Annotated in this window: 53 protein-coding genes (1 of these 53 cut by a window edge); 26 read left to right on the top strand and 27 right to left on the bottom strand. The window is 73.0% G+C overall.

Features of this window, described 5'->3' with window-relative positions:
- Together ACWDD7_RS25930 and ACWDD7_RS25925 are read right to left on the bottom strand one after the other, a co-directional pair.
- Positions 1-334: the beginning of a DUF72 domain-containing protein gene (locus tag ACWDD7_RS25930; protein ID WP_351876307.1), read on the bottom strand. Its footprint begins 437 nt before the window's first position; only the first 334 of its 771 coding nucleotides appear in the window; it begins with the start codon at positions 332-334; its stop codon lies off the left edge, out of view.
- A gap of 15 nt (positions 335-349) precedes the next feature.
- Positions 350-1,444: a DUF5925 domain-containing protein gene (locus ACWDD7_RS25925; RefSeq protein WP_450459119.1), complete on the bottom strand. Its 1,095-nt coding sequence runs from the start codon at positions 1,442-1,444 to the stop codon at positions 350-352.
- A gap of 119 nt (positions 1,445-1,563) precedes the next feature.
- Here ACWDD7_RS25925 and ACWDD7_RS25920 point away from each other — a divergent pair, with 119 nt between their 5' ends.
- Positions 1,564-2,922 carry a xylan 1,4-beta-xylosidase gene (locus tag ACWDD7_RS25920; RefSeq protein ID WP_450459118.1) on the top strand — a complete coding sequence of 453 codons (1,359 nt, stop codon included), beginning with the start codon at positions 1,564-1,566 and terminating at the stop codon, positions 2,920-2,922.
- A gap of 3 nt (positions 2,923-2,925) precedes the next feature.
- Here the strand turns inward: ACWDD7_RS25920 and ACWDD7_RS25915 are convergent, their stop codons facing one another.
- The 5 genes from ACWDD7_RS25915 to ACWDD7_RS25895 all read right to left on the bottom strand — a co-directional run bounded on the left by ACWDD7_RS25915 (position 2,926) and on the right by ACWDD7_RS25895 (position 9,883).
- Positions 2,926-6,486: a lipopolysaccharide biosynthesis protein gene (locus tag ACWDD7_RS25915; protein WP_450459117.1), complete on the bottom strand. Its 3,561-nt coding sequence runs from the start codon at positions 6,484-6,486 to the stop codon at positions 2,926-2,928.
- On the bottom strand, positions 6,479-7,288 hold the full coding sequence (locus ACWDD7_RS25910; RefSeq protein WP_450459116.1) for a polysaccharide deacetylase family protein: 810 nt from the start codon (positions 7,286-7,288) through the stop codon (positions 6,479-6,481). The genes ACWDD7_RS25915 and ACWDD7_RS25910 overlap by 8 nt, the downstream gene beginning before the upstream one ends.
- A complete protein-coding gene (locus ACWDD7_RS25905) occupies positions 7,281-8,273 on the bottom strand; it encodes a glycosyltransferase (RefSeq protein ID WP_450459115.1) in 993 nt (330 codons plus the stop codon). The genes ACWDD7_RS25910 and ACWDD7_RS25905 overlap by 8 nt, the downstream gene beginning before the upstream one ends.
- Complete coding sequence (locus tag ACWDD7_RS25900) at positions 8,270-9,091, bottom strand: glycosyltransferase family 2 protein (RefSeq protein WP_450459113.1); 822 nt, start codon at positions 9,089-9,091, stop codon at positions 8,270-8,272. The genes ACWDD7_RS25905 and ACWDD7_RS25900 overlap by 4 nt, the downstream gene beginning before the upstream one ends.
- Positions 9,092-9,499: 408 nt before the next feature.
- Positions 9,500-9,883, bottom strand: coding sequence for a hypothetical protein (locus tag ACWDD7_RS25895; RefSeq protein WP_450459112.1), 384 nt, complete (start codon positions 9,881-9,883; stop codon positions 9,500-9,502).
- A 272-nt stretch (positions 9,884-10,155) separates the two neighbouring features.
- Here ACWDD7_RS25895 and ACWDD7_RS25890 point away from each other — a divergent pair, with 272 nt between their 5' ends.
- The gene (locus tag ACWDD7_RS25890) at positions 10,156-10,959 is read left to right on the top strand and encodes an SGNH/GDSL hydrolase family protein (protein ID WP_351876323.1); all 804 of its coding nucleotides are present in this window, start codon (positions 10,156-10,158) and stop codon (positions 10,957-10,959) included.
- A 605-nt stretch (positions 10,960-11,564) separates the two neighbouring features.
- The gene (locus ACWDD7_RS25885) at positions 11,565-11,834 is read left to right on the top strand and encodes a hypothetical protein (protein ID WP_351876325.1); all 270 of its coding nucleotides are present in this window, start codon (positions 11,565-11,567) and stop codon (positions 11,832-11,834) included.
- Positions 11,835-11,928: 94 nt separating this feature from the next.
- On the opposite strand, the gene ACWDD7_RS25880 is transcribed toward ACWDD7_RS25885, so the two are convergent.
- The 3 genes from ACWDD7_RS25880 to ACWDD7_RS25870 are packed head-to-tail and all read right to left on the bottom strand — an operon-like array spanning position 11,929 to position 15,019.
- Positions 11,929-13,170: a CaiB/BaiF CoA transferase family protein gene (locus ACWDD7_RS25880; protein WP_450459165.1), complete on the bottom strand. Its 1,242-nt coding sequence runs from the start codon at positions 13,168-13,170 to the stop codon at positions 11,929-11,931.
- A gap of 59 nt (positions 13,171-13,229) precedes the next feature.
- Positions 13,230-14,009 (bottom strand): ABC transporter permease, encoded by a 780-nt coding sequence (locus ACWDD7_RS25875; protein WP_450459111.1) that lies wholly within the window; start codon positions 14,007-14,009, stop codon positions 13,230-13,232.
- Positions 14,006-15,019, bottom strand: coding sequence for an ATP-binding cassette domain-containing protein (locus tag ACWDD7_RS25870; protein ID WP_450459110.1), 1,014 nt, complete (start codon positions 15,017-15,019; stop codon positions 14,006-14,008). Before ACWDD7_RS25870 ends, ACWDD7_RS25875 begins: the two co-directional genes overlap by 4 nt.
- 61 nt (positions 15,020-15,080) lie before the next feature.
- On the opposite strand from ACWDD7_RS25870, the gene ACWDD7_RS25865 reads away from it, so the two are divergent.
- Positions 15,081-15,791 carry a TetR/AcrR family transcriptional regulator gene (locus ACWDD7_RS25865; protein ID WP_450459109.1) on the top strand — a complete coding sequence of 237 codons (711 nt, stop codon included), beginning with the start codon at positions 15,081-15,083 and terminating at the stop codon, positions 15,789-15,791.
- A gap of 9 nt (positions 15,792-15,800) precedes the next feature.
- On the opposite strand, the gene ACWDD7_RS25860 is transcribed toward ACWDD7_RS25865, so the two are convergent.
- Genes ACWDD7_RS25860 through hmgA form a run of 3 tightly spaced genes read right to left on the bottom strand, consistent with a single transcriptional unit; the run spans position 15,801 to position 19,098 of the window.
- On the bottom strand, positions 15,801-16,958 hold the full coding sequence (locus ACWDD7_RS25860) for a type ISP restriction/modification enzyme (protein WP_450459108.1): 1,158 nt from the start codon (positions 16,956-16,958) through the stop codon (positions 15,801-15,803).
- A gap of 26 nt (positions 16,959-16,984) precedes the next feature.
- Positions 16,985-17,734: a GntR family transcriptional regulator gene (locus ACWDD7_RS25855; protein ID WP_351876337.1), complete on the bottom strand. Its 750-nt coding sequence runs from the start codon at positions 17,732-17,734 to the stop codon at positions 16,985-16,987.
- A 44-nt stretch (positions 17,735-17,778) separates the two neighbouring features.
- On the bottom strand, positions 17,779-19,098 hold the full coding sequence (gene hmgA / locus ACWDD7_RS25850) for a homogentisate 1,2-dioxygenase (RefSeq protein ID WP_351876339.1): 1,320 nt from the start codon (positions 19,096-19,098) through the stop codon (positions 17,779-17,781).
- 239 nt (positions 19,099-19,337) lie between these two features.
- On the opposite strand from hmgA, the gene ACWDD7_RS25845 reads away from it, so the two are divergent.
- The 7 genes from ACWDD7_RS25845 (at position 19,338) to ACWDD7_RS25815 (ending at position 26,984) form a co-directional block, all read left to right on the top strand.
- Positions 19,338-19,916: a hypothetical protein gene (locus ACWDD7_RS25845; RefSeq protein WP_450459107.1), complete on the top strand. Its 579-nt coding sequence runs from the start codon at positions 19,338-19,340 to the stop codon at positions 19,914-19,916.
- Between the two features lie 64 nt (positions 19,917-19,980).
- On the top strand, positions 19,981-20,598 hold the full coding sequence (locus ACWDD7_RS25840) for a TetR family transcriptional regulator (RefSeq protein WP_450459106.1): 618 nt from the start codon (positions 19,981-19,983) through the stop codon (positions 20,596-20,598).
- 83 nt (positions 20,599-20,681) lie between these two features.
- Positions 20,682-22,913 carry a molybdopterin oxidoreductase family protein gene (locus tag ACWDD7_RS25835; RefSeq protein ID WP_450459105.1) on the top strand — a complete coding sequence of 744 codons (2,232 nt, stop codon included), beginning with the start codon at positions 20,682-20,684 and terminating at the stop codon, positions 22,911-22,913.
- Between the two features lie 144 nt (positions 22,914-23,057).
- Positions 23,058-23,732: a hypothetical protein gene (locus ACWDD7_RS25830; RefSeq protein WP_450459104.1), complete on the top strand. Its 675-nt coding sequence runs from the start codon at positions 23,058-23,060 to the stop codon at positions 23,730-23,732.
- Positions 23,719-24,405: a class F sortase gene (locus tag ACWDD7_RS25825; protein WP_450459103.1), complete on the top strand. Its 687-nt coding sequence runs from the start codon at positions 23,719-23,721 to the stop codon at positions 24,403-24,405. Before ACWDD7_RS25830 ends, ACWDD7_RS25825 begins: the two co-directional genes overlap by 14 nt.
- Positions 24,406-24,494: 89 nt before the next feature.
- On the top strand, positions 24,495-25,886 hold the full coding sequence (locus ACWDD7_RS25820) for an aldehyde dehydrogenase family protein (RefSeq protein ID WP_351874290.1): 1,392 nt from the start codon (positions 24,495-24,497) through the stop codon (positions 25,884-25,886).
- Positions 25,887-25,901: 15 nt separating this feature from the next.
- A complete protein-coding gene (locus ACWDD7_RS25815) occupies positions 25,902-26,984 on the top strand; it encodes a Zn-dependent alcohol dehydrogenase (protein ID WP_450459102.1) in 1,083 nt (360 codons plus the stop codon).
- Positions 26,985-27,105: 121 nt separating this feature from the next.
- Here the strand turns inward: ACWDD7_RS25815 and ACWDD7_RS25810 are convergent, their stop codons facing one another.
- Positions 27,106-27,822 (bottom strand): ArsR/SmtB family transcription factor, encoded by a 717-nt coding sequence (locus ACWDD7_RS25810; protein ID WP_450459101.1) that lies wholly within the window; start codon positions 27,820-27,822, stop codon positions 27,106-27,108.
- A gap of 57 nt (positions 27,823-27,879) precedes the next feature.
- Complete coding sequence (locus ACWDD7_RS25805) at positions 27,880-28,521, bottom strand: TetR/AcrR family transcriptional regulator (protein ID WP_125208946.1); 642 nt, start codon at positions 28,519-28,521, stop codon at positions 27,880-27,882.
- 67 nt (positions 28,522-28,588) lie between these two features.
- On the opposite strand from ACWDD7_RS25805, the gene ACWDD7_RS25800 reads away from it, so the two are divergent.
- The 3 genes from ACWDD7_RS25800 to ACWDD7_RS25790 all read left to right on the top strand — a co-directional run bounded on the left by ACWDD7_RS25800 (position 28,589) and on the right by ACWDD7_RS25790 (position 30,659).
- The gene (locus ACWDD7_RS25800) at positions 28,589-29,740 is read left to right on the top strand and encodes an acyl-CoA dehydrogenase family protein (protein ID WP_351874296.1); all 1,152 of its coding nucleotides are present in this window, start codon (positions 28,589-28,591) and stop codon (positions 29,738-29,740) included.
- 59 nt (positions 29,741-29,799) lie between these two features.
- Complete coding sequence (locus tag ACWDD7_RS25795) at positions 29,800-29,943, top strand: hypothetical protein (RefSeq protein WP_450459100.1); 144 nt, start codon at positions 29,800-29,802, stop codon at positions 29,941-29,943.
- Between the two features lie 92 nt (positions 29,944-30,035).
- A complete protein-coding gene (locus tag ACWDD7_RS25790; RefSeq protein ID WP_285562455.1) occupies positions 30,036-30,659 on the top strand; it encodes a TetR/AcrR family transcriptional regulator in 624 nt (207 codons plus the stop codon).
- A 17-nt stretch (positions 30,660-30,676) separates the two neighbouring features.
- Here the strand turns inward: ACWDD7_RS25790 and ACWDD7_RS25785 are convergent, their stop codons facing one another.
- Positions 30,677-31,138 (bottom strand): MaoC family dehydratase, encoded by a 462-nt coding sequence (locus tag ACWDD7_RS25785; protein WP_351874281.1) that lies wholly within the window; start codon positions 31,136-31,138, stop codon positions 30,677-30,679.
- 89 nt (positions 31,139-31,227) lie between these two features.
- Between ACWDD7_RS25785 and soxR the strand changes: the two genes are divergently transcribed.
- Positions 31,228-31,686: a redox-sensitive transcriptional activator SoxR gene (gene soxR, locus ACWDD7_RS25780; RefSeq protein ID WP_351874278.1), complete on the top strand. Its 459-nt coding sequence runs from the start codon at positions 31,228-31,230 to the stop codon at positions 31,684-31,686.
- Between the two features lie 19 nt (positions 31,687-31,705).
- On the opposite strand, the gene ACWDD7_RS25775 is transcribed toward soxR, so the two are convergent.
- Positions 31,706-32,773 carry an RNA ligase (ATP) gene (locus ACWDD7_RS25775; protein ID WP_450459099.1) on the bottom strand — a complete coding sequence of 356 codons (1,068 nt, stop codon included), beginning with the start codon at positions 32,771-32,773 and terminating at the stop codon, positions 31,706-31,708.
- A 193-nt stretch (positions 32,774-32,966) separates the two neighbouring features.
- Positions 32,967-33,569 (bottom strand): hypothetical protein, encoded by a 603-nt coding sequence (locus ACWDD7_RS25770; RefSeq protein ID WP_351874273.1) that lies wholly within the window; start codon positions 33,567-33,569, stop codon positions 32,967-32,969.
- A gap of 219 nt (positions 33,570-33,788) precedes the next feature.
- On the opposite strand from ACWDD7_RS25770, the gene ACWDD7_RS25765 reads away from it, so the two are divergent.
- Positions 33,789-36,590 carry a penicillin acylase family protein gene (locus tag ACWDD7_RS25765; protein WP_450459098.1) on the top strand — a complete coding sequence of 934 codons (2,802 nt, stop codon included), beginning with the start codon at positions 33,789-33,791 and terminating at the stop codon, positions 36,588-36,590.
- A 34-nt stretch (positions 36,591-36,624) separates the two neighbouring features.
- On the opposite strand, the gene ACWDD7_RS25760 is transcribed toward ACWDD7_RS25765, so the two are convergent.
- Together ACWDD7_RS25760 and ACWDD7_RS25755 are read right to left on the bottom strand one after the other, a co-directional pair.
- Positions 36,625-37,923 carry a serine-threonine protein kinase gene (locus tag ACWDD7_RS25760; protein ID WP_450459097.1) on the bottom strand — a complete coding sequence of 433 codons (1,299 nt, stop codon included), beginning with the start codon at positions 37,921-37,923 and terminating at the stop codon, positions 36,625-36,627.
- A gap of 84 nt (positions 37,924-38,007) precedes the next feature.
- Positions 38,008-39,231 carry an exo-beta-N-acetylmuramidase NamZ family protein gene (locus ACWDD7_RS25755; protein WP_351874265.1) on the bottom strand — a complete coding sequence of 408 codons (1,224 nt, stop codon included), beginning with the start codon at positions 39,229-39,231 and terminating at the stop codon, positions 38,008-38,010.
- Positions 39,232-39,354: 123 nt separating this feature from the next.
- On the opposite strand from ACWDD7_RS25755, the gene ACWDD7_RS25750 reads away from it, so the two are divergent.
- From ACWDD7_RS25750 to ACWDD7_RS25740, 3 genes are read left to right on the top strand one after another with little or no spacing between them, the layout of a single operon-like run.
- Positions 39,355-40,128 (top strand): SDR family oxidoreductase, encoded by a 774-nt coding sequence (locus ACWDD7_RS25750; RefSeq protein WP_351874262.1) that lies wholly within the window; start codon positions 39,355-39,357, stop codon positions 40,126-40,128.
- Positions 40,125-41,798: a class I adenylate-forming enzyme family protein gene (locus tag ACWDD7_RS25745; RefSeq protein ID WP_450459096.1), complete on the top strand. Its 1,674-nt coding sequence runs from the start codon at positions 40,125-40,127 to the stop codon at positions 41,796-41,798. The genes ACWDD7_RS25750 and ACWDD7_RS25745 overlap by 4 nt, the downstream gene beginning before the upstream one ends.
- Positions 41,799-41,835: 37 nt before the next feature.
- On the top strand, positions 41,836-42,429 hold the full coding sequence (locus tag ACWDD7_RS25740; protein WP_392217297.1) for a TetR/AcrR family transcriptional regulator: 594 nt from the start codon (positions 41,836-41,838) through the stop codon (positions 42,427-42,429).
- A 50-nt stretch (positions 42,430-42,479) separates the two neighbouring features.
- Here the strand turns inward: ACWDD7_RS25740 and ACWDD7_RS25735 are convergent, their stop codons facing one another.
- From ACWDD7_RS25735 to ACWDD7_RS25720, 4 genes are all read right to left on the bottom strand, one after another.
- On the bottom strand, positions 42,480-43,694 hold the full coding sequence (locus tag ACWDD7_RS25735) for an acyl-CoA dehydrogenase family protein (RefSeq protein WP_450459095.1): 1,215 nt from the start codon (positions 43,692-43,694) through the stop codon (positions 42,480-42,482).
- 5 nt (positions 43,695-43,699) lie between these two features.
- Complete coding sequence (locus ACWDD7_RS25730) at positions 43,700-44,722, bottom strand: phosphotransferase family protein (RefSeq protein WP_450459094.1); 1,023 nt, start codon at positions 44,720-44,722, stop codon at positions 43,700-43,702.
- 156 nt (positions 44,723-44,878) lie between these two features.
- Positions 44,879-45,412 carry an NUDIX hydrolase gene (locus ACWDD7_RS25725; RefSeq protein WP_351874249.1) on the bottom strand — a complete coding sequence of 178 codons (534 nt, stop codon included), beginning with the start codon at positions 45,410-45,412 and terminating at the stop codon, positions 44,879-44,881.
- A 216-nt stretch (positions 45,413-45,628) separates the two neighbouring features.
- Positions 45,629-46,525: a DMT family transporter gene (locus ACWDD7_RS25720; RefSeq protein WP_351874246.1), complete on the bottom strand. Its 897-nt coding sequence runs from the start codon at positions 46,523-46,525 to the stop codon at positions 45,629-45,631.
- 372 nt (positions 46,526-46,897) lie between these two features.
- Between ACWDD7_RS25720 and ACWDD7_RS25715 the strand changes: the two genes are divergently transcribed.
- The 3 genes from ACWDD7_RS25715 to ACWDD7_RS25705 all read left to right on the top strand — a co-directional run bounded on the left by ACWDD7_RS25715 (position 46,898) and on the right by ACWDD7_RS25705 (position 49,445).
- Positions 46,898-47,884: a hypothetical protein gene (locus tag ACWDD7_RS25715; protein ID WP_450459093.1), complete on the top strand. Its 987-nt coding sequence runs from the start codon at positions 46,898-46,900 to the stop codon at positions 47,882-47,884.
- A gap of 228 nt (positions 47,885-48,112) precedes the next feature.
- On the top strand, positions 48,113-48,829 hold the full coding sequence (locus ACWDD7_RS25710; protein ID WP_450459092.1) for a molybdopterin-dependent oxidoreductase: 717 nt from the start codon (positions 48,113-48,115) through the stop codon (positions 48,827-48,829).
- Complete coding sequence (locus ACWDD7_RS25705; RefSeq protein WP_351874239.1) at positions 48,813-49,445, top strand: cytochrome b/b6 domain-containing protein; 633 nt, start codon at positions 48,813-48,815, stop codon at positions 49,443-49,445. Before ACWDD7_RS25710 ends, ACWDD7_RS25705 begins: the two co-directional genes overlap by 17 nt.
- Positions 49,446-49,537: 92 nt before the next feature.
- Here the strand turns inward: ACWDD7_RS25705 and ACWDD7_RS25700 are convergent, their stop codons facing one another.
- Positions 49,538-50,935, bottom strand: coding sequence for a GntP family permease (locus ACWDD7_RS25700; protein WP_392218824.1), 1,398 nt, complete (start codon positions 50,933-50,935; stop codon positions 49,538-49,540).
- 38 nt (positions 50,936-50,973) lie between these two features.
- Positions 50,974-51,498, bottom strand: coding sequence for a gluconokinase (locus ACWDD7_RS25695; protein ID WP_392218822.1), 525 nt, complete (start codon positions 51,496-51,498; stop codon positions 50,974-50,976).
- 141 nt (positions 51,499-51,639) lie between these two features.
- Between ACWDD7_RS25695 and ACWDD7_RS25690 the strand changes: the two genes are divergently transcribed.
- On the top strand, positions 51,640-52,341 hold the full coding sequence (locus tag ACWDD7_RS25690) for a FadR/GntR family transcriptional regulator (protein WP_351874231.1): 702 nt from the start codon (positions 51,640-51,642) through the stop codon (positions 52,339-52,341).
- Positions 52,342-52,360: 19 nt separating this feature from the next.
- Here the strand turns inward: ACWDD7_RS25690 and ACWDD7_RS25685 are convergent, their stop codons facing one another.
- The gene (locus tag ACWDD7_RS25685; protein ID WP_450459091.1) at positions 52,361-52,735 is read right to left on the bottom strand and encodes a YchJ family protein; all 375 of its coding nucleotides are present in this window, start codon (positions 52,733-52,735) and stop codon (positions 52,361-52,363) included.
- Between the two features lie 119 nt (positions 52,736-52,854).
- On the opposite strand from ACWDD7_RS25685, the gene ACWDD7_RS25680 reads away from it, so the two are divergent.
- From ACWDD7_RS25680 to ACWDD7_RS25670, 3 genes are read left to right on the top strand one after another with little or no spacing between them, the layout of a single operon-like run.
- On the top strand, positions 52,855-53,169 hold the full coding sequence (locus ACWDD7_RS25680) for a dsRBD fold-containing protein (protein WP_351874226.1): 315 nt from the start codon (positions 52,855-52,857) through the stop codon (positions 53,167-53,169).
- Positions 53,170-53,180: 11 nt separating this feature from the next.
- On the top strand, positions 53,181-54,488 hold the full coding sequence (locus ACWDD7_RS25675; protein ID WP_450459090.1) for a phosphoribosyltransferase family protein: 1,308 nt from the start codon (positions 53,181-53,183) through the stop codon (positions 54,486-54,488).
- 4 nt (positions 54,489-54,492) lie between these two features.
- Complete coding sequence (locus ACWDD7_RS25670; RefSeq protein WP_450459089.1) at positions 54,493-55,590, top strand: CapA family protein; 1,098 nt, start codon at positions 54,493-54,495, stop codon at positions 55,588-55,590.
- Positions 55,591-55,681 lie beyond the last annotated feature (91 nt).

Raw genomic sequence — 55,681 nt, 5'->3', positions numbered from 1 at the left:
GCGGGAGCTGGAGCAGGACCGGGCCGAGCCGGTCGCCGAGGCCCGCCGCGTGGGTCATCAGCCGGTGCACCGGCTCCTCGGGCTCCCTCAGCCGCTTGATGTGGGTGAGGAACCGGCTGGCCTTGACCGCGACCACGAAGTCCGGCGGCACCCGGGCCCGCCAGGCGGCGAAATGGTCGTACGACGGCAGCCGGTAGAAGGCGTTGTTGATCTCCACCGTGGCGAACAGCCGGGTGTACTCCTCCAGCCACAGCCGCGTCGGGACCCCGGCCGGATAGACGAGATCCCGCCAGTCCTTGTACTGCCACCCCGAGGTGCCGACGAACAAGGTCACGTCTTCATGAAAGCACTACAGGTACAGTCCCGCGTCCGCGCCGTTGCGCGCACCCGGCACCGAGGTCGGCGTGGTGCCCCGGCGCAGGGCGTACAGCTCGGCCAGGGTCGCCCCCTCGCGGCCGACGCCCTCCTCGGTGCCGAGCCAGTGCACCGCCTCGTCGCGGGTGAGCGGGCCCACCTCGATGCGGGCGAGGCAGCGGCCGGGGCGGACCACGGCGGGATGCAGCCGCTCCAGGTCCTCGTTCGTGGTGACACCCACCAGCACATTGCGGCCCTGTCCGAGCAGACCGTCGGTGAGGTTCAGCAGCCGGGACAGCGCCTGGCCCGCGGTGTGCCGGGCCTCGCCCCGGATCAGCTCGTCGCAGTCCTCCAGGAGCAGCAGCCGCCAGCGGCCCTTGCCCGCGCCGTCCTCCTCGCCGATCGCGATGTCCGTCAGATAGCCGACGTCGGAGAAGAGCCGCTCGGGGTCGAGGACGCAGTCGACCTGGCACCAGTCGCGCCAGGAGCGGGCCAGGGTGCGCAGCGCCGAGGTCTTGCCGGTGCCCGGCGGGCCGTGCAGCAGCAGGAGGCGGCCCGCGATGTCCTCGGGGGTGGTCTTCATCAGCCGGTCCATCGCCTCGGCCACCGGCGCGGTGTAGTTGGGCCGGACCTCGGACCAGGTGCCGGCCGAGATCTGGCGGGTGGTGCGGTGCGGGCCGCGGCGCGGGGAGACGTACCAGAACCCCATCGTCACGTTCTCCGGCTGGGGTTCGGGCTCGTCGGCCGCGCCGTCCGTGGCCCGGTCGAGGATCTCCTGGGCCAGTTCGGCGCTGGTCGCGGTCACGGTGACGTCCGCGCCCCGGCTCCAGCGGGAGACCAGCAGGGTCCAGCCGTCGCCCTCGGCGAGGGTGGCGCTGCGGTCGTCGTCCCGGGCGACCCGGAGCACCTTCGCCCCCTCGGGCAGCAGGGTCGCGCCGGAGCGCACGCGGTCGATGTTCACCGCGTGCGAGTACGGCTGCTCGCCCGTCGCGAAACGGCCGAGGAACAGCGCGTCGACGACGTCGGACGGCGAGTCGGAATCGTCGACGTGGAGCCGGATCGGCAGAGCGTCGTGCGGGTTCGCAGGCATGCCGCCATGATCCGTCACCGATGCCCTCCGTGCACGGCATTTCCACCGCTTGTCCCTGGTGTCCCGGGGGCGCCCCGGGTCTGCCCAAGCCCCGGACCGCGCCGTTACTGTTGCCCTTGATGGCACGTCATGGGTGGGAATCGTACGGTCGGTGGTGGCGGCTCCTCGTCCTGCTCGGGGGGATCGCGGCCGCGCTCGCCGTGCCGCTGGGGCTGCTCGGCGGCCCGCCGGGCCGAGCGGGCACCTCCGCCCCGCCGCGCGCCGCCGTCGGCTGGGGCTTCACCCACACCCGGTTCAGCGCCGACGAGGGCGCCCCCGCCGCCACCGACCGGGTACGGCGACTGCTCACGTCCGGCGGGGGGCTGGCGCAGGACCAGGCGATCATGGGCTGGGGCGCGGACAACCCCGAACCGTCGCGCGGGCACTACGACTTCGGCGCCCTGGACCGCCGCGTCGGCTTCGTCCGCGCCTCCGGCGGCACCCCGGTGATCACCCTGTGCTGCGCCCCGGACTGGATGAAGGGCGGCAAGTCCGGCGCGGACCACACCGATTGGAGCCGGTCCGCCCTGGAGACCGCGCCCGCCCCCGCCCACTACCAGGACTTCGCCGACCTCGCCGCGACCGTGGCCCGGCGCTACCCGGACGTGAAGCACTTCATCGTCTGGAACGAGTTCAAGGGTTTCTGGGACGAGGCCGGGAACCGCTGGGACTACGAGGGGTACACCCGGCTGTACAACCTCGTGTACCGCGCGCTGAAGAGGACCGGCGAGGACGTCATGGTCGGCGGCCCCTATCCGGTGATGGACAGCGTCGCCCCGGACGACCCCCACGCCTCCCCGGCGGTGCGCGGCGCCTGGGGCGCGATGGACCAGCGCGTCCTCGACGCCTTCTCCTACTGGAACACCCACAAGGCCGGCGCCGACTTCACCGTGGTCGACGGCGCCAGCTACCCCCGCGGCGGTGCTCCGCGGCCCGACGAGTTCACCGCCGCGGACAAGCTGACCGCCGTCGGCGCGTGGGTGCGGCGGCAGACCCACGGCCTGCCCCTGTGGTGGGCCGAGTACTACGTGGAGCCCGGCGACGGCGCCGCGGGCTGGTCCGAGCCGCACCGGGTCGCCGTCCAGGCCACCGGCATGATCGCCCTGGTCAGGGGCGGCGCCGAGACCGGTTTCTACTGGAACCCGGAGAAGCGGACCGGCCCCGGCTGCCCCGGCTGCCTGTGGACCCCGACCGACCGCGCCGGCGGGGGACGGCCCCTGCCCATGTACGACCTGGTGTCCCGGTTCGCGGCGGCCTTCCCGCCCGGCACGACGTACCGGACGGTCTCCGTCGACCCGGCCGCCGCGCCCGGCCTGCGCGTCCTGGCGAGCGACCGTACCGTCCTCGTCGTCAACACCCGCGACCGTACGACCGGTGCGCGGGTCGACGGCGGACGGCTCCGGCTCCGGCCCTACGAGGTGAGGTGGCTCGACCGCTGACCCTCACTTCAGCGTCAGGAACCGCTGCACCAGCACGGCCAGCACCACCGCCAGCAGGGGCATGGAGAACCAGAGGCTCCCCTGGAGCAACCGCAGTCGGCGCACGCCCGGCCGCACCGCCACCCGCGCCACCTCGCGCGCGGCCAGCACCAGCGTCAGGACGACGGCGGCCAGTGCGCCCACCACCGACCAGGGCGTCCAGGTCACCCGGGGCCCGACCGGCCCGGGGCGCGGCGGGGGAACCGGTCCCGGGGGCCGGCCGCGCAGGGCGTACACAGAGACGTCATCGTCGACCAGCACCCTCGTCAGGTCCCGCCGGGCGTCCAGGCTCCGGGTGAGCCGGGGCTGCCAGGCCGCCGGATAGCCCGCGTCCAGGCGCAGATACGTCACCTGGCTCCTGTTGACCATCAGATACGAGTGCGGGCCCGCGTCCTTCAGCGCCTCGACCAGCCCGGACACCCGAGCCGGGTCGGCCGGTGCGAGCGTCGGGACGTAGTCGACCCGCTCCATGTCCCTCGCGCCCCACGGCAGCGACGGGGTCACGTCGTTCACCGTGTCGTTGCTCAGCCACAGCAGCCGCACGGTCGGCCGGTCATGGGCGTACACCCAGTCCATCGCCGCGACCTCGCCGGGCCGGGTGCGCTCGAAGGGCTCGTTGCCCCAGCGGGCCACCAGGAAGCCGCCCATCAGCAGCAGCCCGGCGAGCAGCGCGGCCACCGGGGCGAGTCCCGGCCGGTCGCGGGCGCGCGGGAAGAGCGCGAGGGCGCCGAGCAGGGCCGCGCCCGGCACCGCGAACATGAAGACGCGCAGGGCCATCTCGCCGCCGTACGACTGCATGCCGAAGCCCAGGAACGGGACGAGGGTGAGCACGAGCAGGGAGCGTTCGCGGTACCGGTGCAGGCGCCGGCGCAACCAGCCCCCGCAGGCGAGTGCCAGCACGGCACCGGCCAGCAGGACCCGGGTGTAGAGGACGAGCTTGTGGGTCGGATCGCCGCCCTGGATGCGGCCGGAGACGGAGCTGGAGACATTGCCGCCGACCCCGCCGATGCCGCCGAAGAGGTCGTCGAAGTGACCGGACCAGTACGGCTCGGCCATGAAGCCCAGCCAGAGTGCGACGACCACCGCGAACAGCAGCGGCAGACCGCGCAGTTCGCAGCGGCGCAGCAGGACCAGGACCGCGAGCACGCCCAGCATCACGAACGGGGTCAGCTGGTGCGCGGGCACGGTCGCGGCGTACAGGCCGGTCAGCAGGAGGAGGAGCACGGTCCGCCGGTACCGGTCGGCCGCTGCCGGTTCCGCCTCGCCCGGCCGCAGCCTCGCCGACAGCGCGCGCGGCGGGCGGAACCAGACCAGCAGGATCGCCACGAAGAGCAGGTACAGCAGGAAGGTGAAGCCCTGCGGGGAGAAGTAGTCCTGGCCGACCCAGCCGCACAGCGCGAACAGCCAGACACCGGTCCACTTCGCCCGCCAGTCCGCCCGCATCGACCGGGTCAGCAGCACCATCGGTGCCAGGTAGGCGAGTTGGATCGCGGTCGGCCACCAGCGGATGACCTCGGTGAAGTCGGTGACCCCGCACGCCCGGCCGGCGAACGCGGCCACCGCGAAGAAGCCCGGCCAGCTCCAGCGGGCGTCCAGGTCGGGGACGGCGGAGCCGGTGCGGTCGATGTAGTCGAGGAACCCCAGGTGCTGCCAGGCCGTCGCGAACCGCGGCTCGGTCTCGACCACGGCGGGCAGCGCGTGCAGCGAGACGACCGTGGCGACCAGGGTCACCAGCAGCAGGGCCCGGTGCTCACGCCGCTGCCGCAGAAGCCCGGCGAAGACCACCACGAGCAGGGCCGCGCCGACCAGGGTGGGCAACGGCAGCACGGAGACCAGGCCCAGGCCGCCCATCCGGTCCAGATCGGCCTCGCCGAGGCGCAGGGCGGGCAGCCAGTAGAGGAGGAGGGCGGCGACCAGGAGGCAGGCGAGCGGGATTCCGGAGTGCCGGTGCCGGTGCCGGTGCCGTGGACGGGGCGGGGGAGCGGGGGCCGGCGGGGGCACGGTGCCCGACGGGGACGCGGTCTCCGCGGAAGACGGGGGCCGCGAGGAAGACGGGGGCCGCGAGGAGGGCGCGGGCCGTGCCAGGGGCACGGTGCCCTCGGCGGCCCGCGCCCGCGCCCACGCCGGTGCCCTGCGCCGCACCGGGGCCTCGCTCATCCCCAGGTCCGCCAGATCCCCGTCCGGCGCCGCCGCGTCCGGCAGTGACCCGGAACCCGGCGCGGGCACGGTCCGTACCGTCCGCCAGAGCCGCGGCGCGGTGATCGAGACGATGACGGTCAGGCTGGAGACCTCGGCGACCCCCGCCCCCGTGAGCCCCGTCCGCGGCAGGAGCAGCAGGGTGAGCCCGAGGACCAGTACGCACAACAGGCCCTGCAACCAGGCGAGTCCGGCGGTGCGGCTTTGGGCGCGCAGGACCGCGAAGTAGGTCTCCATGACGACCCGGAGCAGCATGCCGACGGCGAACCAGCGCAGCAGCGGGGTCGCCGCGGCGGCGTAGCCCGCGCCGAACACGCCGAGGACCCAGGGCGCGCCGACGAAGAGCACGGCGCTGAGCGGCAGCATGATCCGGGCCATCCGCTTGAGTGCCGCGCGGGCGTAGGCGGCGAGCCGCTCCGGGTCGTGCGAGCCCTCGACCGTGAGGGACGCGCCCATGTTGACGGCGAGCAGATTGCAGGTGCCGCCGATGGTGGCGGCGATGTAGAAGTACGCGTTCTCCGCGGAGCTGACCTGCGCGGCGATGATCACCGGCACGAGGTAGACCACGGCGAGCGAGAACAGGGAGCCGGTGTAGTCCCCGGCCAGGAACCTCCCGATCTCCCGCGCCGGCGGCGGTCCCGCCCGGCCGGCGGTCGCCTCGACGTGCCGGGGCACCAGGCGCCGGAACACCAGCCAGCCCAGCGGCACCACGGAGGTGGCGATCGCGGCCACCCACGACACGAAGACCCCGGCGGCCGGGACGGCGACGGCGAACGCGGCGAGCAGCACCAGCTTCACCGCCGAGAACACCGTGTTGCCCACCGGCACCCAGGGCGCGCTGCGCAGCCCGGTCAGCACGCCGTCCTGGAGGGTGAGCACGTTCCAGGCGACCACGGCCGCCACGAAGCCGAGACCCGGCAGTGGCCCGCGCAGAAAGCGGTACGACGGCCCCCATGTGTCCAGGGTCAGGAGGAACACCCCGGCCGCCAGCGCCACGACGAGTGAACTGACCGCGTACGTACGGAAGACGAACCGGCCCGTGCGTTCTCCGGACACCGGGATGAAGCGGGCCAGGGCGCCGGTCAGGGTCACCGCGGTGAGCCCGGCGAGCAGCTTCATCGCGGCGATGGCGGCGGAGCCCCGGCCGACCGCGGCATCGGAGTAGTAGTGCGCCGCGGCCAGCCAGAAGCCGAGGCCCAGGACGGCGGAGATGCCGGTGTTCAGCATCAGCGCGTACGCGTTGCGCAGCAGCGGGCCGCCGCCGGGGGAGTGCCCGGTGCCCGGAGCCTTCGCCGCCTCGGGCCCGGGCGCGGTGGTCGTGTCAGCCACGGGGACGACCGGCCTTCCCCACGACCAGGCCGGCCTGCCGTGCCCTGCGCACGAGCGCGTACCCCCGGGTGAGCGCCCGGTCCCGGGCGAACGTCCGCCCGAGGGCGCGCCCTCGCAGCAGCCGTGTGAACTCCTCGGCGTCCGTGCCGCGCCGCACCGTGACCCGGCGCAGCGCGTACGGCCCCTGGGCGCGGCGGGCGAGCCCGTTGCCGACGGCGAGCGCCTGCGCGTACCCGGCCGCGCGCACCGCCGCGCGCACCCGGCGGCTGGAGTAGCCGTAGGGATACGCGAACGACACCGGCCGCGTCCCGACCTCACCGGCGACGATCTCCGTGCACCGGCTCAGCTCCTCGGCCAGCGCGCCGTCGTCCAGCTGATCCAGCTGCGGATGCGTATGGCTGTGTCCGCCGATCTCCACTCCACAGGCGGCGAGTCGGCGCACCTGGGGCCAGTCGAGCATGGTGTCGAGGCCGCCCCCGGTGTCGTGGGCGCCCCTGAGCCAGCCGGTGGAGACGAACAGCGTGGCCGGGAAGCCGTGCCGGGCGAGCAGGGGCAGCGCGTGCCGGTGCACGCCCTCGTAGCCGTCGTCGAAGGTGATCAGTACGGGACGCGGGGGCAGCGGCCGGCCGCCGCGCCAGTGCGCCGCCAGCTCGGTGGCGGTGACCGGGGTGAAGCGCGACTCCGCGATGAGGGCCATCTGTTCGGCGAAGGCCTCGGGGGCGACCGACAGCGTCCGGGTGGCGTCGTTGGGCGCGTCGGCCACGGAGTGGTACATGAGGATCGGCACGGGCAGCTCACTCATGCGGGCCCCCGGCTCGCTCGGCGGTCTCCGCGAAGGCGTACGACCCCCGGCGTGCCCGTACGGTCCCCACCGCGAACCCTCCCGCGGCCGTGAGCGCCCCGGCGACGATGGCGCCCGCGCGACCCGCGCCGCCGGGCCGGCCGAGCAGGGCGTCGCGCAGGCCGCGGACGACACCGGCGGGCAGCACCCGGGTGGTGTACCGGCGTTCGGACTCCAGGCCCCTGGCCGCGCCGACGCTGCGCGCCACCAGTGCCTTGGACAGGCCCTCGGCGTAGGCGCGGGAGCGGAAGTAGGCGAAGCGTTCCCGGGGGCGGGGCACGCGATGGTGGATCACCGCGCGGTCGTCGACGAGCAGCACGGCGTCGGGGCGGGCGCGGGCGAGGCGGATGCACAGTTCCGTCTCCTCGCAGCCGAGCGGGCGCCGGCCGCCGTCGCGCCCGATGCCGGTGGCGAAGCCGCCCGCCGCCTCGAACGCCGTGCGCCGGAACGAGGCGTTGCCGCCGAGGACATTGCGGACCCGCACCCGGCCCGGCGGCAGGCCCCGGTAGGTGCAGCCCACCACCCAGTCGAACTCCTCGGGGAACCAGACGGGCCGCCGGCCGGACGCCCAGACCGGCTCGGTGCGGCCGCCGACCGCCAGCACCCGGGGATCGGCGTACGCCTCGGCGAAGCGGCGCAGCCAGTCCCGTTCGGCCACGGCGTCGTCGTCCAGGAAGGCGATCACCTCGCCCCGGGAGGCGGCGATGCCGGTGTTGCGCCCCGAGGACAGGCCGCGCGGGCCGGAGTTGGGCAGCACGCGCACGTGCTCGCACTCCCGGTACGCGCGCTCCAGCCGTTCGCCGAGGGCCGGGTTGTGGTCCACGACCAGGAGGGTCTCCCGTGCCGGGTACGACTGCGCGCGCACCGAGGAGACCGCCGCGAGGATGTCCTCCCAGCGGTCCTCGGTGTACACGCAGATCACGACGGAGATGCCGGGATCGCTCAAGACGCCTCTCCCTGCCGGGCCTTGAGGAGCGGGGAGTGGCGCACCCGGCGCCGCAGGGCACGCCGGTTGGAGCGCTCGCACAGGATCACCCTCAGCACCCGCAGGCCGTCGCGCACCGCCCGCAGATTGCTGGCGCCGTGGATGCGCAGGTACTCGTGGCTCGGGATCTCCTGCACTCTCAGGCCCGCCTTGACCACTCTGATGTTCATCAGCGTCTCGACCTCGAAGCCGGTGCAGTCGAGGTCGATCTTGTCGAGGCAGTGCCGCCAGAACGCGTTGTAGCCGTAGCAGAGGTCGGTGTAGCGGGCGCCGAACTTGCGGTTGACGACCGTGCACAGCGCCCAGTTGCCGAGCTTGCGGACGAAGGTCATGTCGTCGGTGCCGCCGCCGTTGGCGAAGCGGGAGCCCTTGGCGAAGTCGGCGCCGGAGACCAGCGCGGAGACGTAACTGACGATCTCGCCGCCGTCGGCCGAGCCGTCCGCGTCGACCATCACGATGATGTCGCCGGTGCATGCCTCGAACCCGGTGATCAGGGCGTCCCCCTTGCCCCGGCCGCGCTGTGGGACGACCTTGAGCCGCGGCCACAGGGACCGGGCCACCTCGACGGTCCCGTCGGTGGAGTTGCCGTCCACGAGGACGACCTCGTGGATCCAGTCGGGAAGGCTCTCGAAGACGTAGGGCAGGTTCCTCGCCTCGTTCATGGCGGGGATCACCACGCTCACCGGCGGGGTGATCGCGAGGTGCGAGGAGATGGGCCGGTAGTGCGGGACGAGCAGCGGTTCGCGGCCCGGACTCGGCGGGCGCAGCGCTGAACTCATTTTGTCTTCCCTCTCGTCCGGTGGACCGCCCGCCCCGGGGCAGCCCGGCTCAGGGTCCGGTTCGAAAGGGGGGTTCTCCTCCAGGGCACGGCGAGCGGAACTCCGTACCCGTGGACGAGCTTGGCAAAGCTGTCCGGGCCGCCGGTCGAGCGACGACGGCCGGTCGCGCGGCCCGGCCCGGTCACCGCTCGCGGTCACCGAGCACGGCACCCCCCTACCGCGCTCCGCACCGGTGTCACCGTGGTGCCCGGCCCTCCCCATGGGCCGCGCGTCGGCGAACCGATGCGGTTGAGATGTATGACGGTATTGACGGTTGAGCCCGAAAGGCAAGACCTGGAAGGTGTCTCACCTTTCCCATGATTGGTCCGTTGCGTAACAGTGGCTCACCTTGCTCACTCTTGTGTGCTTTTACCGGGAATCCGGTCCCGGGGAACCGCGATGAACCCGGTCCCGGAGAAGCGTGAGGAGCAGAAGCAGCAGGCTCAGTACGGCGATCACGGCCACCCCGCCGCGGACGGACCAGTGGTGCAGCGCGAGCATCGCCTGGGCCACCAGCATGTCGACGACGACCGAGCCCGCGAGCGCGCACAGCGTCCGGGTGAAGGGGTCGAGGCCGCGCAGCGCGGTGGCGATCGACGCGGCCGGCGCGCACAGGAGGAACAGGAGCGCGCACGGGCCGCGCAGCGCGGAGTCGGAGCCGGTGAGGGCGAACAGCGCGCCGGCCGTCGCGACGGCGGCGGCGGCTCCCGCGAGCAGCGGCGACAGATCCCTGTTGATCCGTAAGGTGCGCATTGGCGACTTTGCCCCCCGGAGCGCCGGATGCCGGGCTTCAATGTGACGCAGACCCGAGGGGGCGTCAAGGCGGCCGTTCCCCCCTGGAACCCTACGGGAGCACGTGTCTGAGGGCCCGTCAACACATTTGACATGTACGCGCAATACATGAGCGGTAAATCTTTGAAGTCAGTCTTATTGAGAGTCAAAAATTCTTGGCATGAACACTTCCGGTCAACGCGCGTAGTTGCTACTTAAGTTGCCGCAGACTTCCTGCTCACCTGGGAGATACCATGAGACGTTCCCGACTTGTCGGACTCGTTGCTCCACTCCTCCTCGCCCTCGGTCTCGGCTTCACGCAGGCCGCGTCGGCGCAGGCGGCCTCCAACAGCGGTGGCTATGTCGCGCTGGGCGACTCCTACGCCTCCGGCGTCGGCTCCGGCAGCTACATCAGCTCCAGCGGCTCCTGCGACCGGAGCACCAAGGCCGCCGCCTACCTCTGGAACGCCGCGCACAGCCCGGCCTCGTTCTCCTTCAACGCGTGCTCGGGCGCCACGACGGACGATGTGATGGCCAACCAGCTCGGCTCGCTCAACTCCTCCACCTCGCTGGTGTCCATCAGCATCGGCGGCAACGACGCCGGCTTCGCGAACGTCATGCAGACGTGCGTGCTGAACTCGGACAGCACCTGTCTGTCCGCCATCTCCAGCGCGGAGTCGTACATCACCTCCACGCTGCCCGGGAAGCTCGACACCGTCTACAACGCCATCCACTCCAAGGCGCCCAACGCCCGTGTGGTCGTGGTCGGTTACCCGCGCTTCTACCTGCTCGGCCAGACCTGCCTCGGTCTGTCCGACACCAAGCGTTCGGCGATAAACGACGCGGCCGACGTCCTGGACAACACCATCCAGACCCGCGTCTCGGCGCACGGCTTCGCCTTCGGTGACGTCCGCAGCGCCTTCTCCACCCACGAGATCTGCTCCGGCAGCTCCTGGCTCCACAGCCTCAACGTGCTCGACCTGACCGAGTCGTACCACCCCACCGCGGACGGCCAGTCCGGCGGTTACCTGCCGGTGCTCACCAACGCCGCCGGCTGACCCGTTCGGGTGAGCACCGCACGGCGCACCACCGGGCCCGCCCGTCAGGGTGAACTCGCGGACCGGCCCGAGGCGTCGACGTGATACCTGGTACCTCCCGGGCGAGCCCGCCGTGTGCACCGGCGGGGTCGCCCACCGCGGCGGCGGGGACCCTGGCCGATGGGGCCTCCGCCGGTGGGCCGGCCGGGCGCGTGAGATGGACCACGTTCCCGGCCGCTTCCGTGCCGCTTCCCCCGCCCGCGCCGGGACCGGTGCGGGCGCGTGTGGTCGCGGCGGCGGAGTGACCGCTTCCGGACCGTCGTGGGGGTCCGCCGTCACCCCGGGGCCCCGCGGGGGCGACACGCCCTTGATCACGAGGGGGTCGGGGCCCGGTGGTCGTCACGCGCCGTGACGACTGCCCGGGAACGGTGAACCGGCGCGGGCCGTCGGCCAGCCTGTTGTCCAACTCGCCCTGAAACCGGTCGGATTCGGAGAGTAGTCAGCGCGGGATGGTCAACCCCCTTACGGGAAAGGTGAATCCTGTAGGCGCGATACACGCGTGCCCTGGTGGGGAGATAGGGTTACTCTGCCCGGGGCCGGGTGGACTCGTACGGGTGGGGAGTGACATGGAACAGATAACAGTGCGCAACAGGGCCAGGGTCCCTGCGATCACCTGCGGGAGCAGTGCGACCAGTTCGCGCCTCGACCGGCATCTGGCGGTGCTGGGTGGTCCCGCCATACCGCAGCAGAAGACCGTCGAGGCGACCTCGCTGATGCGGGAGCTGACGGCGCGGGACACCCGGCGCACGCACAGCGACCGGGGCGCGCGGGTCCGGCGGGTCTCCCTGTTCGCACCACTGCGCCGACTGCGTCGTTCACTGTTCGGCGGCCACTAGCCGGTCACCGGCCGGCCACTGGTCCGGCCCCGATCCGGCCATGATCCGGCCCCGATCCGGCCACTGCTCGGCCCCTTGAGCGCCCACCCGGCGCTCACCGGGCGAACCGGCGGTCCTGGCTCCCGTCCAGGGCCCGCGCTTCGGCCGCCACACCGTCCCGGCGCAGCGCTGCTATCTCGTCGTCCGTCATCCCCACGGCGCGCAGCAGCGCCCCGGTGTGCTGTCCGAGCGCGGGCACGTCGCCCATCCGCGCCTCGTCCCCGCCCGGCAGCGTGAGGGGCGGCAGCAGCGCCCGCAACGGCCCCACCGGCGAACCCACCTGACGCCAGCGCTCCCGGGCCGCCAGCTGCGGATGCTCGGCCAGCTCGCGCAGATCCCGCAGCCGCGCACAGGCGATGCCCGCCTTCTCCAGGCGCGCCATCGCCTCGTCGGCGTCCAGCGCGCCGAGCGCCCGCGCCACCGCCGCGTCCGTCTCCGCCCGGTGCGCGACCCGCGCCGCGTTCGTCGCGAACAGCGGGTCCGTCCCCAACTCCGGACTCTCCATGACCTGTTCGGCCAGTCGCCGCCACTCCCGGTCGTTCTGCACCGACAACAGCACCCGGCCGCCGTCCGCCGTCGCGTAGCCGTCGTAGGGCGCGATGACGGGGTGCGCGAGACCGGTGCGCGCCGGGGGCTCGCCCCCGTGCATCGTGTGGTGCAGCGGATGTCCCATCCACTCGGCCAGCGAGTCCAGCAGGGACACCTCCACCGGCCCGCCGCGCCCGGTGGCGCCCCGGCGGACCAGCGCGGCCAGCACCCCCGAGAACGCGTACATGGCCGCCGCGATGTCCGCCGCCGGGATTCCCGCCTTCACCGGCTGCTCCGGCGTCCCGGTGACCGACACCAGACCCGCCTCGCACTGCACCAGCATGTCGTAGGCCCGCTTGTCCGCGTACGGTCCCGAGGGGCCGTAGCCCGAGATGTCCACGGCGACCAGCCGCGGATGCGCCGCGCACAGGGTCGCCGCGTCCAGGCCCAGCCGGGCCGCCGCCCCGTGCGCCAGGTTCTGCACGAACACGTCCGCGTCCGCGACCAGCCGCCGTACGACGTCCAGGCCGCGCGGGTCCTTCAGGTCGAGCGCGATGGACTCCTTGCCGCGGTTGCACCACACGAAGTGCGAGGCGAGCCCGCCCGCCGCCGTGTCGTAGCCCCGCGCGAAGTCGCCCCCGTCCACCCGCTCCACCTTGATGACCCGGGCCCCCAGGTCGGCGAGCTGCCGGGTCGCGAAGGGCGCGGCCACGGCCTGTTCGACGGCGACGACGGTGATGCCCTCCAGGGGCGGCGGCTGGTGTTCCATGGGGTGTTCCATGGGGTGGATGATCTCCCCCTTGGGCGGGTTTGTCAGTACCGCGTATGTCACTCCCCGCGGCTGTGACGGCGCACCGCGAGCGGCAGGAACGCCGCGATCAGGACGAGGCTCCAGGCGAGCGAACCGGCGACCGGATGGGCCACCGGCCAGGCGGCGCCGCGCGGCACCGGCGCGTTGCCGAACAGGTCCCGCAGGGCGGTGGTCACCGCGCTGATCGGGTTCCACTCGGCGAGTGTCCGCAGCCATCCCGGCAGATGGTCCGTCGGGATGTACGCGTCGGACAGCAGCGGCAGTACGAAGGAGGCGGCGCCGAGCTGCCCGGCCGCCTCCTCGCTGCGGGTGAGCAGGCCCAGCCACACGCCGGCGCAGGTGCAGGCGAAGCGGAACAGCAGCAACAGCCCCACCGCGCCGACGGCCTCGGGCGCCGGCCCCTCGATCCGCCATCCCACCGCGAGCGCCACCAGGAGCAGCGGGATCGTGCCGACGGCGGTGACGACGAGGTCCGCGACCGCCTGTCCGAGCGGCACGGCGGCCCGGCTCACCGGCAGCGTGCGGAGCCGGTCCGTCACGCCCCGGTGGGTGTCCGCGGCGGCCTGGAACATCCCCGTCATCAGCCCGCCCGCCGCGGTCGCGGCCAGCAGGCCCGGTACGAGGAAGGCGCGGTACTCCCGGCCGGGCATCGCCAGCGCGCTGCCGAAGACGTAGCCGAAGAACAGCAGCATGTTGATCGGCATCATCTGGGTCAGGACCGCGAGGCCCGGACTGTTGCGGACGCGGCGCAACTGCCGTCCCGTCAGGGCGAGTCCGTCGTACGCCAGGGCCCTCATTCGGTGTGCTCCTCGGTGGTGTCGGCGGCGGGACCGGCCGCGGCTTCGCTCCCGGCTCCGGCTTCGGCCCTGGTCGCGGCCCGGGTCCCGGTGAGCCGCAGGAAGACGTCGTCCAGGGTGGGCGGGCGCAGGCTCGCGTCGAGCAACGGAACGCCCGCCGCGTCGAGTTCGCGCACCAGCCGGGGCAGGGTCAGTGTGGGGTCGGTGGTGAGGACGCCGACGGCGGTGCGCTCGCGGTCGAACGCCGGTTCCCGGCCGGTGAGCCGGTCCAGTACGGCGGCGGCCGTGCCGAGCGCGTCCTCATGGGCGACCACGGCCTCGGCGTACGACCCGATGAGCGCCTTGAGTCCGGCGGGCGAGCCGGTGTGCGCGATCCGGCCCCGGTCCATCAGGGCGATGTCGTCGGCGAGCTGGTCGGCCTCCTCCAGGTACTGCGTGGTCAGCAGCACCGTCGTGCCGTCCGCCGCGAGTTCCCGTACCGCCTGTCGGATGTCGCCGCGGCTCGCCGGGTCGAGGCCGGTCGTCGGCTCGTCCAGGAAGAGCACCTCCGGGCGGCGCACGAGGCTCGCGGCGAGGTCGAGGCGGCGCCGCGTGCCGCCCGAGTACGCCGAGGCCTTGCGGTCGGCGGTCCCGGTGAGTCCGAAGCGCTCCAGCAGCTCGTCGGCGCGCGCGGCCGGCCCGCGGACCCGGTGCAGCCGGGCGAACAGCCGCAGGTTCTCCCGGCCGGTGAGATCGCCGTCGACCGAGACGTACTGGCCGGTGACCGCGATCAGGCGCCGCACGGCGGCGGCCTCCCGCACGAGGTCGTGCCCGGCGATCCGCGCGGAGCCGGCGTCCGGCCGCAGCAGCGTGGTCAACAGGCGGACGGCGGTGGTCTTCCCCGCGCCGTTCGGCCCCAGCAGCCCGCAGACGGTGCCCCGCGCGACCGCCAGATCGAGCCCGCGCAGGGCGTGGGTGTCCCCGAAGCGCTTTTCCAGGCCTTCACTAAGTACGGTGTACGTAGTCGTCATGGGGCGACCATAGCGCACTACGTACGGTGTACGTAACTAGGATGGTGGCCGAGGTGATGACATGGCAGTCCGAGGGGCCGTACCCGAGGTGATCTGGGCGCGCCCCGAGCGCACCGGGCGTGGGCCGAGGCCGGCGTACAGCCGCGACGACATCGCGGCCGCGGCCGTGCGGATCGCCGACGAGCGGGGGCTCGACGCGGTGTCGATGCGGCAGGTCGCGGCGGAGCTGGGGTGCGGGACGATGTCCCTGTACAACTACGTGCCGCGCAAGGAGGACCTGTACGAGCTGATGATGGACGCGGTCGCCGCGGAGCACGTCCTGTGGGAGCCGGGTGGCGACTGGCGGGCGGAGCTGATGCGGGTGGCGCACCAGGCACGGGCGCTGATGCGCCGGCATCCGTGGATGCCGCGGCTCATGTCGCCGGTGTACGGGTTCAGTCCGCACACGCTGCGGTATCTGGAGCACTGCCTGGCGTGTCTGGACCCGCTGGAGGCCCCCTACGGGACGAAGCTCGAACTCGTCGCCATGGTCAATGGCGTGGTGACGACGTATGTGCGCAACGAGCTGGACACCGCCGAGCGGGTGCGGGCGCTGCCGTGGTCGGAGGACGAGGAGACCGCGGTGCGAGGGGCGTATCTGGCGCGGCAGGTGGCGTCCGGGACGTACCCGAGGCTGGCGGAGGCGTTCGCGCAGGACCCGGGGCCGGTGGACATGGAGGCGGTCTTCGAGCGGGCGTTGGGGAGGGTCCTGGACGCGTACTCCCCGCACTAGGCGGAACGGCTACAACAGGGCGAACTGGCCCTCCGGGCCTTCCTCGGGGTGGTCCAGGACCGAGGCAGGGCGGCGGGACGCGGGTGGCGGCGGGAGGATGCCCGAGCGCCGGAGATCGTCCGCGGTGATCGGAGAGGTCACCTCCGGCTCGGGTCGCCGCGGGCGGAGTCCGGCCAGCAGCGCCAGCACCGTGATCAGCTCCAGCAGCTCCGAGGTCCAGGACTGCGGCCAGCTCGCCGGGCGGATCGTCCCCAGCGTGCCGGGAGCCGCCGCGGCCGTGCGCGAGGTGAACCACGACTCCAGGACGCGGGCCCCGTTCAGCTCGTAGTCCCAGGCCTCCGGAGGCACGGGGGAGACGCGGCCCTCGTCCAGACGGAGGGTCTGCTCCTCGGGGTCGTAGTGGAGGGCCGAGGGGCGGGGCGGCAGGGGCGCGCGGACGTAGGGGCGGCGCCCGCCCGGCAGTTTGGGGCGGTCGCCGTCGCGGCGCAGCAGCCACAGGGTGCGGCGGCCCGACGCCACTCCCGCCGACCAGAGTTCCGGGTCGGAGGTCAGGGGGACCGTGTGGTCGGGGCGGGTCGCGGCCAGGAACCAGGACAGCAGGTCGAGGGGGGTGACCCGGACGCCGAGTCGGGCCGTCAGGTGGTCCAGGAGACCGGGGGCCAGATTGGGGTCCGTGGCGGCGGGCCGACGGTGGAGGGGGCGGACGCGGCCGGTGCGGAGGGTGGGCAGCAGGGACGTGGCCAGCACGGGGTGGCGGTCGTCCGGGGTCTCCACCAGGAAGATCTGGTCGGCGTCCGCCACGCGCCACAGCTCCGGGCGGGCCGCGTCGAGCAGGCGGTGGTCCGGGATCAGCCACTGCTCGTCGAAGGGGGCCGCCAGGACCCGGACCGGCTCCGGGCAGGGTCCCTCGGCGCGTGCCAGGCGCTCCGTGCCGGTCGGCTGACCGGGCAGCTGGCCCACGGCCGAGTGCAGGGTGCGGGCCCTGCTCGGCTCGAACAGGACCTCGCGGTCCGGCGGTTCGGCCTTCAGCAGGGTGTCCCAGCGGGCTTTCAGCGAGGCCGGGTCGGGCGCGGTCGGCCAGGTGCGGCCCGGCCGCAGCGGTGCGACGGACCACGGCATGAGGTCCGCCAGCAGCGGAGCGTCGTCGTCGTACGGCACGCTGGGCATCGTACGGGCCGGGACCGGCGGGCGGGTCAGGTGGCGTCCAAGGTCACCGTGAAGGAGAAGCGGTCGCCCCGGTAGTGGATGACCGCCACGTCCAGCACCCGGCCCTCGGTGTCGTAGGTGATGCCGGTGTAGTGCAGGATCGGGCTGAGCAGCGGGACCTGGAGGAGACGTGCGGTCTCCGGGTCGGCGAGCCGGGCCTCCACCGTGTCCGTGATGCGGCTGATGTCGGCCTTGACGACGTCCCGCAGCACCTTCGTCATCGGCCAGCGGATCAGATCGTCCAGGTCGATCCGCGCGGCCAGTTCGGGGCGCACGTGGTTGACGGCGTGGTTGGTCGGTTCGTCGGTCTGCTCGTCGAAGCGCAGCCGGTGGTACGAGGCCACCTCGGTGAGGTCCGGGAAGCAGTCGGCGAGTCCGCCCGGCACCGGCGCGGGCCCGTGGCCCAGCAGTTCCGTGCGCATCCCGGACTGCTGGGCCACGATCGCGTCCACCGAGCCCAGCAGCCGCACCGGGGCGCCGCGCCGGGCATCGGGCTCGATGAAGGTGCCGCGCCGCCGGTGCCGGCTGATCAGCCCCTCGTCCTCCAGCTCCTTCAGCGCCTGCCGCATGGTCAGCACGCTCACCCCGTAGTGCTCCGCGAGGCGCTCCTCGGTGGGCAGGCGCAGCGGGTCCGCTGGCGAGCGGCCCAGTATGGAGGCGCGCAGCGACTGCGACACCTGATACCAGAGCGGCAGCTTGCGGTTCAGGACGATCGAGTCAGGGGCGAAGGAGGTCACGCTGATATCCGTACCGGTCGGCAACAACGGGCGCAACACACGTGTCAGATACGGAAGTCCGGCGTCAGGCCCCGCCACACGTCGTCGTAGTCCTGCTGGAGGTGGTCGGCGCCGGCCGCGTGCGGGGTGAGCGTCACCGGCCAGCGGGTCTCGAACATGAAGGCGAGGCCGTCGTCGATCTTCTGCGGCCTCAGCTCGGCCGCGCTCGCCCGGTCGAACGTCTCCCGGTCCGGGCCGTGCGCCGACATCATGTTGTGCAGCGAGCCACCGCCCGGCACGAAGCCCCCCGGGCCGGCGGTCTTCGCGTCGTAGGCGCCCTCGATCAGACCCATGTACTCGCTCATCACGTTCCGGTGGAAGTACGGCGGCCGGAAGGTGTCCTCGCCCACCAGCCAGCGCGGCGCGAAGACGACGAAGTCGACGCCGGCCAGGCCCGGGGTGTCCGAGGGGGCGGTCAGGACCGTGAAGATGGAGGGGTCCGGGTGGTCGTAGGAGATGGTGCCGATCACGTTGAAGCGGCGCAGGTCGTAGACGTACGGCACATGGTTGCCGTGCCAGGCGACCACGTCGAGGGGCGAGTGGTCGTACTGGGCCGTCCAGAGGTTGCCGCAGAACTTGTTCACCACCTCCACCGGGCCCCCGGTCTCCTCGTACGCGGCGACCGGCGCGCGGAAGTCCCGTGCGTTGGCGAGGCCGTTGGCGCCGATCGGGCCGAGGTCCGGGAGGCGGAACGGCGCCCCGTAGTTCTCGCAGACGTAGCCGCGGGCCGACTCGTCCAGCAGCTCCACCCGGAACCGCACCCCGCGCGGGATCAGCGCCACGTGCGCGGGCTCCACGTGCAGCCGCCCGAACTCGGTGTGCAGCAGCAGCCCGCCGCGCTCCGGGACGATCAGCAACTCGCCGTCGGCGTCGGAGAAGACGCGCTCCATCGAGGCGTTGGCGTGGTACAGGTGCACGGCCATGCCCGCTCGTTGGGTCGCGTCGCCGTTGCCGCCGAGCGTCCACAGGCCCCCGAGGAAGTCGGTGCCCGCGGCCGGCTCGGGCAGCGGGTTCCAGCGCAGCCGGTTGGGGTCGGGCACGGTCTCGGTGAAGGGTGCCGTGCGGATCGGGCCGTTGGCGGTACGGGTGAACCGCGGGTGCGCGGCCGACGGGCGGATCCGGTACAGCCACGAGCGGCGGTTGTGCGCGCGCGGCTCGGTGAAGGCCGAGCCGCTGAGCTGCTCCGCGTACAGGCCGAGCGGTGCGCGCTGCGGCGAGTTGCGGCCCTCGGGCAGGGCGCCCGGCACCGCCTCCGAGGCGTGCTCGTTGCCGAACCCGGTCAGATACGACAGCCCCTCGGCGGTCTTGCGCGCGTCCCCGCTCATGGTCGCCCCCACGCTCCTTTGCGCTTCTGAGTGCATCCGCTGATTCCTATGCAACACCGTAGGAATGCGCGGAGCCGCGCGCAAGAGGGCGGGCCGGGTCGGTGTCGTGGTCCGGCGGGTCCGCCGGGCGCACTCCGGGACGTTCCGCCCACCGAGGGCCCCTCCTCCCTCCGGGGTAGGTCCGGAACCCGACTTCAGGCGGATTCCCGGGCCCGGCGCGGTGTTCTACGCTCCCGGGCATGTCGTGGACGAGGGAGACCCGAGGACGCCTGGCCGCGCTCGCGGTGTGCCTTCTGCTGCCGCTCGGCGCGGCGGGCTGCGGTACGGCGCGGGGAGGCACGGGTACCGGCGGCGGCGCGGGCACGGCCGGCGCCGCCGCGCCCTCGCCCGTCGGCAAGGTGCTGGACGACACCGACGGCACCGGCCGCCATCTGCGCGAGATCGACGGCAGGGACGCTCCCCAGGTCGGCGTCGAGGTCACCCCGGACACCGCGGACGGCTGGGACGTGCGGCTGACCTTCCGCCACTTCCGGGTCTCCACGCCCGGCGCCCGCCCGAGGGCGGTGACCGGGCGCGGACTCGCCTGCCTCTTCGTGGACGGCCGCCGGGTCGCCCGGCTGCGCACCCCCGAGTACCGTCTGCCCGGCCGGTTCGTCCCGCACGGCACCCACCACGTCACCGCCCGCCTGTACGCCGACGACGGCACGGTGTGGGCCGTCCACGGAAAGCCGGTCCAGAGCACCGCCGACATAACGGTGTCCGTCACCCGGGCACCCCGGCCGTCCGGCCCGGGAACCGACCGACAGTCGGACGGCTGAGGGCTTCGGTCACGCTTCTCCGTACCCTGGGACCAGGTTCACCGGACCCCGGCGGAAAGGCATCATGAAGCCCGTGCCCCACGCGACCTCGCTCCGCCGCGCCCCCGTCCAGCGACGCAGCGCCGAACGGCTGGCCAGGATCCTCGACGCCTGCGCCGAACTCCTCGACGAGGTGGGCTACGACGGACTGAGCACCCGTGCCGTCGCGGTGCGCGCCGGCGTGCCCATCGGCTCGGTCTACCGCTTCTTCGCCAACAAGCGGCAGATGGTCGACGCCCTCGCGCAGCGCAATCTGGAGCTGTTCACCGAGCACGTCATCGAGCGCCTGGAGCGGGCGGCGGTGGGGGACTGGCGGGCCGCGATGGACGCGGTCCTGGACGAGTACCTGATGATGAAGCGCACCGCGCCCGGCTTCTCGCTGGTCGACTTCGGCAACCAGATCCCGGTCGGCGCCCGCCAGGACGAGCCCAACAGCCGGGTCGCCGACCGGCTTTCGGAACTGCTCGCCGCCTATATCGGCCGCACCCCCGACGAGGACCTGCGGCGGGCCTTCCTGGTGGCCGTGGAGAGCGCGGACACCCTGGTCCAACTGGCCTTCCGGGTCGATCCGGCAGGCGACGAGGCGATCATCCGCGAGACCCGGGAACTGCTGCGGGCGTACCTGGGGCGGCTGCTCGACTGAGAGGTCCGTCGCAGGGGCTCCCGCACATGCCAACCGGTCGGTAGGCTCCCCGTCGTGCCGCCGCCGACCCTCCGGGAGGACCCGTGTCCCGCACCGCCCTGCGCATCTGCCCGCTGTGCGAGGCCACCTGCGGACTGACCCTCACCATCGACGGCGGCCGTGTCACCGGCGCCCGCGGCGACGGCGAGGACGTCTTCAGCAAGGGCTTCATCTGCCCCAAGGGCGCCGCCTTCGGCGCCCTCGACGGCGACCCCGACCGGCTGCGCACCCCGCTCGTGCGGGAGAACGGCCGGCTGCGCGAGGCCGGCTGGGAGGAGGCGTTCGACGCGGTGGCCGCCGGGCTGCGCCCCGTGGTGGAGCGGTACGGCCCCGACGCGCTCGGCGTCGTCCTCGGCAACCCCAACGTGCACACCATGGCCGGCGCCCTCTACCCCCCGGTCCTGCTCGGTGCCCTGCGCACCCGGAGCCTGTTCACCGCCTCCACGGTGGACCAGATGCCCAAGCACGTCTCCAGCGGGCTGCTGTTCGGCGACGCCCACGCCATCGCCGTACCCGACCTGGACCGCACCGACCATCTGCTCCTCATCGGCGCCAACCCGCTGGAGTCCAACGGCAGTCTGTGCACCGCCCCCGACTTCCCGGGCCGGCTCAAGGCGCTTCGCGCGCGCGGCGGACACCTGACGGTGGTCGACCCGCGCCGCACCCGCACCGCCCGGCTCGCCGACCGGCACGTGGCGATCCGGCCCGGCACCGACGCGCTGCTGCTCGCCGCGATGGCGCAGGTGCTGTTCGCGGAGGGCCTGGTGGACCTCGCCGGCCTCGCCCCGCATGTCGAGGGTGTCGAGGAACTCCGGGCGGCGCTCGGCGACTTCACCCCCGAGTCCGTCGCCGCCGCCTGCGACGTCGAGGCGGACGAGATCCGCGCCCTCGCCCGCGAACTCGCCGCCGCCCGCACCGCCGCCGTCTACGCCCGCATCGGCAGCTGCACCGTCCCGCACGGCACCCTCGCGAGCTGGCTGGTCGATGTGCTGAACATCCTCACCGGCAACCTGGACCGGCCCGGCGGCGCCCTCTTCCCGCTGGCCGCCACCGCCAGGACCCCCCGCCCGGCGGGCCCCGGCCACGGTTTCGCGCTGGGCCGCTGGCACTCGCGGGTACGCCGGCACCCCGAGGCGAAAGGCGAGTTGCCGCTCGCCGCGCTCGCCGAGGAGATCGACACCGCGACCGAGGAGGGCGAGCCGATCCGGGCGCTGATCGTGGTGGCCGCCAACCCGGTGCTGTCCGCGCCCGACGGCAACCGCCTCGACAAGGCCCTCGGCTCCCTCGACTTCCTGGTCAGCGTCGACCCGTACCTCAACGAGACCTCGCGCCACGCCCACGTCGTGCTGCCCCCGCCGCCGCCCTCGCAAAGCCCGCACCACGACTTCGCCTTCAACGCCTTCGCCGTGCGCAACCAGGTCCGCTACACCCGCCCCGCGATCCCGCTGGAGCCCGGCCGCATGGCCGAGACCGAGATCCTCGCCCGGCTCACCCTCGCGGCCACCGGCATGCACGGCGCCGACCCCGGCGCCGTGGACGCGCTGGTCGTCGAGCAGACCCTCGGCAAGGCCGTACGGGACCCCGGCTCGCCCGTGTACGGCCGTGATCCGGGCGAACTCGCCGCTTCGCTCACCGGTGAGACCGGACCCGAACGCCGGCTCGACCTGATGCTGCGCCTCGGCCCCTACGGCGACGGCTTCGGCGCCCGCCCGGACGGGCTGACCCTGACCGTGCTCCTCGCCAACCCGCACGGCATCGACCTCGGCCCCCTGCGCCCGCGCCTCCCGGGGCCCCTCAAGACCCGCAGCGGCAAGGTGGAGTTGCTGCCCGGGCCGATCGCCGCCGACCTGCCCCGGCTGCGCGCGGCCCGCGACGAGCGCCCCGCGGGGCCGGTCCTCGTCGGCCGCCGCCATCTGCGCTCCAACAACAGCTGGATGCACAACGTCCCCGCGCTCACCGGCGGCAGCAACCGCTGCACCCTGCACGTGCACCCCGAGGACGCGGCCCGGCTCGGCATCCGGGACGGCGCGCAGGTGCGCGTCAAGGGCGCCGGCGGCGAGCTGGTGGCACCGGCCGAGGTCACCGACGCCGTGCGGCCCGGTGTGGTCAGCCTGCCGCACGGTTGGGGCCACGACCGCCCCGGCGCCCGGCTCGCGCACGCCGCCACCACCCCGGGCGTCAACGTCAACCAACTCCTCGACGGCACCCTGCTCGACCCGCTGTCGGGCAACGCGGTTCTCAACGGCATCCCCGTCGAGTTGTCCCCGGCGCCCTGACGGAGGGACGTTTCCTCACATTGCGCCGCCAGGGGGATATCTGACGGCGCGCCGGGCGTCGGTGCCGTCGGCCGCCGGGCGCATTGGGCAGAGTCCAGACGAGATCGATTTGTATGAAAATCGTCTGACTCGGAGGAAATGCGCATGCCCACCCGGACATTCCCACGCACCGCCGGCACCCGCGCCGGCGCCACCGTCGTCCTGACCGCACTCGCCGCGGCGGGCGCCTCGTGGGTGGCGGCACCGAACGCCATGGCCCAAGGGGAGAACGGCGACATCAGAGTCCACCGGGTCGGCACGCCCTTCGGCGTCTCGAAGGACGACCCCACGGTCTGCCGGTTCTACCTCGACGCCGTCAACTTCGACGTGCTGCCCGTCATCGCCTACACCATCACGCCGCAGCCTCCGCTGCCCACCGCGGCCACCGTCACCGGCACCATCCAGCTCGCCGCGGGGGCCGGGCACACCGACCCGCTGGGGCTCGCGGACGGCCAGTACCGGATCACCTGGACGGTGGCCGGCGCCCTCAAGGAGAAGGTCTTCCGGGTCAACTGCCGGGAGAACGGCGCCCAGGGTGCGCCCGGCCAGATCGGCGACCCGCAGCAGCACGAAGACCCGCAGCAGCACAACGACACGAGCTGGGGCGAGGGCGACGACCACGGCGACCCGCAGGGCGGGGTGCACGCGGGCGGCGGCGGGCTCGTCGACACCGCGGCCGCGTACTCCCCGGTGGGCGCCGCCGCGGCGGTGGGCCTGATCGCGGTCGGCGGAGCCGCGTACGTCCGGCGCAGCCGCCGACGGCCGCATGGCGCCGCGTAGGCGCAGACGCAGGCCCTGGTACCGGACCCGCGCCTACCGCCTCACCAGGACGGCCGTGCTCACGGCCGTCCTGGTGACGCTCGTCAGCCGGTGCGGGGACGACGGCGCACCGGGCCGCACGGACGGCCAGGACGCCGTCACCGCCGCCGGGGCGGACCCGGGCGCGGCCGACGGGCGCGGCGGGAGCCGGGCGGGGACCGGCTCGGCCCGCCCGCTGCCCCGCTCCCGGCCCACCTCCCTGCGCATTCCCTCGCTCGGCATCGACGCCCCGGTCACCGGCGTACGGCTCGGCGGCGACCGGCAGTTGGAGACACCGCCGTTCGACCGTCCGAAGACGGCAGGCTGGTACGAGGGCGGCGCCACCCCGGGGGAGGCGGGCACCGCGATCGCCGTCGGCCACCGGGACACCCCGTCCGGGCCCGCGGTCTTCGCCGCCCTCCCGCTGATCAAGCCCGGCAAGGCGATCGAGGCGCGGCGCGCGGACGGCCGTACCGCCGTCTACACCGTGGACCGGGTCCAGGTCTTCGACAAGTCCGGCTTCCCCGACAAGGAGGTGTACGGCCGCTCCCGCCGCCCGGAGCTGCGCGTGCTCACCTGCGGGGGCCTGTACAACAGGCGCAACGGGTACTCCAGCAACGTCGTGGTCTTCGCCCACCTCACCGCGACCAGGTGAGGCCGCTCGGCGAGAGCGTCTGGCGCCGCAAAACTAACGCCGCTAGTTTGTGGGGCGGACGACGCGGAGATCCGCCGGGAGGAAGCAGCATGAAGGCACACGACGGGCTGTACATCGACGGCGCCTGGCGCCCCGCCGCGAACCCGGGCGACATGATCGAGGTCGTGAACCCGGCCGACGAGCAGGTCATCGCCCGGGTCCCGGCCGGCGGCCCCGAGGACGTGGACGCCGCCGTCCGCGCGGCCCGTGCCGCCCTGCCCGGCTGGGCCGCCACGCCGCCCGCCGAGCGCGCCGCCCGCCTCACCGCTCTCCGGGACGCCCTCGCGGCCCGCAAGGACGAGATCGCCGAGACGGTCACCGCCGAACTCGGCTCGCCGCCCGCGTTCTCGGAGGCCGTGCACGCGGGCCTGCCCATCGTGGTCGCCGGCACCTACGCCGAACTCGCCGCGAGCCGCCCCTTCGAGGAGAAGGTCGGCAACTCCACCGTCCTGCACGAGCCCGTCGGCGTGGTCGGCGCGATCACCCCCTGGAACTACCCGCTGCACCAGATCGTCGCCAAGGCCGCCCCCGCGCTCGCCGCGGGCTGCACCGTCGTCCTCAAGCCCGCCGAGGACACCCCGCTCACCGCCCAGCTGTTCGCCGAGGCGGTGCACGAGGCGGGCGTCCCCGCGGGCGTGTTCAACCTCGTCACCGGTCTCGGGCCGGTCGCGGGGCAGGCCCTCGCCGGGCACCCGGACGTGGACCTCGTCTCCTTCACCGGCTCCACCGCCGTCGGCCGCCGGATCGGCGCGCTGGCCGGCGGGGCCGTGAAGCGGGTCGCCCTCGAACTCGGCGGCAAGTCCGCCAACGTCATCCTGCCGAGCGCCGACCTCGCCAAGGCGGTCAACGTCGGCGTGGCCAACGTGATGTCCAACTCCGGGCAGACGTGCAGCGCCTGGACCCGGATGCTGGTCCACCGCGACCGGTACGAGGAGGCCGTCTCGCTGGCCGCGGCCGCCGCCGAGAAGTACGGCGACCGCATCGGACCGCTGGTCAACGCCAAGCAGCAGGAACGGGTGCGCGGTTACATCGAGAAGGGCGTCGCCGAGGGCGCCCGGCTGGTCGCGGGCGGGCCCGGCGCCCCGCGTGAGAAGGGCTACTTCGTCAGCCCGACCGTCTTCGCCGACGTGACACCGGAGATGACCATCGCCCAGGAGGAGATCTTCGGGCCGGTGCTCTCCCTCCTGCCCTACGACGACGAGGACGACGCCCTGCGCATCGCCAACGGCACGGTGTACGGCCTCGCCGGCGCGGTCTGGGCCGGTGACGAGGACGAGGCGGTCGCCTTCGCCCGGCGGATGGACACCGGGCAGGTCGACATCAACGGCGGCCGCTTCAACCCCCTCGCCCCGTTCGGCGGGTACAAGCAGTCCGGGGTCGGCCGGGAACTCGGCAGCCACGGCCTCGACGAGTACCTCCAGACCAAGTCCTTCCAGTTCTGAGGGAGTCCGCCCGCCATGGCCGTACGAGCCGCAGTCCTTCCCGCCGTCGGCGCACCCCTGGAGATAACCGGCATCGAGCTGCCCGACCCGGGCCCCGGACAGGTCCGGGTCCGGCTCGCGGCGGCCGGGGTGTGCCACTCCGATCTGTCCCTGTCGGACGGCACGATGAGCGTGCCGGTCCCCGCCGTGCTCGGCCATGAGGGCGCGGGGACGGTCGTCGCCGTGGGGCCGGACGTCACCCATGTCTCGCCCGGCGAGTCCGTCGTCCTCAACTGGGCGCCCGCCTGCGGACGTTGCCACGCCTGTTCGCTCGGCGAGGTCTGGCTGTGCGCCAACGCGCTCAACGGCGCGGCCTCGGTCTACGCCCACGCGGCGGACGGCACCCCGCTCCATCCCGGTCTGAACGTCGCCGCGTTCGCCGAGGAGACCGTCGTCCCCGCGTCCTGTGTCCTCCCGCTGCCGCCGGGCGTACCGCTCGCGGACGCCGCGCTGCTCGGCTGCGCCGTGCTCACCGGGTACGGGGCCGTCCATCACTCGGCGCGGGTGCGCCCCGGGGAGACGGTCGCGGTGTTCGGCGCGGGCGGGGTGGGGCTGGCCGCACTCCAGTCGGCGCGGATCGCGGGCGCGTCCAGGATCATCGCCGTCGACGTCTCCGCGGAGAAGGAGGCCCTCGCCCGCGCGGCCGGGGCCACCGACTACCTCCTCGCCTCCGCCACCACGCCCCGTGAGATCCGCGCCCTCACCGCGCAGCAGGGCGTGGACGTCGCCGTCGAGTGCGCGGGCCGTGCGGTCAGCATCCGCGCGGCCTGGGAGTCCACGCGGCGGGGCGGCCGTACGACGGTCGTCGGCATCGGCGGCAAGGACCAGCAGGTCACCTTCAACGCCCTGGAACTCTTCCACTGGGGCCGCACGCTCTCCGGCTGCGTCTACGGCGACAGCGATCCCTCCCGCGACCTGCCCGTGCTGGCCGGACATGTCCGTACCGGCCGACTGGACCTCTCGACCCTGGTCACGGAACGCATCGGGCTGGAGGACATCCCGGGGGCCTTCGAGAACATGAGGATGGGGAAGGGGGGCCGGGCGCTGGTGGTGTTCTGAGGGGCGAAGGGGCGCGGGGAACCGCGCGATCAGCCACGCGCCCGCGCTCGCGGCGCGCCACCGAACCCACCACCGAACCCACCACCGAACCCACCACCGAACCCACCACCGTGACCGGGACTCACCCGAGCGCACCCGGAGAGATCCCCAGCGACGAGGACAACGCCCGCTCCCCCGACGGAGTCACCCGGACCGCCCGCTCGCTCCCGATCCGCTCGCACCACCCCGAATCCAGCGCGTGCCGGCACAACGCCGCCCCCGCCACCCCGGCGAGGTGCGGGCGGCGTTCCGTCCAGTCGAGGCACGCGCGGGCGAGCGGGCGGCGACCGGCGGAGGCCAGGGGAATCCCCGTCGTCGCGAACCAGTCGACGCCCGCGTCCGTCGGGGAGAACCCGGTGTCCTGCCGCAGCAGCCCCCGCGAGGTCAGCGCGTCCGTGAGGACGATGCCGAGCCGCCCGGCGAGGTGGTCGTAACACGTACGCCCCCGCGCCATGGCCGACTCGACGCCGGCTTCGCGCAGGGTGCGCGCGCGATGCCGTCCCGCCGCCGAAGGCACGTGCGCCGCGAGGTCCTCCACCAGCGTCGCCATCCGGGCATCGGCCAGCCGTACGTACCGGTGCCGCCCCTGCCGCTCCTCCGCGAGCAGCCCGCCCGCCACCAGCTTGCCGAGATGCTCGCTCACCGTCGACGCGGCCACCCCGGCGCGCCGTGCCAGCTCGCCCGCCGTCCAGGCCCGGCCGTCCAGCAGGGCCAGCAGGCACGCCGCGCGGGTCTCGTCCGCGATCAGCCCGGCCAGCGAGGCGAGCCCCGCGGCCCGGGGGTCCTTGATCCTGGTCATACCTCCCAGGATGCGCCGGGAACGCTTCGGTGGGTACCGAAGTGTCGGAACAGGGGGCTAAGCGCCCTGCCGTACCCGCTCGTACTGCTGCGCCAGCCCGTCCAGCAGCGCCGAAAGCCCTGTCTCGAACGCCCGCTCGTCGATCTTCTCCTGCTGCTCGGCGAGCAGATGGGCCTGTCCGAGATGGGGGTAGTCGGCGGGGTCGTACGCGCTCGCGTCGTCCACGAACCCCCCGGCGAACGAGCCGAGCGCGGAGCCCATGATGAAGTACCGCATCAGCGCCCCGATCGACGTGGCCTGCGCCGGCGGCCACCCCGCGTCGACCATCGCGCCGTACGCCGCGTCCGCCACCCGCAGCGCGGCCGGCCGCCGCCCGGGGCCCCGCGCGAGCACGGGCACGATGTTGGGGTGGGCGCGCAGGGCGGCCCGGTAGGAGACGGCCCAGTCGTGCAGCGCGGTCCGCCACGCGCGCCCGTCCTCGAACATCGACAGGTCCACCAGCGCGCTCACCGAGTCCGCGACCGCCTCCAGGATCTCGTCCTTCGTGCGGAAGTGGTTGTACAGCGAGGGTCCGCTCACCCCCAGCTCCGCGGCGAGCCGGCGGGTGGAGACGGCGGCCAGGCCCTCCCGGTCCACGAGTTCGCGGGCCGTCCGGACGATCCGGTCGGTGCTGAGCAGGGGCTTGCGCGGTCGGGCCATGGCGCACATAGTAGGGCTGCGGCTGTAAACTAGCAGTGCTAATTTAAATGGATGAGGTGATCTCGTGGTGAACCTGGGGCTCAGCGAGGAGCAGGCCGCCGTGCAGCGGCTCGCGCGGGACTTCGTGACACGCGAGATCGCCCCGCACGTGGTCGCCTGGGACCGGGCCGAGGAGGTCGACCGGGGCATCGTGAAGAAGCTCGGCGAGGTCGGATTCCTCGGGCTGACGATCCCGGAGGAGTACGGCGGCTCCGGCGGCGACCACCTGTCGTACTGCCTGGTCACCGAGGAACTCGGCCGCGGTGACTCCTCCGTGCGCGGCATCGTGTCCGTCTCCCTCGGCCTCGTGGCCAAGACCATCGCCGCCTGGGGCGACGAGGAGCAGAAGCGGCGCTGGCTGCCGGGGCTGACCGCGGGCGAGTACGTGGGCTGCTTCGGCCTCACCGAGCCCGGCACCGGCTCCGACGCGGGCAACCTCACCACCCGTGCGGTGCGCGACGGGGACGAGTACGTCGTCAACGGCGCCAAGATGTTCATCACCAACGGCACCTGGGCGGATGTCGTCCTGCTCTTCGCCCGCTCCACCGACGCCCCCGGTCACCGGGGTGTGAGCGCCTTCCTGGTGCCGACCGACACGCCCGGCCTGAGCCGTCGCCCGATCCACGGCAAGCTCGGCCTGCGCGGCCAGGCCACCGCCGAACTCGTCCTGGAGGACGTGCGCGTGCCCGCCTCGGCGATGCTGGGCGAGGAGGGCAAGGGCTTCTCGGTCGCCATGTCCGCGCTCGCCAAGGGCCGGATGTCGGTCGCCGCGGGCTGTGTCGGCATAGCCCGGGCCGCGCTGGACGCGGCGCTCGCGTACGCGGGGGAACGCGAGCAGTTCGGCAAGCCGATCGCCGGGCACCAGCTGGTGCAGGAGCTGATCAGCGACATCGCCGTGGACGTGGACGCGGCCCGGCTGCTCACCTGGCGGGTCGCCGATCTGATCGACCGCGGCGAGCCGTTCGCCGTCGAGTCCTCCAAGGCCAAGCTGTTCGCCTCCGAGGCCGCCGTCCGGGCCGCCAACAACGCGCTCCAGGTCTTCGGCGGATACGGCTACATCGACGAGTACCCGGTCGGTAAACTCCTGCGCGACGCCCGGGTGATGACCCTGTACGAGGGCACCAGCCAGATCCAGAAGCTGGTCATCGGCCGCGCCCTGACCGGGGTTTCGGCGTTCTGAGTACCGCATGAGCGCATGAGCGGAGGCGGCGCGGGCCGCGTCCGCCGGTGCTCTTCCCCATGGGCGGCACACCGGTCAGGCGGCACACCCTCGCCGAGGTGATCCGCGACCGCCAGGAGGCCGGGCGGATCGTCGGCCGGGTCGACCGGGCCCGTCCGGACAAGCTCCTCGCCGGGCGCGACCCCTTCGCCGGGAAGCCCTGACCGTCCGGCGGGCCTTCGGGCTGCTGTGCTAAGCGCTCGCTCACCGTCGGCGGTATGGTGGTGCTCCTGTCACCGAGAGGGGCGAGAGAGCGATGAGTACGGCGGAGGAGACGACCGGCGGCGAAGCGGAGCCGTGGGAAGAGGTCACCCCTGACGCGGCCCGGCGGCTGCTGGTCGCCGCCGTGGAGGCCTTCGCCGAGCGCGGCTACCACGCGACGACGACCCGGGACATCGCGGGCCGCGCCGGGATGAGCCCCGCCGCGCTCTACATCCACTACAAGACCAAGGAAGAGCTGCTCCACCGGATCAGCCGCATCGGCCACGACAAGGCGCTCGACATCCTGCGTACGGCGGCCCGTCGCGAGGGCACCGCGAAGGCGCGGCTCGCCGACGCGGTCAGCTCCTTCGTCCGCTGGCACGCCGGGCGGCGCACCACCGCGCGCGTCGTGCAGTACGAGCTGGACGCCCTCGGCCCCGAGGCGCGCGCGGAGATCCTCGGGCTGCGCCGGCAGGTCGACGCCGAGGTGCGCGGGATCATCGAGGACGGCGTCGCCGCGGGCGAGTTCGACGTGCTCGACGTGCAGGGCACGACGCTCGCCGTGCTGTCGCTGTGCATCGACGTGGCCCGCTGGTTCAACATCGACGGGCCACGTACGCCCGAGGCGGTCGGCGACCTGTACGCCGAGCTGGTGCTGCGGATGGTCGGGGCGAAGTAGCCCCGGCGCCGCGCCGCCTACAGGTAGTAGCGGGACACCGACTCCGCCACGCACACCGGCTTGTCGCCGCCCTCGCGCTCCACGGTGAAGGCGACGGCGACCTGGACACCGCCCGTGACGTCCTCGACCCCGGTGATCCTCGCGGTGGCGCGCAGCCGGGAGCCGACGGGGACGGGGGAGGGGAAACGGACCTTGTTCGTGCCGTAGTTGACGCCCATCCTCACGCCCTCGACGCGCATCAGCTGCGGGCCGAAGAGCGGCAGCAGCGAGAGGGTGAGGTAGCCGTGCGCGATGGTCGTCCCGAACGGCCCCGCGGCGGCCTTCTGCGGGTCCACGTGGATCCACTGGTGGTCCCCGGTGGCCTCGGCGAACAGGTCGATCCGCTTCTGGTCGACCTCCAGCCAGTCGGTGTACCCCAGCTGCTCGCCCTCGGCCGCCTTCAGCTCGGCGGGGGAGGTGAAGATCCTCGGTTCTGCCATGTTCCCGGCCTCTCGATCGTATTCCTAAGCAACTGCTTAGCATGGTCCGGTACGAGGGCGATGTCAACGGATTGACTAGGCTCTGAGGAGTGCCGCAGATTCCCGAGAAGATCCATGAGCTGACCGTCGGCCAACTGTCCGCGCGCAGCGGTGCCGCCGTGTCCGCGCTGCACTTCTACGAGGCCAAGGGGCTGATCTCCAGTCGCCGCACCGCCGGCAACCAGCGCAGGTTCAGCCGTGACACGCTGCGCCGGGTGGCGTTCATCCGTGCGGCGCAGCGGGTGGGTATCCCCCTCGCCACGATCCGCTCCGCGCTGGCCGAGCTGCCGGAGGAGCGGACGCCCACGCGGGAGGACTGGGCACGGTTGTCGGAGGTGTGGCGGTCGGAGCTGGACGAACGGATCACCCAGCTCAACCGTCTGCGGGACCATCTGACCGACTGCATCGGGTGCGGGTGCCTGTCCCTGGACACATGCGTGCTGTCCAACCCGGACGATGTGTTCGGGGAGCGGCAGGCGGGGTCGCGACTGATGGCGGAGGGGCGGTAGGCGTGTCGCGCCGCCCCGGTCACTCGTACTCCGTCCCGCCCTTGCGCGTCAGATACGCCGGGCTCACCGCCTTCGCGATCGCGCGCCCGCCGGTCACCGGGCTGTGGCGCTCGGTGGCCGGGCGTATCACCACCCCCTCGCGCAGGTGCAGTTCGCGACCGGACACGGTCTCCCGGCCGCTCGCGACGGACAGCACCTGTTCGATGTCGTACGGCCCGGAGAACAGCCGGGGGACCAGCGGCAGCTCGCCCTCCAGCAGGGCCGCGGCGTCCAGCCAGCGCACGGAACCGCCGATCTCCGCGCAGACGTCGAACACCGCGTACCCCAGCGTCTCGCGGCGGCCGTCCGCGCCGTACGTGAGGTCCTGGACCCCCGCGCCGTAGACCTCCCCGAAGACACCGACGCGTCGTGCCCCGAGCCGTTCGGCGAGCCGGGCGGCCGCCTCGGGGACGCCGTGGGCGGTGACGGCCCGCCAGTACAGGTTGCGAGGATCCTCCCGGAGCGCGAGCGACTTCGCGCCGAAGCCCTTGGAGGAGACGTACACCCGCCCCCCGTCGGCGGCGTACGTCAGCAGGCAGGCCGAGCCGTGCAGCTTCTCCGTGAGGACCACCGGCTCGCCGGGCGTGAAGATGTCCGGATACCGCTGGATGTTCTCGATGTCGACCCAGGGCAGCAGCTCGGGCGCCGGCTCCACCTCGCCGTTCATGGTGGGCGGGATCGGCGGCACCCATTTGGTGATGCCGAGCCGCTCCGCGAAGTCCGTGCCCTCGACCGCGGCGGCCGTCAGGTCGACGCCGTCGAGCGCCTTCGGCCGGCACACGATGCCCTGCGACAGCTCGCCCCGCAGCCGTACCGCCCTGACCCGGTTGGCCGCGGCCCCGGCGAGCCGCCCGGTCAGCCCCAGCTCCTCGATCAACTCGTTCGGCAGCACCGCCTGTTCGGGGATGTAGACCGCCACCTCCCCGCTCCGGAAGGCGCCCTTGGCCACCACGGCCCGGTACAGCCCCACCTGTGCCAACTCAAGCGCGTCGGCGTTCGGGTGCTCATGGACGGCCAGCACCTCGGCGGTCACCCGCAGCGTGGACATGAAGATCCCCGTTCGTATCGGCTACGACTCCAGCTCACGCCACGTTCCCGGAGGTTAAACACCTGGAGCGACCCAATTCCCGCCTGCTACCGTCCCTGTCCGGACCGGCCCCGCCGGTGACGTCAGCGGAGCGTGGGGGGCGCGGCATCCCCGGCGCGGCCCCCTGGTGCTTCCCCCTGCCGGGCCGGCTCGGTCAGGCCGGCATCAGCAGCCGCCCCCGCCCGGCGCCCGCCAGCGCCTGCGGGGAGAGCACCGGACGCGGGACGAGTATCCCGCAGTCGGTGCAGACCGGTCCGGAGGACGGCTCGTGGTCGAGGCCGTACTTCCAGACCAGCCGGTCGGCTCCGCACACCGGGCAGCACGCGCCCGGCTCCCGCTCCAGCGCCGCGATCAGCCGGCGCAGCACCTCGGCCAGCGGGGCGGAGGGGTGCACCCGCGGGTCGTCGCACCAGGCGACCCCGAAGCCGCCCCAGGTCATCCGGTGCCAGTCGTCCACACTGCCCGGCCGGCGCAGCCCGTCGTGCTTCTCGCGGCGGCGCCGCTCGGTGAACTCGCTCTCGTAGCGGAGCCAGACGGAGCGGGCCTCCTCCAGTTCCTCCAGTGCGGCCACGAGCCGCGCCGGGTCGGGGGAGCGGTCCTCGGGACCGAACCCGGCCCGCGCGCACAGATGGTCCCATGTCGCCCGATGCCCGTAAGGGGCGAACTTCTCAAGGCACTTGCGCAGCGAGTAGCGCCGCAGCGCCAGATCGCAGCCCGGATCGCGTACCTGTCTCGCCAGACTCCGGAAACCGGCCATCGCCCTGCACCTCCGTCACACCTGCACCTGTCCCGCTGTCACTTCGGCGTCGCCGTACGGACGTCGCCTGATAGACGTAGCGACAGGCGCTTCGGCTCCGTCTCTTCTCGCGGTTTTCTCCTGGGCCTTCCTACGGACTTCAAAACGTGACGCATGTTCATCTTCAACTTCGGGGATACCGGCGGTAACGTTCGCGCACCCCAGTCGCTAGGAGCTGCCATGCCACGGCGAACCCCACGGACCGCCCTCGACAGAGTGAGAACGTTCCGCCGACTCCCCGGGTTCCTGAAGACCGCGTCGGTATGCGTTCTGATAGCCGGACTTGTCTCGCCCCTCACCCAGACCGCGGCGAGTGCCGCGGCCCCGACCCCCACCGCGGCCGCCTCGAACGACTACTGCGGCGGCCAGTGTTCGGACATCCTGCCGCCCGGCGAGAACGGCAACGCCACCCTCGCGCAGATCCTCCTCAACCAGGCCTTCGGCACCCAGCCCGCCCACGCCGAGGACCAGCTCGGCCCGTACGCCAACCTGGCCACGGGCTACAAGGGTCTCAACGACACGACCATCAACAACTTCTTCAACGACGCCTCGTTCGGCGTCCCTTCCGACCAGGTCGCCTCGACCGAGAAGCCCAACGGCCGCAGCGACGTGACGATCGTGCGCGACAAGAAGACCGGTGTGCCCCACATCACCGGTACCACCCGCTACGGCACCGAGTTCGGCGCCGGGTACGCCGCGGCCGAGGACCGGCTCTGGCTGATGGACGTCTTCCGGCACGTCGGCCGGGGCCAGCTGACCTCCTTCGCCGGCGGCGCCGCCGCCAACCAGGGCCTGGAGCAGGAGTTCTACCGCAACGCGCCCTACACCGAGGCCGACCTCCAGGCGCAGATCGACCGCGCCGTGGCGAACAACGGCGCCCGCGGCCAGCAGGCCCTCGCGGACGCCGACGCCTACCTGGACGGCATCAACTCCTACATCGACGCCTCCGACAGCGGCCGTTACTTCCCCGGCGAGTACGACCTGACCGGGCACAAGGACGCCATCACCAACGCGGGCACCATCGACCACTTCAAGATCACCGACCTGGTGGCGCTGGCCTCCGTCATCGGCTCCCTGTTCGGCTCCGGCGGCGGCGGCGAGGTCGACAACGCCCTCTCCCTGATGGCCGCGCAGAACAAGTACGGCGTCGAGGAGGGCACCAAGGTCTGGGAGTCCTTCCGCGAGCGCAACGACCCCGAGGCCGTGCTCACCGTCCACGACGGCCAGAGCTTCCCGTACGTCGCCAAGCCCGCCGACGCCAAGGGCCAGGCCCTGCCCGACGCCGGCTCGGTGACCCAGGAACCGCTGGTCTACGACCGGTCCGGCAGCGCGGCCACCACCGCCGCCAAGAACGCCTCCACCACGGCCGCGAAGACGGACCTCGGCTCCGCGCACCGCGGCATGTCCAACGCCCTCGTGGTGAGCGGCAAATACACCGCGAGCGGCCATCCGATCGCCGTCTTCGGGCCGCAGACCGGCTACTTCGCCCCGCAGCTGCTCATGCTCCAGGAGATCCAGGGCCCCGGCATCAGCGCCCGCGGCGCCTCCTTCGCGGGCCTGAGCATGTACGTCGAACTCGGCCGCGGCCAGGACTACTCCTGGAGCGCGACCACGTCCGGCCAGGACATCATCGACACCTACGCGGTCGAGCTGTGCCAGGACGACTACCACTACCTGTACCACGGCACCTGCACGGCCATGGACAAGGTCGAGCAGAAGAACTCCTGGTCGCCCACGCTGGCCGACGGCACCGCCGCCGGCTCGTACACCATGCGGGTGTGGCGCACCAAGTACGGGCCGGTGGAGTACCGGGCGACCGTCGGCGGCAAGAAGGTCGCCTACACCAGCCTGCGCTCCTCCTACCTGCACGAGGTCGACTCGATCATCGGCTTCCAGATGCTGAACGACCCCGGCGCCGTCAAGGGTCCCCAGGACTTCCAGAGCGCGGCGCAGCACATCAACTACACCTTCAACTGGTTCTACGCCGACTCCCAGCACACCGCCTACTACAACAGCGGTGACAACCCGGTCCGCGCGGACGGCGTCGACGCCGACTTCCCGGTGTGGGCGCAGCCCGCGTACGAGTGGAGGAACTGGAACCCGGACACCAACACGGCCGACTACACCGCGCCTTCGGCCCACCCCAACTCCATCGACCAGGACTACTACGTGTCCTGGAACAACAAGCAGGCCAAGGACTACACCACCGCCTCCTGGGGCGACGGCTCCGTGCACCGCGGCAACCTGCTGAACGACAGGGTGAAGAAACTGGTCGCGGCCGGCGGGGTGACCCGCACCGAGCTGGTGCAGGCCATGGCGTCCGCCGGTGTCTCCGACCTGCGCGCCGAGGACGTGCTGCCCGAACTGCTCCAGGTGATCGGCTCCTCGCCGGTGACCGACTCCACGGCCGCCGCCGCGGTGAGCAAGCTCCAGGCCTGGGTGAGCGCGGGCGCCCAGCGCACCGAGACCTCCGCCGGTTCCAAGACCTACGCCGACGCCGACGCGATCCGCATCCTGGACGCCTGGTGGCCGCTGCTGGTCAAGGCGGAGTTCCAGCCCGGTCTCGGCAGCGACCTGTACAACGCGCTCACCGCCAACCTGTCCATCGACGAGGCCCCGTCCGCCGGACACGGGCCGACCGGCTCGCACGCCGGAAGCTCCTTCCAGTACGGCTGGTGGAGCTATGTCGACAAGGACATCCGGACGGTGCTCGGGCAGAGCGTGCAGGGCCCCCTCGCCGAGAAGTACTGCGGCGGCGGCGACCTCGGCTCCTGCCGGGACACCCTGATCAGCACCCTCAAGCAGGCCGCCGGGATGACCGCCGCCCAGGTCTACCCGGGCGACAGTCTCTGCTCCGCCGGTGACCAGTGGTGCGCCGACTCGATCGTCCAGCGCACGCTGGGCGGCATCAAGCACGGCAACATCAGCTGGCAGAACCGGCCGACCTTCCAGCAGGTCGTGGAGTACACCTCGCACCGGTGACATCCGGACGAGGCGAGCGGTGACTGGCGGCGGGTCAGACGATCCGGCCCGCCGCCAGCACCACCCGCGCCAGTTCGGGGTGCAGGATGTCGCTGTGCGCCCCGGCCGGCGGACCGCCCCGGCGGACCACCGCGGCCGCGTCCACGTTCACGCACCCCGACGCGGGCAGCCGGCCCGCCAGGGCGCCGGCCAGGTCCAGCTGGGCCGTGCCCGGCACCGCCTGCACCCCGTCGTGGCCCATCGCGCCCCACCGGGGGCCCAGCACGGCCGCGATCTCGTTGCCCAGGCAGGACCGGTCGTCCCCGGCGAGCCGTGAGGCCAGCGGGTAGAACGTGCCGAGCGCCGTGTCGAAGCGCGAGTGGCAGCACACCAGCGGGCCGTCGACGCGCCGCTGCTGATCCTTCAACGCGCCCGACCTGTGCGGGTCGTCGGGCAGCCGCTCGGCGAACGCGTAGTGGGAGAGCGCGCCTTCGAGCAGCGTCACGGACTTCACCGGGCGCACCTCGCCGGGCAGCCCGCGCAGCGCGAACGACACCAGCCGCCCGCCGAAGCTGTGCCCCACCAGATGGACCCGCACCCCGGGCGCCGCGGTGGCCAGCGTGCCGAGCAGCGGACCGAGCCCGTGCTCGCCGACGGTCCCGGCCCGCCCCTTCATCTGGTAGTACGCCGCCTGCCGCAGCAGTTCCTTGGCGCCCTCCCAGGGGTTGGGCAGACCGAACCCCTCCGCACCGGCCGGGTTCGCGACCGCGGCCAGCGCGTCGGCGAACTCCACGCAGACGGTGGCGGGTTCCTCGGTGAACACGGCCGGCTCGCCCTGCTCGTCGGTGTCCGCCGCCGCGGGACCCGCCCCGTCCAGCAGCAGCCGCACCAGGCGCCCGAACGTGGTCAACCCCGCGTCGCCGTCCGGCCGTTCGTCGAGGAGGCGACCCAGCTGGTCGACGACGGTCGCCCGGTCCGGGAAGGCCGTGAGCAGCGCGCGCCGGGTCTCCTTGTCCAGCGCCGGGGCGGGCGCCGCCTCCGCCTCCGTCGCCACCACCGACTTCGGGAAGTCGGGGATCGGCTCGTCGCTGAACCGCATCGACGGCCAGACCACCCCGACGTACCCGAGACGCGCCCCGGGCGCCAGCGCCGGGAACGGGGCGAAGAACCGGCGGTACAGCGCGGTCGCGGCCGACCGGTCCTCGTTCCAGCCGTGCGCGAAGACGACCAGGTCACGAACGCCGTGGTCCGTGACCTGGGCCAGCAGACGGTCGCGTTCCGGCGGGTCGACGTCCCCGCTCGCGTCGAAGGTCAGCTCCCAGTAGGGAGACACGCTCATCCCAGGATCCGCCATGCCAGGCTCCCTCGCCCCGCGGAAACGATGCGTTACCTGGTGTGATGGTCCCGCAACGGAGCGGAGTTGACCAGCCTTCGCGCCTCACCCGTACAGCAGATACTCCTTTCGGATCCGCCGGAACGCGGCCAGCTCCTGCTGCCAGGCGCCCACCACCTCGTCGGTGTCCGCGCCCGCGTCGATCATCGTGCGCACCCGGTCCGAACCCGTCAGCTTGTCGATCCAGTCGTCCGGGCGCCAGGCGAAGCCGTCCCACACCCTCCGCGCGGTGACCAGCAGGGCGATCCCGGTGCGCACGGGGTCGTAGGCCGCCCGGTCCGTCACATGGATCTGCACCCCGCCGACCGTCCTGCCCTGGAACTTCGAGAACGTGGGCGCGAAGTACGCCTCCCGGAACCGCACCCCGGGCAGCCCGAGCCGGTTCGCGGCCGCCGCCCAGCGGCCGTCGAGGCCCTCGGCGCCGAGGAGTTCGAACGGGCGGGTGGTGCCGCGGCCCTCGGAGAGGTTCGTACCCTCGAACATGCACGTGCCGGAGTACACCAACGCCGTGTCCGGAGTGGGCATGTTGGGGCTCGGCGGCACCCAGGGCAGGTTCGAGGCGTCGTAGAACTCCGTGCGCCGCCAGCCCGTCATCCGGACCGTCTCCAGCGGGACGGGCGCGGCGAGGAACTCCTCGTTGAACAGCCGGGCCAGTTCGGCGACGGTCATGCCGTGCGCCTGCGCGATCGGCCGCCGGCCGACGAACGTGGCGAACTCCTCGTGCAGCACCGGGCCCTGGGCCTCGCGGCCGGTGATCGGGTTCGGGCGGTCGAGCACCACGAAGCGCTTGCCCGCGAGCCGGGCCGCCTCCATGCAGTCGTACAGCGTCCAGATGTACGTGTAGAAGCGCGCGCCGACGTCCTGGATGTCGAACACGATCGTGTCGACGCCGGAGGCGGTGAAGACGTCGGCGAGGGGCCGGCCGCTCTTCAGGTACGTGTCGTACACCGGCAGGCCCGTTTCCGGGTCGTCGTAGCGGCCCTCGGAGCCGCCGGCCTGGGCGGTGCCGCGGAAGCCGTGCTCCGGGCCGAAGACCGCCGTCAGCTCGACGAGCGGGCTCGCGTGCATCACGTCGACGATGTGCTCGGCGTTCCTCGTGATGCCCGTCGGATTGGTGACGACGCCGACGCTCTGGCCGCGCAGGAGCCGGTAGTCGTCGGCCGCGAGTCGTTCGAAGCCGGTGCGGAAGGTCTCGCGGTGGTGGGACGCTGGGACCGGCACGGCGGCGAGGGTGGCCGTGGCCAGGAGGTTTCTTCGGGACAGGTGCACGGTGCCTCCGTGAGTGCGGAAGGTGCGGGCCCCTAGAGGTTGATGCGACGGGCCTTCCTTCACACATACCGACCGGTTAGTCTGACCGCGCTGAGCCGAGTCGCGTCGTGTCGAAGGAGACCGATGGTGGAAGCCATGCAGGATGCGGGAGTCGTCGTCACCGGCGCCGGTGGGGGGATCGGGGCCGCGTTGGCCAGGCGGTTCGCCGCGGCGGGGGCGCGGGTCGTGGTCAACGACCTGGACGGGCGGAAGGCGAAGGCGGTGGCCGAGGAGATCGGTGCGATCGCGGTGCCGGGCGACGCCTCCGCGATCGTCGGGGACGCGCGGGACGCGCTCGGCGGCTCCATCGACGTGTACTGCGCCAACGCCGGCGTGGCCTTCGCGGACGGGGACATTGGCGGCCCGCTGGACGAGAAGACCTGGGCGCTGTCCTGGGACGTCAATGTGATGGCACACGTCCGCGCGGCCCACGCCCTGCTGCCGCACTGGCTGGAGCGGGGCAGCGGCCGGTTCGTCGCCACGGTGTCCGCCGCCGGGCTGATCAGCATGGTCGGCGCCCCTTCCTACAGCGTCACCAAGCACGGCGCCTACGCCTTCGCCGAGTGGCTGTCCCTGACGTACCGTCACCGGGGCCTGAAGGTGCACGCGATCTGCCCCGAGGGTGTGCGCACCGACATGCTCACGGCGAGCGGCGGCGCGGGCGAGGTGGTGCTGGCGCCGACCGCGATCGAGCCGGCGGAGGTGGCGGACGCGCTGTTCCGGGGCATCGAGGAGGACCGCTTCCTGATCCTGCCGCACCCGCAGACCGCCGAGCGCTACCGGATGCGCGCGGCCGACCCCGAGCGCTGGCTGGCCGGCATGAACCAGCTCCAGCAGAAGGTGGAGGAGGTCTTGTGAGCGGGTCCCCCTACGAGTCCCGGCCCTGGCTCGCCCTCCTGAACGAGGCCCAGCGGGTCCCCGTCGACCCCGCCGACTCGCTGGTGCACGCCCTGCGAGCCGCCGTCGCCGAGGCGCCCGAGCGCACCTTCCTGAGCTACTTCGACGCCCGGCTGAGCTACCGCGAGGTGGACGAACTCAGCGACTCGGTCGCCGCGCACCTCGCCGCGCGCGGCCTGGAGCACGGCGACCGGGTCGCCGTACTCCTCCAGAACTCCCCGCACTTCGTGCTGGCCGTGCTCGGCGCCTGGAAGGCGGGCGCGACCGTGGTGCCGGTCAACCCCATGTACAAGTCGGCCGAGGTCGGCCATGTGCTGCGGGACGCCGAGGCGGCCGCGCTGATCTGCTCCGACCGGGCGTGGGAGGCGTACCTGAGGGACACGGCCGCCGGCTCGCCGGTGCGGATCGTGCTGACCGGGTGCGAGCTGGACTTCCAGACGCGCGACGACGACCGGGTGCTGGCCTTCCAGCGGCTGCCCGAGGCCCCCGACGCCGACGACCTGGTGGCCGTGGCCCGGCGGGGCGGGCGGGCGCCCGAGGGGCGGGAGCCGGCGCCCGACGACATCGCGCTGATCAGCTACACCTCCGGCACCAGCGGTACCCCCAAGGGCGCCACCAACACCCACCGCAACATCATGTACACCGTGGAGCGGCAGCGCACCGGGCTCGCGCTGCCCGAGGGGCCGGTCTACTTCGCGCTCGCGCCCCTGTTCCACATCACCGGCATGGTCTGCCAGTTCGGCGCCTGTCTGAACAGCGCGGGCACCCTCGTGCTCGCCTACCGGTTCGAGCCGGGCGTCGTCCTGGAGGCGTTCGCCGAGCACCGCCCGGTGTTCACGGTCGGCCCCGCCACCGCGTTCATGGCGCTCGCCGCCCACCCCGGGGCGGGACCGGAGCACTTCGCCTCCTTCGCGCACCTGGCCTCCGGTGGAGCCCCGCTGCCGCCCGCACTGGTGGAAGGCTTCCGGGAGCGGTTCGGGGCGTACATCCGCAACGGGTACGGCCTCACCGAGTGCACCGCCCCCTGCGCCTCGGTGCCGACCACCCTGGAGGCGCCGGTCGACCCGGTCTCCGGGACGCTCGCGGTCGGTCTGCCCGGCCCCGACACGCTCGTGCGGATCGTGGACGACCAGGGCGCGGACGTGCCGTTCGGCGAGCAGGGCGAGATCGTGGTGCGCGGGCCCCAGGTGATCCCCGGCTATTGGCGGCGCCCGGACGCGACCGCCGAGACCTTCCCCGCGGGCGAGCTGCACACCGGCGACATCGGGTTCATGGACCCGCAGGGCTGGCTCTACGTCGTGGACCGCAAGAAGGACATGATCAACGCGGCCGGTTTCAAGGTGTGGCCGCGCGAGGTCGAGGACGTCCTGTACACCCACCCGGCGGTGCGCGAGGCGGCCGTCGTCGGCGTGCCCGACGGTTATCGCGGGGAGACCGTCAAGGCGTTCATCAGCCTGCGTCCGGGCGCCGAGGCGGACCCGGACGAACTCGCGGTGTACTGCAAGGAGAGACTGGCGGCCTACAAGTATCCGCGCCAGGTGGAGATCCTGCCCGAGCTGCCCAAGACCTCAAGTGGGAAGATCCTCCGGCGGGAGCTGCGTTCCCGCGGCAGCGCACAGCGGCAGGAATAGCGACATCAGCGACATCACGGAAAGGCAGGTGGCGGCAGTGCCCAGGACGACGGACGGCGACGGAGCACCTGTTCCGCAGCGGCTTCTGGCCGCCGCCACCCGGCTCTTCGCCGAGCAGGGCTACGACCGGACCTCCGTACAGGAGATCGTGGAGGCGGCCGGCGTCACCAAGGGGGCGCTGTACCACTACTTCGGCTCCAAGGACGACCTGCTGCACGAGGTGTACGCGCGCATGCTCCGCGTCCAGCAGGAGCGGCTCGACCACTTCGCCGGCCTGGACGCGCCGGTGGAGACGCGGCTGCGGGGGGCGGCGGCGGACGTCGTGGTGTCGACCATCGAGAACCTGGACGACGCCTCGATCTTCTTCCGCTCCATGCACCACCTGAGCCCGGAGAAGTTCAAGCAGGTACGGGCCGAGCGGCGCCGCTACCACGAAAGGTTCCGCGCGCTCATCGAGGAGGGGCAGAAGTCCGGCGTCTTCTCCACCGCGACCCCGGCCGACCTGGTCGTGGACTACCACTTCGGCTCCGTCCACCACCTGTCCACCTGGTACCGCCCGGACGGACCGATGAGCCCCCAGCAGGTCGCCGACCACCTGGCGGACCTGCTGCTGCGGGCGTTGCGCCCGTAAGCGTGCGTGAGGGGCGGCCGCCACGGCGACCGCCCCTCACGCGTGTCCGCCTACAGGTACTTCTTCAACTCCCGCCGCGCCAGCGACCGCTGGTGCACCTCGTCCGGCCCGTCGGCCAGCATCAGGGTGCGGGCGGCGGCGTAGACCTCGGCCAGCGGGAAGTCCTGGCTCACCCCGCCCGCGCCGTGCAGCTGGATCGCCCGGTCCAGGATCGCGACCACCGCGCGCGGCGTGGCGATCTTGATGGCCTGGATCTCGGTGTGCGCGCCCCGGTTGCCGACGGTGTCCATCAGCCAGGCCGTCTTCAGCACCAGCAGCCGCAGCTGCTCGACCGTCACCCGGGCGTCGGCGATCCAGTTCTGCACCACGCCCTGCTGGGCCAGCGGCTTGCCGAACGCGGTACGGGAGACCGCCCGGCGGCACATCAGCTCGATCGCCCGCTCGGCCATGCCGATCAGCCGCATGCAGTGGTGGATGCGGCCGGGACCGAGCCGGGCCTGCGCGATGGCGAAGCCGCCGCCCTCCTCGCCGATCAGATTGGTCACCGGCACGCGCACCCGGTCGAAGACCACCTCGGCGTGGCCGCCGTGGGAGTGGTCCTCGTAACCGAACACCTGCATGGCCCGCTGGACGGTCACCCCGGGCGTGTCGCGCGGGACCAGGACCATGGACTGCTGGCGGCGGATGTCCGCGCCGTCCGGGTCCGTCTTGCCCATCACGATGAAGATCTGGCAGTCCGGGCTCATCGCCCCGGAGATGTACCACTTGCGGCCGGTGATGACGTACTCGTCGCCGTCCCGCTCGATGAGGGTGGTGATGTTGGTGGCGTCCGAGGAGGCCACCTCCGGCTCGGTCATCGCGAACGCGGAACGGATCTCACCGGCGAGCAGCGGCTCCAGCCACCGCTTCTTCTGCGCCTCGTCGCCGAACTGCGCCAGCACCTCCATGTTCCCGGTGTCGGGCGCGGCGCAGTTGGTCGCGGTGGGCGCCAGGTGCGGGGACCGGCCGGTGATCTCGGCCAGCGGCGCGTACTGGAGGTTCGTCAGCCCCGCGCCGTACTCGGTGTCGGGCAGGAAGAGGTTCCACAGCCCCTGCCGGCGCGCCTCGGCCTTCAGCTCCTCGACCACGGCCGGGGTGTCCCAGGGGGAGGCGAGGGCGGCCCGCTGCTCCTCGGCGACCGGTTCGGCCGGGTAGACGTGCTCGTCCATGAAGGCGAGCAGCTTGGCACGCAGCTCCTCGGTGCGCGCGTCGAACGCGAAGTCCATGACGGTCAGCCTTCCTGAAGGGTGGTCAGTCCGTGGTCGATGAAGACGGGCACCAGCTCGCCGATCCGGTCGAAGCCGCGCCCGACCGTCTGGCCCAGCGTGAAGCGGTAGTGGATGCCCTCAAGGATCACGGCGAGCTTGAAGAAGGCGAACGCCTCGTACCAGGAGACGGCCGAGACGTCCCGCCCGGAGCGCGCCGCGTACCGCTCGACCAGCTCTTCCGGCGCCGGGTGGCCGGGCGCCTCGGCGGTCGTGGAGACGGGCGAGTTCGGCACGTCCAGGGAGCGGCTGTACATCACCAGCAGACCGAGGTCGGTCAGCGGGTCGCCCAGCGTGGACATCTCCCAGTCGAGGATCGCGGTGATCTTGTCGTCCGCCCCGATCAGCACGTTGTCCAGCCGGTAGTCCCCGTGGACGACCGCCGCGGCGGGCGAGACGGGCAGCTTGCGGCCGAGTTCGGCGTGCAGCTCGTCGATGCCGGGCAGTTCGCGGTTGCGGGAGGCGTCCAGCTGCTTGCCCCAGCGGCGCAGCTGCCGGTCCAGGTAGCCCTCGGGCCGGCCGAAGTCGCCGAGGCCCACCTCGGCGGGGTCCACCGCGTGCAGCTCGACCAGCGTGTCCACCAGGGACAGCACGGCGCCCCGCACGCGCTCCTCGCCGAGCGGGGCGAGCTGCGCGGCGGTGCGGTACGGGGTGCCCGCCACGAACTCCATCATGTAGAACGGCGCGCCGAGCACCTCCTCGTCCTCGCACAGCAGCACCGGCGCCGGGACCGGCACGGCGGTGGAGTGCAGGGCGCTGATCACCCGGTGTTCGCGCTTCATGTCGTGCGCGGTGGCCAGCACATGGCCGAGCGGCGGGCGGCGCACGACCCACCGGGAGGTGCCGTCGGAGACCGCGTAGGTGAGGTTCGACCGGCCGCCCTCGATCAGCCGTCCGCCGAGCGGTCCCCGCACCAGGCCGGGGCGCTCTCGCTCCAGCAGGGCGCGCAGCCGGTCCAGGTCGAGTCCGGGCGGGTGGTCGGCGCTCATGTGTCACTCCTACGAACGGTCGCGTACAGGACTCGACACATGATGCCGACCGGTCGGTATGTCGTCCAGTGCGTGCGGCGAACATGGCGGGAAACGTGACGGGGGCCACGGGGGAGCGGGCCCAGGGCCGGGCCCGGGAGCGCCTTCTCCCGGGGCTCAGTTCCCGGCGTTCCCGGCGTTCCCGGCGCGGAACTCCGCGAGCCTCTCGTACGCCGCCAGCCCGTCAGGCACCCACTCCCACTCGCCGAGGCGCCGCTCGACCTCCTCGTCGGTGAGGAAGTCGTGCCACTGGACCTCCTCCACCTGCGGCTTCACGGGCAGGTCGCAGCGCACCTCGTACACCGCCGACCACCAGGTCTTCCCGGCCCCGTCGTCGTAGAGGAACTTGAAGAGGTACGTCGGCCGGGGCAGCCCGGTCACGCCCAGCTCCTCCTCGGCCTCCCGCAGCGCCGCCTCGTCGTAGGACTCGCCCGCGCCCACGACGCCGCCGACGAACGGGTCGTACAGGGAGGGGAACACCAGCTTGGTCGCGGTGCGCTGATGGACGAACAGCCGTCCGGCGGCGTCCCGGGCCTGGATGAAGACGCAGCGGTGGCGCAGCCCGCGGTCGTACACCTCGCCGCGCGGCAACTGCCCGACGACGCGGTCGTGTTCGTCGACGATGTCGAGGATCTCGTCAGCAGGGTTCATGCCCTCATCCAAGCACGGGGGCGGCAGGGCAGGGCGCGGTGCGGCCGACGGCGCGGGTGCGGTGGACGGCGCGGCGGTGTGGACGGGGGGTACGGCGGAGGGCGCCGGAGTGGCGGACGGTGCGGCGCGGGTGCGGTGGACGGCGCCGTGGTGGTGGGCGGCGCGGGCCGGCGGAGGGCGCGCGCGTACCGCGGACGACGCGGTACGGCCCGCGGCTCAGCGGCGCTGGAGTTCGTGGGCCGGGGGTTCCGACTCCGTCGCGCCGCACGGCATCGCCGGGTGCATCCCGAGCAGCACGATGCCCGCGACCACCGCCGCGAGTCCGGCCGCCTCCCAGGCCAGCGCCCCGGTGTCGGTGCGCAGCCGGTCGCCGAGGAAGCCCACCCCGCACAGGATCCCGGCGAGCGGCTCGGCCGCGGTGAGCGCGGGCAGCGACATCCGCAGAGGCGCCGTCTCGAACGCGCTCTGCACCAGGACCAGTCCGGTGACCCCGCAGGCGAAGACGCCGTAGGGCTGCCAGCTGGTGAACAGCTCCGCGAGGCCGCCGTCGGAGAAGAGCGTGCCGCTCACCCGGGTCAGCGCGTCCTGCACCCCGTACAACAGCCCGGCCGCCAGGGCCAGCAGCACCGGACCCCAGTTCAGCCGGGAACGCTTGGCGTACGTCGTCAGGGCCAGGGCCGTGCCCACCATCAGGCCGATGATCAGCCAGTGCCGCAGCGGATCGGCGATGGCGCTGCCGGCCCGGGGCTCACCCGCCGTGATGAACGCGCTGACCCCGCCCGCGAGCAGCAGCAACCCCGCCCAGCCCTGGCGTCCCAGCGGCTGTCCGGTCTGGTACCGGGACAGCGCGAGCGCGAACAGCAGGTTGGTCGCGAGCAGCGGTTCCACCAGCGAGATCTCACCCTTGCCGAGCGCCACCGCGCCCAGCACCATGCCGGCCACCATCAGCCCGAGACCGCCGAGCCAGCGCGGCACCCGCATCAGGTCGAGCAACAGCCGGAACGACAGGAAGTCGCTCAGCGGCGCCTGCTGCGCGGCGTTCTGCTGGAGCACGAAACCGAGGCCCAGACAGCAGGCCGCGCCCACGGCGAGGAGGAGAACCAGAACCGACACGCTGCGTACCTCGATCATCCGGCCGGACCACGGACGCGTAGTGGCCGACTGTAGCGCTCCCGGGACGGCATTGCCCCGGAAGAACCCGGAAAGGGGCGGTTGCCTCGCCATGGTCCGCGCCCGGGGGGCCGGGCGCCATGGCGTACGCCACATCCCTCGGCACGGCGCGACGGTGTACGCCACAGCCGCGCGCCCCGAGCCGTTCCGGGTCCACCCGTCAGGCGGTCACGTATGTGCCGTATACCCCAATTTCCCTGCGGAGAACGGTAGTTGAACTCATTAACATCAGCATTCCGCTTGACGCAAACCTTGGCCTAGGGGTTTGCTGTCTGTGATCGGTCGATGGCAGCCCGAGAAACAGGAAGTCCCGCGGTGTCACCACTCCCGCCCCTGCTCGTCGTGCGCCGGGCCCGCACGGAACCCTCCGGCGCCCTCGTCCAGGACACCCCCGGCGCCTACGACGACGCCCTCGACGACGCCGAACTGCGCACCGCCCGCGCCGCGTTGGTCCAGGGTCGTCGCCAGACCGCCCGCGCCCTGCTGCTGCGCACCGGCGACGACTGGGACCGCCGGGGCCACCGGCTGACCGTGCTCGCCCGGGAGCCGTACGCCGCCGCCTGGGCCTTCGACTGGCTCCAGGCCGAACCCGCCTCCCCGGACGCCGCCGCGCTGCTCGCCCTCGCCCGCGTCCAGCGCGCCCTGCGCGGCCGGGAGGACCCCGAGCGGGCCCGCGCGGCCTGCGTCCGCGCCGCCGCGCTCGCCCCCGCCGACCCCACCCCCTGGCTCGGGTTGCTCCGCCTCGCCCGACTGCTCGGGCCCGAGCGCGAGGTGTTCGACGTCTTCGCCGAGGTGCGCCGCCGCCACCCCGAGCACCACCACGCCCACCATCTCGTCGTCGCCCGCCTCGCCGAGCGGCCCGCGGGCGGCCGGTTCGAGTCCCACGAGGTGCTCGACCTCGCCGAGCTGGCCGCCGCCGAGGCTCCCGCCGACTCCCCGCTGGCCGTCCTGCCCGTCGTCGCCCTCGCGGAGCGCTACCGGGTGCTCGCCGCCACCGGCCTCGCCCCGGCCGACCCCGCCGCCTCGGGACACTGGTCCGGGCCGCGCGCCCGCCGGATCCTGCGGGCCGGCTTCGACTGGTGGCTGGAGTGGGAGCACGACGAACACCCGCGCCGCCACATCGACCTCAACCACCTCGCCCACGCCCTGTCCTGCGCGGGCCGCCCCGCCGAGGCCGCCGTCCTCTTCCGCCGCATCGGCGCCCACGCCACCCGCGCGCCCTGGTGCTACCCGCACCGCGACCCGTGGATCGCCTTCCATACGGCCCGCGCCCGCGCGCACGCCCTGGCCCTGTCTTCCTGACGGGCCTCTTCGCGTCCGACGTGGGATTCCTGCCGGGCCTCTTCGTGCCCGGCCCGGGATTCCTGACGGGCCCCCTTCGCACACGGCCGGGGATTCCTGACAAGCCTCTTCGTGTCCGGCCCGGGAGCCCTGACGAGCCCCTTCGCGCAAGGCCCGGATTCCTTACGAAAGCCTGACCGCGGCCCCGATTCCCTGGCCACCCGGCGCGCCCGGTGCTCGAATGAAGACGTGAACCCCGAACCCCCCGAGGAGCGGGACGGCACCCCCGTCGGCCGCCGCGTCTTCCTCGGCACCCTCGGCCTGGGCGCCCTCGGCGTGCTCGCCGCGCCCGCCCTGCAACGCGGCCTGGACGCCCTCTCCGGCAACGACCCGACGGGCCTGACCGGGCTGCTGCCCAACGGCGGCGGCTTCCGCTACTACTCCGTCGCCGCCTCCGTGCCGGACAAGAACGCCACCGACTACCGCCTCACCGTCGACGGCCTGGTCGACCGCCCCCGCAGCTACACCCTGGCCGAGCTGCGCGCCCTCCCGCAGACCCGGCTGGTCAGGGACGTGCAGTGCGTCACCGGCTGGCGGGTGCCCGGCACGCCCTTCGAGGGCGTACGCCTCGCCGACCTGCTCGACGCCGCCGGTGTCCGCCCGACCGCCAGGGCCCTGCGCTTCACCTGCTTCGACGGCACCTACACCGAGAGCCTCACCCTCGACCAGGCCCGCCGCCCGGACGTCCTGGTCGCCCTGCGCATGCAGAACAAGGACATCGGCCACGACCACGGCGGCCCCGTCCGCCTCTACGTCGCCCCCATGTACTTCTACAAGTCCGCCAAGTGGCTCTCCGGCATCACCGTCACCGACCGGGTGCAGCCCGGCTACTGGGAGAACCTCGGCTACGACGTCGACGCCTGGGTCGGCCGTTCGAACGGACGCACCGATGAGCCCACGAGCTGACGCCCCGGCCCGCCCCGCCGCCCGGCTCCGCCGCTTCTCCCGGGCCGAACGCTGGATCCACCGGACCACGGCCGCGCTGATGGGCGTCTGCGTGGTGACCGCGGCCGTCCTCTACATCCCCCAGCTCGCCGTCCTGGTGGGCCGCCGCGAACTGGTCGTCCGGGTGCACGAGTGCGCCGGGCTCGCCCTGCCCGTCCCCGTCCTGCTCGGCCTGGCCTCCCGCGCCTTCCGCGCCGACCTGCGCTTCCTCAACCGGTTCGGCCCGCACGACAGGCTCTGGCTGCGGGCCGCCCTGCGCCGCGACCGGCGCCGGCAGGCGCGCCCGGCGGGCAAGTTCAACGCGGGGCAGAAGATCTACGCCGCCTGGATCGCCGGTGCCACCCTGGTCATGCTCGGCACCGGCCTGCTGATGTGGTTCACCCACCTCGCCCCGCTGGTCTGGCGCACCTCGGCCACCTTCGTCCACGACTGGCTGGCCCTCACCATCGCCGTCGTCCTCGCGGGCCACATCGGCATGGCGCTCGGCGACCCGGAGGCGCGGAGGGGACTGCGCACGGGGACGGTGAGCGAGGAGTGGGCGAAGCGGCAGCACCCTTTGTGGCGGCCGCGGCCGTGAACGCGCCCGCCCCTCCGCGACCTCCGGATCGAAGAGGGGCAGGTGGGCCGTCGGCGTCGTACGGTGGCCGAACCACCGTCGTACGGCGCTGGCTAGAACACCAGCGACAGCACCAGCACCAGCGCGCCGCCGACCACCGACAGGATCGTCTCCATGATCGACCACGTCTTGACGGTCTGTCCGACGCTGAGCCCGAAGTACTCCTTGACCAGCCAGAACCCGGCGTCGTTGACGAAGCTGAAGAAGAGCGAGCCGGCGCCGATCGCGAGGACCAGCAGGGCCGTGTGCGTGGTCGACATGTCCGCCGCGAGCGGGGCGACCAGACCGGCGGCCGAGACCGTGGCCACCGTCGCCGAGCCGGTCGCGAGGCGGATCACCACGGCGATCAGCCAGGCCAGCAGCACCGCGGGGATCGACCAGTTCTTGGAGACGTCCAGGATCATCTGGCCGACGCCGCAGTCGATCAGCGTCTGCTTGAAGCCGCCGCCCGCGCCCACGATCAGCAGGATGCCGGCGATGGGCATCAGGCCCTTCTCCACCGTGGACTGCAGCCGCTCCTTGCTGAACCCGGCGGGGCGGCCCAGCGTGAAGAAGCCGACGATCACGGCGGCGAGCAGGGCTATCAGCGGGGCGCCGATGACGTCGAAGACACGCTGCGTGGTGTCGGCGGGGTCGTCGATGACGATGTCCACCAGCGCCTTGAGCAGCATCAGCGCCACCGGCAGCAGGATGGTGACGAGCGTCGCGCCGAAGCCCGGACGGCGCGTCAGGTCCTCGGAGGGCCGCTGCGGCAGCATCCGTTCGGGCGCGGGGACGTCCACCCAGCGGGCCGCGATCCTGGAGAACAGCGGGCCGCCGACGATCACGGTCGGGACGGCGACCAGGATGCCGAAGGCCAGCGTGACGCCCAGGTTGGCGTGCAGCGCGGAGATCGCGACCAGCGGGCCGGGGTGCGGCGGGATCAGTCCGTGCATCACGGACAGGCCGGCGAGCGCCGGGATGCCGATGCGCATCAGGGAGTAGTTGCCGCGCTTGGCGACCATCAGCACCACGGGGATCAGCAGCACGATGCCGACCTCGAAGAAGATCGGCAGCCCGATCACGGAGGCGATGAGCACCATCGCCCACGGCATCGCCCGGCCCCCGGCCCTGGCCAGGATCGTGTCCACGATCTGGTCCGCGCCCCCGGAGTCGGCGAGCAGTCTGCCGAGTGCCGCGCCCAGCGCGATCAGCACACCGACGCTCGCGACCGTGGCGCCGAGCCCGGTGGTGAAGCTGGTGAGCACCTTGTCGAGCGGCGCTCCGGCGGCCGCGCCGAGCGCCAGCGACCCGATGGTCAGCGCCAGGAAGGCATGCAGCTTGAACTTGGTGATGAGCAGGACGATCACCGCGATGCCCACCAGGACGGCGATGCCCAGCTGGGCGTGGCCTGCGGTGGAGATCGGCGGAGGGGTGTCCGCTGCCAGCATCTCGACGCTGAGTCTGGTCACGGGGTTTCCTTGCGGTTACGGGGAGTTGGGGAGAGGCGCTACTGCGGCGCGGATGCGGTGGACAGTCCGTTCAGCGCTTGTACGGCGCGTTCGGTGATCTCCCGGGGATCGCCGCTGACGTCCACGGCGACGCCGGCCTCGTCCGGCCCCAGGGGCTCCAGCGTGGCGAACTGCGAGTCCAGCAACGCGGTCGGCATGAAGTGGCCCTGCCGGTGCGCCATCCGGTCCTCGATCAGCTTCCGGTCGCCCGTCAGGTGCACGAACACGACCCCGGGCGCCACGGCCCGCAGCCGGTCGCGGTACGCCCGCTTCAGCGCCGAACTGCTGACCACCCCGCCGAGCCCCGCCCGCCCGTGCGCCCAGTGGCCGATGGCGTCCAGCCAGGGCCGGCGGTCACTGTCGTCGAGCGGGACACCGGCCGTCATCTTGTCGATGTTGGCCTGGGGGTGGAAGTCGTCACCCTCGGCGTACGGGACGCCCAGCCGCGCGGCGAGCAGGGGACCGATCGTGGTCTTGCCCGTCCCCGCGACGCCCATCACGACGACGACCTGGGGGGTTCGCATGTACTGCCTCGCTGTCTTCCTCGACATCCGACGCCACGGCGGCGTCGCCACACTGAAACCCATTAGGTACGACGAATTCAAGAGTCTGTGATGTATAAGTCTGACTTTTTGTTTCCGTGACCTACGCCGTACGCTGAGTGCATGAGCACACCGGGCCGGGGGCTGCACGGCCGCGTACTGGACTCCCTCGGCCCCGCGATCACCGCGGGCGAGTACCCGCCGGGCAGCATCCTGCGTACCGACGAACTCGCCCAGCACTTCGAGGTGTCACGCTCCGTGATGCGCGAGGCGGTGCGGGTGCTCGAATCCATGCACCTGGTCGAGTCCCGCCGCCGGGTGGGCGTGACCGTCCGCCCCAAGTGCGAGTGGAACGTCTACGACCCGCAGGTCATCCGCTGGCGGCTGGCCGGCACCGACCGCCCCCACCAGCTGCGCTCGCTCACCGTGCTGCGCTCCGCGATCGAACCGGCCGCGGCGGGACTCGCGGCACGGCTCGCCACCGCCGAACAGTGCGCCGAACTCACCGAGTGCGCGCTCGGCATGGTCGCCCACTCACGCGGCCACCAGCTGCGGGAGTACCTGTTCCACGACGTCGCCTTCCACCGCGTCATCCTCACCGCGTCGGGCAACGAGATGTTCGCGCGGCTCGGCGACGTGGTGGCCGAGGTGCTGACCGGCCGCACCCAGCACGAGGTGATGTTCGAGGACCCCGACCCGGAGGCCGTCACCCTGCACGTCCGGGTGGCCGAGGCGGTCCGCGCCCGGGACGCGGTCCGCGCCGAGGAACTCACCCGGCAGATCACCGTGGGCGCGCTGCACGAACTGGACATCCTGGCGCCGTAGCCGACGCCAGGGGAGGGCCCTACTCCAGGAAGTCCCCGTCCACGTACACCCACGCCCCGTCCACCCGCTCGAACCGGCTGCGCTCGTGCAGCGAGCCGCCCCGGTAGGACGCGCGGAAGGTCACCGTCCCCGTGCTGTGGAAGGCCGACCCGTCGGCGCCGTCCAGGATCTCCAGACCGGTCCACCTCGTCCGCGGATCGAGGTCCAGACGCTCCGGCCGGGTCCGCGGGTGCCAGGTGCGCAGCAGATAGCCCGTGTCCCCCTTGACGAACGCGCTGTACCGCGAGCGCATCAGCAGCTCGGCGGTCGGCGCGTCCGCGGCGCCCGCGTGGAAACGGCCGCAGCAGGCGTCGTAGGACCGCGGCGGTCCGCAGGGGCAGGTGCGCGTGCTCATGGGCCCATTGTGCCGGGAGTCGGGTGGGCGTCCGCCGCCGGGCGGGTGCACAGTGGAGAACGGGCGGCCGCACAGCACGTGCGGTACCGCGTGAGGGCACCCCGGAGGAGGGACGGACGATGACCCGACCCGTCAGCAGCAGCCATCCTCCCGCCGTCAAGGAGTGGCGGCTGAACCTGTACCTTTCCGAGCACGACCCGGACACCACGGCCCGGATCGTCCTGGACACCGGGGACAACGTCCTGGAGAGCCACGCCGAGGCCCGCCGCAACCCGTACGACCGCGACGTCCCCGAGATCGGCGACGAACTCGCCGCCGGGCGCGCCCTGATCGCGATGGGCAGGCTGCTGGTGCGCGCGGCCAACGGCGACATGCGGGCGCTGGGCGCGGCCGACGAGGAGAGCCCGGCGCCGCTCTGGCTGCCCCGGGAGTGACGGAGGCCGCCGTGCGTTTCACCGATCGAGTGGAGGCGGGAGAGCGACTCGGCGCCCGCCTGGGTTTCCTGCGTGGCGAGGACGTGGTGGTGCTGGGGCTGCCGCGCGGGGGAGTGCCGGTGGCCGCGCAGGTCGCCGAAGCCCTGGACGCTCCGCTGGACGTCCTCGTCGTACGGAAACTCGGCGTGCCCTACCAGCCAGAACTGGCGATGGGCGCGATCGGGGAGGACGGCGTACGGGTGCTCAACGCGGACGTGCTGCGTGCCACCGGCGTTCGCGACGACGAACTCGCCCGCGTCGAGGAACGCGAGCGGCGGGTGCTCGCCGAACGCGCCGAACGCTACCGGGGCGAGTGCCCCTCCGTGCCGCTCGCCGGCCGCACCGCGGTGATCGTGGACGACGGGGTCGCCACCGGCTCCACCGCCCGCGTCGCCTGCCGGGTCGCCCGCGCCCGCGGCGCCGCCCGCATCGTGCTCGCGGTCCCCGTCGCCCCCCGCGACTTCGCCCGCCGTCTCGGCGGCGACGCCGACGACCTGGTCTGCCTGGACACGCCCTGGGACTTCGCAGCCGTCGGGCAGTTCTACGACGACTTCGCGCAGACCGAGGACGCGGAGGTCACGGCCTGTCTGCGCCAGACCCGTCGGACGAGGGCCGGCCGGGAGAAGCGTCGCACGAGCGCCGACCCCGAAGTGACGGTGCCGGCCGGCGCCGTACGGCTGGGCGGGAACCTGACCCTGCCCGAGGACGCCCTGGGCATCGTCGTCTTCGCGCACGGCAGCGGCAGCAGCCGGCACAGCCCCCGCAACCGGTACGTCGCCGAGGGCCTGCACCGCGCCGGGCTCGGCACCCTGCTGTTCGACCTGCTCACCGACGCGGAGGCGCGCGACCGGGACAACGTGTTCGACATCCCGCTGCTCGCCGGGCGGCTGCTGGCCGCCACCCACTGGCTGCGCGAGGAACCCGCCGCGGCGGGCCTCGCCCTCGGCTACTTCGGCGCCAGCACCGGCGCGGCCGCCGCGCTGTGGGCCGCCGCCGACCCCGCGGCACGCCCCGCCGCCGTCGTCTCCCGGGGCGGCCGCCCCGACCTCGCGGGCCCCCGGCTCCCCGAGGTCACCGCGCCCACCCTGCTGATCGTCGGCGGCGCCGACCCCCTGGTCCTCGACCTCAACCGGGACGCCCAGCGCCGGCTGCGCTGCGAGAACCGGCTGGAGACCGTACCCGGCGCCACCCACCTCTTCGAGGAACCGGGCACCCTGGAACGGGTGACCGAGCTGGCCCGCGACTGGTTCACGGACCACATGGCACCCGCGCACGTCTGATGCCATGCCCGGGAACGCGATCACGGTGTTCCTCGCCGGCGACGTCATGCTCGGCAGGGGAGTCGACCAGATCCTCCCGCACCCCGGCCCTCCCCTCCTGCGGGAGGACTACCTCCACGACGCCCGCGACTACGTCGCCCTCGCCGAGGCCGTCAACGGCCCCATCCCCCGCCCCGTGGACTTCGGTTGGCCCTGGGGCGAGGCACTGCCCGCACTGGAGGCCGCCGCCCCGGACGCCCGCGTCGTCAACCTGGAGACCGCCGTCACCGCGGACGGCGCCTTCGCCCCCGGCAAGGCCGTCCACTACCGGATGCACCCCGCCAACCTGCCCTGCCTCACCGCCGCCCGCCCCGACGTCTGCGTCCTCGCCAACAACCACGTCCTCGACTTCGGACCGCGCGGCCTGGAGGACACCCTGACGTCCCTGGAGACGGCGGGACTGCGCACGGCGGGCGCGGGCCGCACCGCGGACACGGCCCGGCGGCCGGCGGAGATCCCGCTGCGGACGGGCGGCCGCCTCCTGGTCTTCGCCTACGGCCTGCCCTCCAGCGGCATCCCGGGCACCTGGGCCGCCACCGCCGAACGGCCCGGCGTGGCCCTGCTCACCGAGGGCGCGGCGGAGGACCTCGCCGACCGGCTGCGCCCGCTGCGCCGCCCCGGCGACCTCGTCATCGTCTCCCTCCACTGGGGCCCCAACTGGGGCTACGGCGTCTCCCGCGCCGAGACCCGCCTCGCCCACGCCTTCATCGACGCGGGCGCCGACCTCGTCCACGGCCACTCCTCGCACCACCCGCGCCCCCTAGAGATCCACCGGGACCGGCTCGTCCTGTACGGCTGCGGGGACCTCGTGGACGACTACGAGGGCATCCGCGGCTACGAGCAGTACCGCGACGACCTCCGCCTGCTGTACCTCGCCGCCCTCGACCCCGGCGGCGGCCGGCTCACCGGCCTCACGCTGGTCCCCTTCCAGGCCCGCCGCATGCGCCTCGAACCCGCCTCTCCCGAGGACACCGCCTGGCTGCGCACGACCCTCGACACCCGTGCCCGGGGCGCCCGCGTCGAACGGGGAGCCGACGGCACACTCCTCGTACGGGCCGCCTAGCTGTTCTGTCCGGGGAGGTTGTGGACGGGTGAGCCAGGTCTCGGCTGAGGGATCTTGAACAGGTGAGGGCCTTCCGGTTCGGTGTGGATTG

Source organism: Streptomyces sp. NPDC001056, from assembly GCF_053598955.1.
This window is presented reverse-complemented; position numbering and strand designations above follow the sequence as displayed.

Coding starts and splice junctions, on each gene's coding strand:
- ACWDD7_RS25825 (WP_450459103.1), top strand. CDS start 23,719: ATGGCGCCGCGTAGGCGCAGACGCAGGCCCTGGTACCGGACCCGCGCC.
- ACWDD7_RS25705 (WP_351874239.1), top strand. CDS start 48,813: ATGAGCCCACGAGCTGACGCCCCGGCCCGCCCCGCCGCCCGGCTCCGC.
- ACWDD7_RS25895 (WP_450459112.1), bottom strand. CDS start 9,883: ATGCGCACCTTACGGATCAACAGGGATCTGTCGCCGCTGCTCGCGGGA.
- ACWDD7_RS25880 (WP_450459165.1), bottom strand. CDS start 13,170: ATGGAACACCAGCCGCCGCCCCTGGAGGGCATCACCGTCGTCGCCGTC.
- hmgA (WP_351876339.1), bottom strand. CDS start 19,098: ATGAGCGGGGACGCGCGCAAGACCGCCGAGGGGCTGTCGTATCTGACC.
- ACWDD7_RS25760 (WP_450459097.1), bottom strand. CDS start 37,923: ATGGCGGATCCTGGGATGAGCGTGTCTCCCTACTGGGAGCTGACCTTC.
- ACWDD7_RS25870 (WP_450459110.1), bottom strand. CDS start 15,019: ATGACGACTACGTACACCGTACTTAGTGAAGGCCTGGAAAAGCGCTTC.
- ACWDD7_RS25690 (WP_351874231.1), top strand. CDS start 51,640: ATGAGCACACCGGGCCGGGGGCTGCACGGCCGCGTACTGGACTCCCTC.
- ACWDD7_RS25865 (WP_450459109.1), top strand. CDS start 15,081: ATGGCAGTCCGAGGGGCCGTACCCGAGGTGATCTGGGCGCGCCCCGAG.
- ACWDD7_RS25830 (WP_450459104.1), top strand. CDS start 23,058: ATGCCCACCCGGACATTCCCACGCACCGCCGGCACCCGCGCCGGCGCC.
- ACWDD7_RS25725 (WP_351874249.1), bottom strand. CDS start 45,412: ATGAACCCTGCTGACGAGATCCTCGACATCGTCGACGAACACGACCGC.
- ACWDD7_RS25775 (WP_450459099.1), bottom strand. CDS start 32,773: ATGTCCACGCTGCGGGTGACCGCCGAGGTGCTGGCCGTCCATGAGCAC.
- ACWDD7_RS25910 (WP_450459116.1), bottom strand. CDS start 7,288: ATGAGTGAGCTGCCCGTGCCGATCCTCATGTACCACTCCGTGGCCGAC.
- ACWDD7_RS25735 (WP_450459095.1), bottom strand. CDS start 43,694: ATGGACTTCGCGTTCGACGCGCGCACCGAGGAGCTGCGTGCCAAGCTG.
- ACWDD7_RS25765 (WP_450459098.1), top strand. CDS start 33,789: ATGCCACGGCGAACCCCACGGACCGCCCTCGACAGAGTGAGAACGTTC.
- ACWDD7_RS25730 (WP_450459094.1), bottom strand. CDS start 44,722: ATGAGCGCCGACCACCCGCCCGGACTCGACCTGGACCGGCTGCGCGCC.
- ACWDD7_RS25805 (WP_125208946.1), bottom strand. CDS start 28,521: ATGGCCCGACCGCGCAAGCCCCTGCTCAGCACCGACCGGATCGTCCGG.
- ACWDD7_RS25900 (WP_450459113.1), bottom strand. CDS start 9,091: ATGAGTTCAGCGCTGCGCCCGCCGAGTCCGGGCCGCGAACCGCTGCTC.
- ACWDD7_RS25685 (WP_450459091.1), bottom strand. CDS start 52,735: ATGAGCACGCGCACCTGCCCCTGCGGACCGCCGCGGTCCTACGACGCC.
- ACWDD7_RS25790 (WP_285562455.1), top strand. CDS start 30,036: ATGAGTACGGCGGAGGAGACGACCGGCGGCGAAGCGGAGCCGTGGGAA.
- ACWDD7_RS25925 (WP_450459119.1), bottom strand. CDS start 1,444: ATGCCTGCGAACCCGCACGACGCTCTGCCGATCCGGCTCCACGTCGAC.
- ACWDD7_RS25890 (WP_351876323.1), top strand. CDS start 10,156: ATGAGACGTTCCCGACTTGTCGGACTCGTTGCTCCACTCCTCCTCGCC.
- ACWDD7_RS25810 (WP_450459101.1), bottom strand. CDS start 27,822: ATGACCAGGATCAAGGACCCCCGGGCCGCGGGGCTCGCCTCGCTGGCC.
- ACWDD7_RS25815 (WP_450459102.1), top strand. CDS start 25,902: ATGGCCGTACGAGCCGCAGTCCTTCCCGCCGTCGGCGCACCCCTGGAG.
- ACWDD7_RS25920 (WP_450459118.1), top strand. CDS start 1,564: ATGGCACGTCATGGGTGGGAATCGTACGGTCGGTGGTGGCGGCTCCTC.
- ACWDD7_RS25840 (WP_450459106.1), top strand. CDS start 19,981: ATGAAGCCCGTGCCCCACGCGACCTCGCTCCGCCGCGCCCCCGTCCAG.
- ACWDD7_RS25795 (WP_450459100.1), top strand. CDS start 29,800: ATGGGCGGCACACCGGTCAGGCGGCACACCCTCGCCGAGGTGATCCGC.
- ACWDD7_RS25680 (WP_351874226.1), top strand. CDS start 52,855: ATGACCCGACCCGTCAGCAGCAGCCATCCTCCCGCCGTCAAGGAGTGG.
- ACWDD7_RS25770 (WP_351874273.1), bottom strand. CDS start 33,569: ATGGCCGGTTTCCGGAGTCTGGCGAGACAGGTACGCGATCCGGGCTGC.
- ACWDD7_RS25860 (WP_450459108.1), bottom strand. CDS start 16,958: ATGCCCAGCGTGCCGTACGACGACGACGCTCCGCTGCTGGCGGACCTC.
- ACWDD7_RS25875 (WP_450459111.1), bottom strand. CDS start 14,009: ATGAGGGCCCTGGCGTACGACGGACTCGCCCTGACGGGACGGCAGTTG.
- ACWDD7_RS25750 (WP_351874262.1), top strand. CDS start 39,355: ATGGTGGAAGCCATGCAGGATGCGGGAGTCGTCGTCACCGGCGCCGGT.
- ACWDD7_RS25785 (WP_351874281.1), bottom strand. CDS start 31,138: ATGGCAGAACCGAGGATCTTCACCTCCCCCGCCGAGCTGAAGGCGGCC.
- ACWDD7_RS25670 (WP_450459089.1), top strand. CDS start 54,493: ATGCCCGGGAACGCGATCACGGTGTTCCTCGCCGGCGACGTCATGCTC.
- ACWDD7_RS25845 (WP_450459107.1), top strand. CDS start 19,338: ATGTCGTGGACGAGGGAGACCCGAGGACGCCTGGCCGCGCTCGCGGTG.
- ACWDD7_RS25820 (WP_351874290.1), top strand. CDS start 24,495: ATGAAGGCACACGACGGGCTGTACATCGACGGCGCCTGGCGCCCCGCC.
- ACWDD7_RS25885 (WP_351876325.1), top strand. CDS start 11,565: ATGGAACAGATAACAGTGCGCAACAGGGCCAGGGTCCCTGCGATCACC.
- ACWDD7_RS25695 (WP_392218822.1), bottom strand. CDS start 51,498: ATGCGAACCCCCCAGGTCGTCGTCGTGATGGGCGTCGCGGGGACGGGC.